The sequence below is a fragment of the Rhizobium sp. 01L410 genome (genome assembly GCF_056400165.1).
The window spans coordinates 1-57,404 of record NZ_JBFTST010000006.1 but is presented as its reverse complement, the minus strand read 5'-3'; the positions used below and the strand labels follow the sequence as shown (position 1 = coordinate 57,404).

Annotated in this window: 52 protein-coding genes and 1 pseudogene (1 of these 53 running past the window's edge); 11 read left to right on the top strand and 42 right to left on the bottom strand. The window is 60.2% G+C overall.

Annotated elements, in window-relative coordinates:
- On the bottom strand, positions 1 to 127 hold the beginning of the coding sequence (locus AC1DV9_RS14550) for an acetoacetate--CoA ligase (RefSeq protein ID WP_477948641.1). The gene continues 1,826 nt to the left of window position 1, outside the view; 127 of the gene's 1,953 nt are visible here — the first part of the coding sequence; it begins with the start codon at positions 125 to 127; the stop codon falls past the left edge of the window.
- A 163-nt stretch (positions 128 to 290) separates the two neighbouring features.
- Between AC1DV9_RS14550 and AC1DV9_RS14545 the strand changes: the two genes are divergently transcribed.
- Positions 291 to 2,180: an AsmA family protein gene (locus AC1DV9_RS14545; RefSeq protein WP_477948640.1), complete on the top strand. Its 1,890-nt coding sequence runs from the start codon at positions 291 to 293 to the stop codon at positions 2,178 to 2,180.
- On the opposite strand, the gene AC1DV9_RS14540 is transcribed toward AC1DV9_RS14545, so the two are convergent.
- The 5 genes from AC1DV9_RS14540 to AC1DV9_RS14520 form a co-directional block, all read right to left on the bottom strand.
- The gene (locus AC1DV9_RS14540) at positions 2,181 to 2,999 is read right to left on the bottom strand and encodes an ABC transporter permease (protein ID WP_112387655.1); all 819 of its coding nucleotides are present in this window, start codon (positions 2,997 to 2,999) and stop codon (positions 2,181 to 2,183) included. It lies immediately after the preceding gene.
- Positions 3,000 to 3,002: 3 nt separating this feature from the next.
- The gene (locus AC1DV9_RS14535) at positions 3,003 to 3,914 is read right to left on the bottom strand and encodes an ABC transporter permease subunit (RefSeq protein WP_112387654.1); all 912 of its coding nucleotides are present in this window, start codon (positions 3,912 to 3,914) and stop codon (positions 3,003 to 3,005) included.
- Between the two features lie 2 nt (positions 3,915 to 3,916).
- Positions 3,917 to 5,059: an ABC transporter ATP-binding protein gene (locus AC1DV9_RS14530; protein ID WP_477948639.1), complete on the bottom strand. Its 1,143-nt coding sequence runs from the start codon at positions 5,057 to 5,059 to the stop codon at positions 3,917 to 3,919.
- A gap of 97 nt (positions 5,060 to 5,156) precedes the next feature.
- Positions 5,157 to 6,254 (bottom strand): polyamine ABC transporter substrate-binding protein, encoded by a 1,098-nt coding sequence (locus AC1DV9_RS14525; protein ID WP_477948638.1) that lies wholly within the window; start codon positions 6,252 to 6,254, stop codon positions 5,157 to 5,159.
- A gap of 135 nt (positions 6,255 to 6,389) precedes the next feature.
- Positions 6,390 to 7,799 (bottom strand): helix-turn-helix domain-containing protein, encoded by a 1,410-nt coding sequence (locus AC1DV9_RS14520; protein WP_477948636.1) that lies wholly within the window; start codon positions 7,797 to 7,799, stop codon positions 6,390 to 6,392.
- Positions 7,800 to 7,938: 139 nt separating this feature from the next.
- Between AC1DV9_RS14520 and aceA the strand changes: the two genes are divergently transcribed.
- From aceA to AC1DV9_RS14505, 3 genes are all read left to right on the top strand, one after another.
- Positions 7,939 to 9,249 (top strand): isocitrate lyase, encoded by a 1,311-nt coding sequence (gene aceA, locus AC1DV9_RS14515; protein ID WP_477948634.1) that lies wholly within the window; start codon positions 7,939 to 7,941, stop codon positions 9,247 to 9,249.
- Between the two features lie 23 nt (positions 9,250 to 9,272).
- Positions 9,273 to 9,509 (top strand): SMc00767 family acetate metabolism repressor, encoded by a 237-nt coding sequence (locus AC1DV9_RS14510; protein WP_112387649.1) that lies wholly within the window; start codon positions 9,273 to 9,275, stop codon positions 9,507 to 9,509.
- A gap of 106 nt (positions 9,510 to 9,615) precedes the next feature.
- Positions 9,616 to 10,692: a helix-turn-helix transcriptional regulator gene (locus AC1DV9_RS14505; protein WP_477948633.1), complete on the top strand. Its 1,077-nt coding sequence runs from the start codon at positions 9,616 to 9,618 to the stop codon at positions 10,690 to 10,692.
- A gap of 2 nt (positions 10,693 to 10,694) precedes the next feature.
- Here the strand turns inward: AC1DV9_RS14505 and AC1DV9_RS14500 are convergent, their stop codons facing one another.
- Complete coding sequence (locus AC1DV9_RS14500) at positions 10,695 to 11,564, bottom strand: LysR family transcriptional regulator (RefSeq protein WP_477948632.1); 870 nt, start codon at positions 11,562 to 11,564, stop codon at positions 10,695 to 10,697.
- Positions 11,565 to 11,654: 90 nt separating this feature from the next.
- Here AC1DV9_RS14500 and AC1DV9_RS14495 point away from each other — a divergent pair, with 90 nt between their 5' ends.
- Positions 11,655 to 11,888, top strand: a complete 234-nt coding sequence (locus AC1DV9_RS14495) for a hypothetical protein (RefSeq protein ID WP_477948630.1) — start codon at positions 11,655 to 11,657, stop codon at positions 11,886 to 11,888.
- Here AC1DV9_RS14495 and AC1DV9_RS14490 read toward each other — a convergent pair.
- The 4 genes and pseudogenes from AC1DV9_RS14490 to AC1DV9_RS14475 all read right to left on the bottom strand — a co-directional run bounded on the left by AC1DV9_RS14490 (position 11,861) and on the right by AC1DV9_RS14475 (position 18,206).
- Positions 11,861 to 13,703 (bottom strand): annotated as a pseudogene (locus tag AC1DV9_RS14490) (methyl-accepting chemotaxis protein). The gene AC1DV9_RS14495 and the pseudogene AC1DV9_RS14490 overlap by 28 nt on opposite strands.
- 259 nt (positions 13,704 to 13,962) lie before the next feature.
- Complete coding sequence (locus AC1DV9_RS14485; protein WP_112513934.1) at positions 13,963 to 16,491, bottom strand: methyl-accepting chemotaxis protein; 2,529 nt, start codon at positions 16,489 to 16,491, stop codon at positions 13,963 to 13,965.
- A gap of 285 nt (positions 16,492 to 16,776) precedes the next feature.
- A complete protein-coding gene (locus AC1DV9_RS14480; protein ID WP_310292842.1) occupies positions 16,777 to 16,920 on the bottom strand; it encodes a hypothetical protein in 144 nt (47 codons plus the stop codon).
- A 152-nt stretch (positions 16,921 to 17,072) separates the two neighbouring features.
- A complete protein-coding gene (locus AC1DV9_RS14475; protein WP_477949063.1) occupies positions 17,073 to 18,206 on the bottom strand; it encodes a BaiN/RdsA family NAD(P)/FAD-dependent oxidoreductase in 1,134 nt (377 codons plus the stop codon).
- Positions 18,207 to 18,380: 174 nt separating this feature from the next.
- On the opposite strand from AC1DV9_RS14475, the gene AC1DV9_RS14470 reads away from it, so the two are divergent.
- The 5 genes from AC1DV9_RS14470 (at position 18,381) to edd (ending at position 25,335) form a co-directional block, all read left to right on the top strand.
- Complete coding sequence (locus AC1DV9_RS14470; protein WP_112387643.1) at positions 18,381 to 19,817, top strand: glutamine synthetase family protein; 1,437 nt, start codon at positions 18,381 to 18,383, stop codon at positions 19,815 to 19,817.
- A 13-nt stretch (positions 19,818 to 19,830) separates the two neighbouring features.
- The gene (locus AC1DV9_RS14465; protein ID WP_477948628.1) at positions 19,831 to 21,129 is read left to right on the top strand and encodes an NAD(P)/FAD-dependent oxidoreductase; all 1,299 of its coding nucleotides are present in this window, start codon (positions 19,831 to 19,833) and stop codon (positions 21,127 to 21,129) included.
- A 135-nt stretch (positions 21,130 to 21,264) separates the two neighbouring features.
- Positions 21,265 to 22,740 carry a glucose-6-phosphate dehydrogenase gene (gene zwf, locus AC1DV9_RS14460; protein WP_112387641.1) on the top strand — a complete coding sequence of 492 codons (1,476 nt, stop codon included), beginning with the start codon at positions 21,265 to 21,267 and terminating at the stop codon, positions 22,738 to 22,740.
- A gap of 11 nt (positions 22,741 to 22,751) precedes the next feature.
- Complete coding sequence (pgl, locus tag AC1DV9_RS14455; protein WP_477948627.1) at positions 22,752 to 23,450, top strand: 6-phosphogluconolactonase; 699 nt, start codon at positions 22,752 to 22,754, stop codon at positions 23,448 to 23,450.
- A gap of 64 nt (positions 23,451 to 23,514) precedes the next feature.
- Positions 23,515 to 25,335 carry a phosphogluconate dehydratase gene (gene edd / locus AC1DV9_RS14450; protein WP_477948625.1) on the top strand — a complete coding sequence of 607 codons (1,821 nt, stop codon included), beginning with the start codon at positions 23,515 to 23,517 and terminating at the stop codon, positions 25,333 to 25,335.
- A gap of 57 nt (positions 25,336 to 25,392) precedes the next feature.
- Here edd and AC1DV9_RS14445 read toward each other — a convergent pair whose 3' ends face one another.
- From AC1DV9_RS14445 to AC1DV9_RS14420, 6 genes are all read right to left on the bottom strand, one after another.
- Positions 25,393 to 25,746, bottom strand: a complete 354-nt coding sequence (locus tag AC1DV9_RS14445) for a hypothetical protein (protein ID WP_112514332.1) — start codon at positions 25,744 to 25,746, stop codon at positions 25,393 to 25,395.
- Positions 25,747 to 25,914: 168 nt separating this feature from the next.
- The gene (locus AC1DV9_RS14440; protein WP_112387637.1) at positions 25,915 to 27,003 is read right to left on the bottom strand and encodes a sn-glycerol-3-phosphate ABC transporter ATP-binding protein UgpC; all 1,089 of its coding nucleotides are present in this window, start codon (positions 27,001 to 27,003) and stop codon (positions 25,915 to 25,917) included.
- 19 nt (positions 27,004 to 27,022) lie between these two features.
- A complete protein-coding gene (gene bglA / locus AC1DV9_RS14435; protein WP_112387636.1) occupies positions 27,023 to 28,675 on the bottom strand; it encodes a beta-galactosidase BglA in 1,653 nt (550 codons plus the stop codon).
- A 36-nt stretch (positions 28,676 to 28,711) separates the two neighbouring features.
- The gene (locus AC1DV9_RS14430) at positions 28,712 to 29,878 is read right to left on the bottom strand and encodes a carbohydrate ABC transporter permease (protein WP_112387635.1); all 1,167 of its coding nucleotides are present in this window, start codon (positions 29,876 to 29,878) and stop codon (positions 28,712 to 28,714) included.
- Between the two features lies 1 nt (position 29,879).
- Positions 29,880 to 30,893: a carbohydrate ABC transporter permease gene (locus AC1DV9_RS14425; RefSeq protein WP_477948623.1), complete on the bottom strand. Its 1,014-nt coding sequence runs from the start codon at positions 30,891 to 30,893 to the stop codon at positions 29,880 to 29,882.
- A 165-nt stretch (positions 30,894 to 31,058) separates the two neighbouring features.
- The gene (locus tag AC1DV9_RS14420; RefSeq protein WP_112513941.1) at positions 31,059 to 32,420 is read right to left on the bottom strand and encodes an ABC transporter substrate-binding protein; all 1,362 of its coding nucleotides are present in this window, start codon (positions 32,418 to 32,420) and stop codon (positions 31,059 to 31,061) included.
- Positions 32,421 to 32,704: 284 nt separating this feature from the next.
- On the opposite strand from AC1DV9_RS14420, the gene AC1DV9_RS14415 reads away from it, so the two are divergent.
- Entirely contained in the window at positions 32,705 to 33,730 is a 1,026-nt protein-coding gene (locus tag AC1DV9_RS14415) for a LacI family DNA-binding transcriptional regulator (protein WP_477948621.1), read from the top strand.
- On the opposite strand, the gene folD is transcribed toward AC1DV9_RS14415, so the two are convergent.
- The 25 genes from folD to AC1DV9_RS14290 form a co-directional block, all read right to left on the bottom strand.
- Positions 33,731 to 34,630 carry a bifunctional methylenetetrahydrofolate dehydrogenase/methenyltetrahydrofolate cyclohydrolase FolD gene (gene folD / locus AC1DV9_RS14410; protein ID WP_477948619.1) on the bottom strand — a complete coding sequence of 300 codons (900 nt, stop codon included), beginning with the start codon at positions 34,628 to 34,630 and terminating at the stop codon, positions 33,731 to 33,733.
- Between the two features lie 136 nt (positions 34,631 to 34,766).
- Positions 34,767 to 36,497: a succinoglycan biosynthesis protein exop gene (locus AC1DV9_RS14405; RefSeq protein ID WP_477948617.1), complete on the bottom strand. Its 1,731-nt coding sequence runs from the start codon at positions 36,495 to 36,497 to the stop codon at positions 34,767 to 34,769.
- A 115-nt stretch (positions 36,498 to 36,612) separates the two neighbouring features.
- Positions 36,613 to 37,452 (bottom strand): WecB/TagA/CpsF family glycosyltransferase, encoded by an 840-nt coding sequence (locus tag AC1DV9_RS14400; RefSeq protein WP_477948615.1) that lies wholly within the window; start codon positions 37,450 to 37,452, stop codon positions 36,613 to 36,615.
- 284 nt (positions 37,453 to 37,736) lie between these two features.
- The gene (locus AC1DV9_RS14395) at positions 37,737 to 38,276 is read right to left on the bottom strand and encodes a hypothetical protein (RefSeq protein ID WP_112387628.1); all 540 of its coding nucleotides are present in this window, start codon (positions 38,274 to 38,276) and stop codon (positions 37,737 to 37,739) included.
- Complete coding sequence (locus AC1DV9_RS14390) at positions 38,276 to 38,641, bottom strand: hypothetical protein (protein ID WP_112387627.1); 366 nt, start codon at positions 38,639 to 38,641, stop codon at positions 38,276 to 38,278. Before AC1DV9_RS14390 ends, AC1DV9_RS14395 begins: the two co-directional genes overlap by 1 nt.
- An 11-nt stretch (positions 38,642 to 38,652) precedes the next feature.
- On the bottom strand, positions 38,653 to 39,216 hold the full coding sequence (locus AC1DV9_RS14385) for a rod-binding protein (protein ID WP_112513947.1): 564 nt from the start codon (positions 39,214 to 39,216) through the stop codon (positions 38,653 to 38,655).
- 35 nt (positions 39,217 to 39,251) lie between these two features.
- On the bottom strand, positions 39,252 to 39,662 hold the full coding sequence (locus AC1DV9_RS14380; RefSeq protein WP_477948613.1) for a hypothetical protein: 411 nt from the start codon (positions 39,660 to 39,662) through the stop codon (positions 39,252 to 39,254).
- Between the two features lie 4 nt (positions 39,663 to 39,666).
- Positions 39,667 to 40,419, bottom strand: coding sequence for a flagellar biosynthetic protein FliR (locus tag AC1DV9_RS14375; protein ID WP_112387624.1), 753 nt, complete (start codon positions 40,417 to 40,419; stop codon positions 39,667 to 39,669).
- Positions 40,416 to 42,503: a flagellar biosynthesis protein FlhA gene (flhA, locus tag AC1DV9_RS14370; protein WP_112387623.1), complete on the bottom strand. Its 2,088-nt coding sequence runs from the start codon at positions 42,501 to 42,503 to the stop codon at positions 40,416 to 40,418. The genes AC1DV9_RS14375 and flhA overlap by 4 nt, the downstream gene beginning before the upstream one ends.
- A 92-nt stretch (positions 42,504 to 42,595) precedes the next feature.
- On the bottom strand, positions 42,596 to 42,862 hold the full coding sequence (gene fliQ, locus AC1DV9_RS14365; protein WP_112387622.1) for a flagellar biosynthesis protein FliQ: 267 nt from the start codon (positions 42,860 to 42,862) through the stop codon (positions 42,596 to 42,598).
- Positions 42,863 to 42,940: 78 nt separating this feature from the next.
- On the bottom strand, positions 42,941 to 43,393 hold the full coding sequence (gene flgD / locus AC1DV9_RS14360; RefSeq protein WP_477948611.1) for a flagellar hook assembly protein FlgD: 453 nt from the start codon (positions 43,391 to 43,393) through the stop codon (positions 42,941 to 42,943).
- Complete coding sequence (gene flbT / locus AC1DV9_RS14355) at positions 43,384 to 43,833, bottom strand: flagellar biosynthesis repressor FlbT (protein WP_112387620.1); 450 nt, start codon at positions 43,831 to 43,833, stop codon at positions 43,384 to 43,386. The genes flgD and flbT overlap by 10 nt, the downstream gene beginning before the upstream one ends.
- Positions 43,830 to 44,177, bottom strand: coding sequence for a flagellar biosynthesis regulator FlaF (flaF, locus tag AC1DV9_RS14350; protein WP_112387619.1), 348 nt, complete (start codon positions 44,175 to 44,177; stop codon positions 43,830 to 43,832). The genes flbT and flaF overlap by 4 nt, the downstream gene beginning before the upstream one ends.
- A 36-nt stretch (positions 44,178 to 44,213) precedes the next feature.
- Positions 44,214 to 45,341 carry a flagellar hook-associated family protein gene (locus AC1DV9_RS14345; protein ID WP_112513949.1) on the bottom strand — a complete coding sequence of 376 codons (1,128 nt, stop codon included), beginning with the start codon at positions 45,339 to 45,341 and terminating at the stop codon, positions 44,214 to 44,216.
- Positions 45,342 to 45,344: 3 nt separating this feature from the next.
- Positions 45,345 to 46,847, bottom strand: a complete 1,503-nt coding sequence (flgK, locus tag AC1DV9_RS14340; RefSeq protein WP_477948609.1) for a flagellar hook-associated protein FlgK — start codon at positions 46,845 to 46,847, stop codon at positions 45,345 to 45,347.
- An 18-nt stretch (positions 46,848 to 46,865) separates the two neighbouring features.
- Positions 46,866 to 48,197, bottom strand: coding sequence for a flagellar hook protein FlgE (locus tag AC1DV9_RS14335; RefSeq protein WP_112513951.1), 1,332 nt, complete (start codon positions 48,195 to 48,197; stop codon positions 46,866 to 46,868).
- Positions 48,198 to 48,323: 126 nt separating this feature from the next.
- Positions 48,324 to 48,995, bottom strand: a complete 672-nt coding sequence (gene rem / locus AC1DV9_RS14330; RefSeq protein WP_112387615.1) for a transcriptional activator Rem — start codon at positions 48,993 to 48,995, stop codon at positions 48,324 to 48,326.
- Positions 48,996 to 49,276: 281 nt separating this feature from the next.
- On the bottom strand, positions 49,277 to 49,861 hold the full coding sequence (locus tag AC1DV9_RS14325; protein WP_112513952.1) for a transglycosylase SLT domain-containing protein: 585 nt from the start codon (positions 49,859 to 49,861) through the stop codon (positions 49,277 to 49,279).
- The gene (gene fliK / locus AC1DV9_RS14320) at positions 49,782 to 51,191 is read right to left on the bottom strand and encodes a flagellar hook-length control protein FliK (protein WP_112387613.1); all 1,410 of its coding nucleotides are present in this window, start codon (positions 51,189 to 51,191) and stop codon (positions 49,782 to 49,784) included. The genes AC1DV9_RS14325 and fliK overlap by 80 nt, the downstream gene beginning before the upstream one ends.
- A 1-nt stretch (position 51,192) precedes the next feature.
- The gene (gene motC / locus AC1DV9_RS14315) at positions 51,193 to 52,503 is read right to left on the bottom strand and encodes a chemotaxis protein MotC (RefSeq protein WP_112513954.1); all 1,311 of its coding nucleotides are present in this window, start codon (positions 52,501 to 52,503) and stop codon (positions 51,193 to 51,195) included.
- Between the two features lie 3 nt (positions 52,504 to 52,506).
- Complete coding sequence (locus AC1DV9_RS14310) at positions 52,507 to 53,775, bottom strand: MotB family protein (RefSeq protein WP_112513955.1); 1,269 nt, start codon at positions 53,773 to 53,775, stop codon at positions 52,507 to 52,509.
- Positions 53,772 to 54,410 (bottom strand): hypothetical protein, encoded by a 639-nt coding sequence (locus AC1DV9_RS14305; protein ID WP_112513956.1) that lies wholly within the window; start codon positions 54,408 to 54,410, stop codon positions 53,772 to 53,774. The genes AC1DV9_RS14310 and AC1DV9_RS14305 overlap by 4 nt, the downstream gene beginning before the upstream one ends.
- 164 nt (positions 54,411 to 54,574) lie before the next feature.
- Positions 54,575 to 55,522, bottom strand: coding sequence for a flagellin N-terminal helical domain-containing protein (locus tag AC1DV9_RS14300; RefSeq protein ID WP_112513957.1), 948 nt, complete (start codon positions 55,520 to 55,522; stop codon positions 54,575 to 54,577).
- Positions 55,523 to 55,821: 299 nt separating this feature from the next.
- Positions 55,822 to 56,727, bottom strand: coding sequence for a flagellin N-terminal helical domain-containing protein (locus tag AC1DV9_RS14295; RefSeq protein ID WP_112387608.1), 906 nt, complete (start codon positions 56,725 to 56,727; stop codon positions 55,822 to 55,824).
- 247 nt (positions 56,728 to 56,974) lie between these two features.
- The coding region (locus tag AC1DV9_RS14290; RefSeq protein WP_477948605.1) for a flagellin at positions 56,975 to 57,404 on the bottom strand (430 nt) is incomplete at its 5' end.

Genomic DNA, 57,404 nt, shown 5'->3' with positions numbered 1-57,404 from the left:
CATGCAGGCCGGCGTAGTCGTCAAGCGCCAGTCCGAAGCCGGCGTTGCAATGCTGCATGAAGGCATACATCGGGCTTGCTTCAATGAATTCCCGTGACGGCGTCCAGAGCGGCCCAATGTCGTTCATCGCATTTTCCTCCCGTTTATTCGCTATATAACATGCTGCACTGCATTATAAAGCGTGCATTGCGCCAACTGCATGGCCAGCCGAATTGCATATGGCGCGTATTTCATATATCCGGCAAACTCAGCGCATAACCGGTAAGCGACTGAAAAGACTGGCGGAGCTGATGAGTACGTCAAGACAACCGAAGTGGCGTAGAAAGATGGCCCCCGTTTCGCGCTGGCTACCGGGTATCGCACGTCTGGCGACGATGCTCTTGCTTGTTTCCGCCGTCATCTTTGTCTCCCTGCGCGTTGCCGCACCTTTCCTCGTCTCGACCGGCATGGTGCGCTCCGGCATCGAAGATGCGCTGTCGCGCTGGACCGGCTACAAAGCCGAGATCAAGGGCAGCCCGGGGCTGGAATTCTGGCCGACACCGCGCATCACGCTGAACCAGATCACCATCCGGCAGCCGCCAAACGCGGGCAACAAACTGCTTGGCACGATCGAGAGCCTTTCGGCTGATTTCAGCCTGATCGATGCCCTGCGCGGCCGGGCAAGCTTCCACGAATTCCATCTGCTGCGGCCCAACCTGTCGCTGACCCGCGACCAGCAGGGCCTGATCGACTGGACCTATGCCGGCCAGCTTGCCAAAGCGATCGATGGCGCGCACCAGGATGGCAATGCCGAGCTTCTCGATCCGAAGCTTGATGCGGAGGTCGGCGCGATTACCGTCGAGGACGGCACATTCAATATCGCCGATCTCTCGACGGCCAAGACCTACCATTTCGATGGCGTGACTGCCGATATCAACTGGCCAAGACTGTCGAGCGGAATGTCGGCCGTGCTGATCGCGCGTACCAGCGGCCAGGACCTGAAGATCGACTTCTCGTCGCGCACGCCGCTGCTGGTATTTGATGGCAAGACCGCCGAGATCAAAGCGTCGCTGACATCAGGCCTGATGACGGCGGCATTCTCCGGTCTCGGAAGCATATCCAGGCTCGACGGCCTGTCAGGGAATGTCACGGCCAACATCGCCGATGTCCCTGCCCTATTGGCTTGGTCGGGCAAGTCGATCCCCGGGACCGAGAGCCTCAAGTCCTTTTCGATCAGCAGCGACGTGATTTCGGCGGCGAATGGGCTTCGTTTCAACAACGTCACGCTCGGGCTCAACGGCTCTACCGCAAGCGGCGTGATGGATGTCTCGAACGTCCGTGACAACCGGGCAAAGCTTGGCGGCACGCTTGCCTTCGACACGATGAACCTCAAGCCCTTCTTCGACGCTTTCGCGCTGCGGCTTGCAGCGGGCGAAGAGGGCGCGACGCCCGATGGCGGGCCGCTGCAGCGGCTGGATCTCGACCTGCGGTTCTCGGCCAAGGAAATGCAGCTTCAGCCATTCGCCCTATCGAATGTCGGCGCCAGCATCATCGTATCTAGCAACGAGGCGAAGTTCGATATCGGCGACAGCCAGTTCGAAGGCGGCGAGATGTCGGCGCATCTGGAAGCAACGCGTGGCGACTTCGACGGTGGCGGCAAGCTGCAGATGTCGATCCGCGGCGCGGATTTCGAAGCGCTGGTCGAGCGGCTGCAGCTGAAAGGTCCGCTGCCGCTGACCACGGGTTCGCTTGACGTTTCGCTGAAAACCGCAAAGCCGCTCTGGACGGCCGGGCTTGAGGATCTCAACGGACAGGTCGTGTTTCAGGCCGGGGCCGGGTCGATCGCCAACTTCGATGTGGAGGCGATCCGCAATCAGGCGGCGCAGCAGAGGTTCTTTCCGCTCAATGCTGCCGGTGACCACTCCTTCCCATTCACGCGGGCCGAGCTGACGGCAAACCTCTCCGCCGGATCCGCCGATCTTGAGAACGTGCGGGTTCAGGGCACGGTCGAAACGCTCAGCCTGTCGGGTCTCATTCCTCTGCAATCCAGCGGGCTCGCGCTTTCCGGCTCGCTGCAGGCGACCGACGATACGCGGGCAGCGGAGCTTCCGCTGCTACCCTTCTTCATCGGCGGCTCCTGGCCCAATCCGGTGATCTCACCGGTGCCGGTGGTTACCCAGCCGGCACCGAACGCGCAGTAATCAGGGCGCGTTGGCGGCAGCGCGTTCATCGCGCTCCCGCTGGACTTCGCGGCGTTTGGTGATCACCGAAGCGGCGATGACGCCGACGGCGACGACCGCGATCAACAGGGTGCAGACCGCGTTGATCTCAGGCGTCACGCCCAATCGCACCTGGCTATAGATTCTCATCGGCAGCGTCGTCGCCCCCGGACCGGAGGTGAAGCTGGCGATGACGAGATCGTCAAGCGACAGGGTGAAGGCCAGGATCCAGCCGGAAAAGACGGCGGGTGCGATGATCGGCAGCGTGACCTCGAAGAAGGTGCGGACCGGCGGGGCGCCGAGATCCTGTGCCGCTTCCTCGATCGACTGATCGAAGGTCATCAGGCGGGACTGAACGACAACCGCCACAAAGCACATGGTCAGCGTCGTGTGCGCCAGCGTGATCGTCCAGAAGCCGCGGTCGAGACCTATTGCCACGAAGAGCAGCAGCAGCGACAGGCCGGTGATGACCTCAGGCATGACGAGCGGCGCATAGACCATGCCCGAAAACAGCATGCGGCCGCGGAAGCGCGTGTGCCGCACCAGCGTGATAGCAGCCAACGTACCTAGAATGGTTGCCGCTGTCGCCGACAGGACACCGACGCGGACCGTCACCCAGGCGGCATCCAGCAGGGCGTCGTTATGCATCAGCGACACGTACCACTTGGTCGAGAAACCACCCCAGACGGTGACGAGCTTGGACTCGTTGAAGGAGAAGATGACAAGGAGCACGATCGGCAGATAGAGGAAAGCGAAGCCGAGAGTGACGGAGATGATGTTAAAGCGTGTCCAGCGTAGCATCTCTTATCTCCCCTGCTCGTCGGCTTTGGCCTGGGCATTCTGGAAGAACACGATCGGCACCACGAGGATCAAGAGAAGGATAGTCGCCACGGCCGAGGAGACCGGCCAGTCGCGGTTCGAATTGAACTCGTTCCACAGCGTCTTGCCGATCATCAGCGTCTGTGATCCGCCGAGCAGGTCGGGGATGACGAATTCGCCGACTGCGGGAATGAAGACGAGCATGCAGCCGGCAACGACGCCGGGCAGCGATAGCGGGAAGGTGACACGCCAGAAGGCGCGGATCGGCGTGCAGCCGAGGTCCTGCGCCGCCTCTATCAGCGTGCCGTCCATCTTTTCCAGCGAGGAATAGAGCGGCAGCACCATGAACGGTAGGTAGGAATAGACGATGCCGATATAGACGGCGATGTTGGTGTTCAGGATGATCAGCGGCGTATCGATGATCCCCGTGCCGATCAGCACCTGGTTCAGCAGCCCTTCCGGCTTGAGAATGGCGATCCAGGCGTAGACGCGGATCAGGAAGCTCGTCCAGAACGGCAGGATGACCAGCATGAGCAGCGTCGGGCGGATGCTGCGCGGCGCCTGCGCCATGCCATAGGCGATCGGATAGGCGATCAGCAGCGTCAGGAAGGTCGAGATCCCGGCAATGACAAGGCTCGATATATAGGCGTTGAAATAGAGCGGATCGTCGATCAGGTAGCTGTAATTGTCGAAGGAGAAGGTCGACATCTTGTCGAGGATACCGCTCCAGCCGTCGGCAAACGAGAAGGACGGCTCGTAGGGCGGCATGGCAATCGCCGTCGCCGAGAGCGATATGCGGAAGACGATGAAGAACGGCGCCAGGAAGAAAATCAGAAGCCACGCATAGGGGATGATCATCACCAGGCGATTGTAGACGGCTGAACCGAGCTTGCCCATGATCAATCCTTCAACAGCACGCCGGCATCTTCGGCGAAGGTGACCCAGACATCCTGATCGTAGGTGAAGGGATCGTCGACGGCGCGCTGCGCGTTCAGCGACGATGCCTTGACCACCTGGCCGTTCTTCAGCTTCACGTGGAAGACGGTCATGTCGCCGAGATAGGCAATGTCCCAAAGCTCGCCCGAGGAGGCGTTGACCGTGGGATTTGCGGGCGGCTGGCGGGTGACCCTGAGCTTCTCGGGACGGATCGCGAAACCGGCGCTGCTGCCCTTGGCGGGCATATCCGATGTTGCGACCTTGATCGTCAGGCCAGCATCGACGGCGAGCTCGACACTCACGCCATCGGCGGAGACCACCTTGCCGTCGAAGATATTTACATCGCCGATGAAGTCGGCCACGAAGCGGCAGTTGGGCGCTTCGTAGATTTCGGCAGGCGTCGCGACCTGGACGACCTTGCCATGGCTCATGACGGCGATGCGGTCTGCCATAGTCATCGCCTCTTCCTGGTCGTGGGTGACGACGACGAAGGTGAGGCCGAGATTCTGCTGCAGGTCCATCAGCTCGAACTGGGTTTCCTCGCGCAGCTTCTTGTCGAGCGCGCCGAGCGGCTCGTCGAGCAGCAGCACCTTCGGGCGCTTGGCGAGAGAGCGGGCGAGAGCGACGCGTTGGCGCTGGCCGCCGGAAAGCTGGTTGGGCTTGCGGGAGGCGAACTGCTCAAGCTTCACCATTTTCAGCATCTGCGACACGCGTTCGCCGATCGCATCCTTCGACATGCCGTCCTGGCGGAGCCCGAACGCGATGTTCTTTTCGACCGTCATATGCGGGAAGAGCGCGTAGCTCTGGAACATCATGTTGACCGGGCGCTTGTAGGGGGGCGTGCCGGCCATGTCGGTGCCATCCAGAATGATTTCACCCGCGGTCGGCTGTTCGAAGCCGGCCAGCATACGCAGCAGGGTGGACTTGCCGCAGCCGGATGCGCCGAGCAGCGCGAAGAATTCGCGGTGATAGATATTCAGACTGAGATCATCGACGGCGGTGAAATCGCCGAAGCGCTTGGTGACGTTCTTGAAGGAGATAAAGGGTTTTGCTGCCGGATCGGTCCACGGCGCGAAGGAGCGGCGAATATTGCCAAGAGACTTCATGGTTTTCCCCGAAATTATGATTTGAAAACCGGCGCTCCCCCGACGGCCGGCACGTCAATAAAAGGCCCGGGCGTTGCCGTCCGGGCCGAAGTCTCGATTACTGGCCGGTAACGACCTTTGTCCAGATTCGTGTGACGATGCGCTGCGTCTTCGGATCGAGCGGCGGCACCGTGAAGAGCTTGGCCATGACTTCAGGCGTCGGGTAGATCGCCGTGTCGTCGATGACGGCCTTGTCGAGGAACTGCTGCGACGCCTTGTTGCCATTGGCATAATAAACGAAGTTCGATGCCTTGGCGGCGACTTCGGGCTTCATCATGTAGTTGATGAAAGCATGCGCCTCTTCGACATGCGGTGCATCCTTCGGGATACCGAAGACGTCGAAGAAGATCTGCGCACCCTGGTTCGGAACCGAATAGTCGATGGTGACGCCAGCCTTGGCTTCCGCCGCGCGGTCACGCGCCTGGAACATATCGCCGGAATAGCCGAGCGCGATGCAGATATCGCCGTTGGCGAGCGCGCTGATATATTCGGACGAGTGGAACTTGCGCACGAACGGACGGACCGCGAGCAGAACTTCCTGCGCCTTGTCGAGATCGGCCTGCTTCTTGCTGTTCGGGTCGAGGCCGAGATAGGCAAGCACAGACGGAATGACGTCGGTCGGCGAATCCAGCATGTAGATGCCGCAATCCTTGAGCTTCGCAGCCTTGGCAGGATCGAAGAGTGCATCCCAGTTCGGCTTCTCGTCGGTGCCGAGCGCAGCCTTCACCTTGTCGACATTGTAGCCGATGCCGGTGGTGCCCCACATGTAGTCGACGCTGTATTCGTTGCCCGGATCGAAGGTGGCGACGCCCTTCATGACGACGTCCCACATGTTCGACAGGTTCGGGAGCTTCGACTTGTCGAGCTTCTGATAGACGCCCGCAGCGATCTGGCGCTGCATGAAGGAAACCGTCGGAACGACCACGTCATAGCCGGTGCCACCGGCCAGGAGCTTGGTTTCCAGCGTCTCGTTGGAATCGAAGGTGTCGTAGACAACCTTGATGCCGGTTTCCTTGGTGAAGTCCTCTAGGATCGAGCTGTCGATATAATCGGACCAGTTGTAGACATTGACGATGCGCTCCTGGGCGTAGGATGGCGCTGCTGCAAAAATAGCCACGGCGGCTGATACCGCGAGCTTTGCGATGACTGACCTCATAATCTCTCCTGTGCCTTTATAATTATTAGGTATCACGCCCCCGGACACCCATTCCCTCTGGATTTTTGGCTAGACTAGAAAGGAATTTGGGAGGCGACAAGCGCTAAATCCGGGTGCTCGCAATGATTTCACCGGTCACTGGAAATCGAAGGCGCTGAGGCCGGTCACCATCTCGTCTAGCCCAAGCGGGCGAGTGACCGGCGGCTCGGCGCGGGCAAGACAGCCTTTTCGCTCACAAAGGCGGCAGGCTGGGCCGATTGCAACTGCATGTGGCGAAGATGACGTGGCATGGCTGTAGACGGTCGCATCCCGGAACTGCGCGTCGCAGCCGACGAGCACGGCGGTGCGTCTGATCCGCTCACCGAAGGGCGCGGCAGGGCCTTCGAGCGTTCTCGACACCGTGAGAAAACCGGAGCCATCGGGCGTTTCGGCCGTTTCCGCGATGATCTGTCCCGGCTGCAGCAGAGCGGCGTGTATGCCGAGCTTCGGACAGCCGCCGCCGAAGCGGGCATGCGGGAAACCGGCAGCACCTGCCCGGCGCAGACGGTTTCCCGCGGCATCGACCTCCATCAAAAAAAACGGAACGGCGGCATTGCCGGGACGCTGCAGCATGATCAGCCGGGCGGCGGCCTGGCCGAACGAACAGCCATAGCGGCTGCGCAGCAGGTCGAGATCATAGCGCACCGATTTCGCCGCGGCGAGAAAGGCCTCATAGGGCATCATGATCGCCAGCGCCGCGGAGCGCGCCAGCTCGAAGCGGGCAATGCGCTGGGCCTCTGGCGTGGAAAGGCCGAGACTATCGAGTTCCTTGCCGATCGCGGCACGCAGGGCCAGCGTTGCTACTTCGATGGCGATTTCCTGCAACTGTTCGGATGCGGACAATCGCTCGGAGATGAAAAGACGCATCGAATGCCGGTCGAAACGGCGGCGCAGGTCCGGCATGACATGAACCGGCATGATCCGCACGGTGATACCGCGCCCCTTCTGCAGCCAGTCCTTCAGCACCTGCTGGAGATCGCCAGATGGCAGCGACATGAAGAATTGCTCGGCGGCATCCTCGATCATGGCGAAATAGGCCGGGCGCCGCTCCAGCACGTCGCGGACTTCGTCTGCCGGAAGCCTGGCGCCGGCGGCCGGGACATCGGCGTCGCCGGCCATGAGGGCGCTCAGGTCCGACAGCCGCGCCGCCTGCTCGCGGTAGGCACGGTAGAGCTTCACCATGCCGCTTGCCGCGTTCGGCGCCGCCTCGGCGATTTCGACGAGTTCCTGATCGCCAGGCAGCTCGCCCGATAACAGCGCATCGGCAAAGACTTCGCGCAATCCGGCGAGATTGTTGCCGGGTTCGCTTTGGAGATCGTCGAGATCGACCTTGTAGACCGAGGCGAGCTTCAGCAGCAGCTGGACCGTAAGCGGCCGCTGATTGCGCTCGATCAGGTTCAGATAGGAGGGCGAGATGCCGAGCGCCTCGGCCATCGCCGTTTGCGTGACGCCCAGGCCGTTGCGGATACGCCTGACTTTCGGCCCCGCGAAGATCTTCCGTTCCATATGCCAGCCTTTTACAAATCTTTACAATTTGACAGAGCATCCTTGTAAAACTCGAGGCAATATAACCTCTTTCCATGCCCAATAATCAAGTATTTTCTGGCTATTTTCGCGTGATTTGTAAATTCTGTCACACAGGTGAATGACGCCGAAGGAGGATACTGTGACTGAGTTTGACAAGCTGATCCACAACGCACCGGCTGGCCGTTTCGACGGTATCGAGCGCCCCTATTCTGCAGAGGACGTCCGGCGTCTGCGCGGTTCCGTGGCGATCAGCCATTCGCTGGCGGAGATCGGCGCCAACAGGCTCTGGGAGCTCTTGCGCCGGGATGATTTCGTCAATGCGCTCGGCGCCCTCTCGGGCAATCAGGCGATGCAGATGGTGCGCGCCGGGCTGAAGGCGATCTATCTTTCCGGCTGGCAGGTGGCGGCCGACGCCAATACGGCGTCCGCGATGTATCCGGACCAGTCGCTCTATCCTGCCAATGCCGGCCCCGAGCTTGCCAAGCGCATAAACCGCACGCTTCAGCGCGCCGACCAGATCGAGACCTCGGAAAACAAGGGATTGTCGGTCGAGAGCTGGTTCGCGCCGATCGTCGCCGATGCCGAGGCCGGCTTCGGCGGGCCGCTGAACGCCTTCGAGATCATGAAGGCCTATATCGAGGCGGGCGCGGCCGGCGTCCATTTCGAGGATCAGCTGGCATCGGAAAAGAAATGCGGCCATCTGGGCGGCAAGGTTCTGATCCCGACGGCGGCCCATATCCGCAACCTCAATGCCGCGCGTCTGGCAGCCGACGTCATGGGCGTCCCGACACTGGTGATCGCCCGCACTGACGCCGAGGCCGCGAAGCTTTTGACCTCGGATATCGACGAGCGCGACCAGCCTTTCGTCGATTACGATGCCGGACGCACGGTCGAGGGCTTCTATCAGGTGCGCAACGGCCTGGAGCCCTGCATCGCCCGCGCCGTCGCCTATGCGCCCTATTGCGATCTCATCTGGTGCGAGACGTCGAAGCCGGATCTGGATCAGGCGCGGCGCTTTGCCGAGGGCGTGCACAAGGTTCATCCGGGCAAGATGCTCGCCTATAACTGCTCACCGTCCTTCAACTGGCGCAAGAACCTCGACGAAGCGACGATCGCCCGGTTCCAGCGCGAGCTCGGCGCCATGGGCTACAAGTTCCAGTTCATCACCCTTGCCGGCTTCCACCAGCTGAATTTCGGCATGTACGAGCTGGCGCGCGGCTACAAGGACCGGCAGATGGCGGCCTATTCCGAGCTGCAGCAGGCGGAATTCGCCGCCGAGGCCAATGGCTATACGGCGACGAAGCATCAGCGGGAAGTCGGCACCGGTTACTTCGATGCCGTATCGCTTGCCATCACCGGCGGCCTGTCCTCGACGACAGCGATGCTAGAATCGACCGAACACGCACAGTTCAAGCCCGCGGCGGAATGACCGCGCAACAGGAGGAGAAGACAATGGCTTCCATCTCACGTGTCCGCGAACGCGCGGAAGAACAGGCATCGACGATGACGCCGGACCAGCAGAGCATGATCCGCATGCTGGCCAACGATCTGCACCGGCTCAACGCGTCGGTCATGAAGGCGGTCGAGTCCGGAGTTTCCGTAGAGCTTGTCCGGTCCGCCCGTCATCACGGGGGCGACGGCAACTGGGGCGATCTGATGATCCCGGTTGTCGTTGCCAACCGCGCCTAAAGGAGGAGAAGGCGCCGGAAAAACCGGCGCCTTCTGCGTCATTTGACGCAATTGTCAGTCCCGGCAAAGACGAGCATAATGTCTTCAAGCTCTTATGGGACATCATATGCCTGCAATGATACGCGCGGACGTGCAGTCCCTGACCGACTTGGTCTATGGGGCACTGCTCGGGGAAACCAGCTGGCAGGATTTTCTGGATACGCTGAACACGCGCATGCCGGATGGAAAATCGACGCTGTTTTTTCACGATGCCGTTCTCGGCTCCGGCGGACTGTCGCTTTCGTCGGGTCTCGATGGCTCGGCAGCCGAAGCCTACAACACGCATTTCAGCACGGTGAACCCGTGGATGGCGAAGGCGGCCGTACGGCCCGTCGGGCTCGGCGTGATCGCCGATCAGATGCTGCCGCATGAAGAGCTGTTGAAAACCGAATTCTATCACGACTACCTGCGCAGCATCGATTGCCGCAGCAGCATCGGCGTGACGATCATGCGGGAGAAGGGCCGGTCCTTCAATCTCTCGACGCTGACTTCAAGCACCGACACCGGCTATAACCGCACCAATGCGCAGGTGCTGACCGAGCTTGCCCCGCATCTTCGGCGGGCTTTCGACTACCTGCGCCGCGAGCGAAGCAACGAGGCAGGCGGCAAGCCGCTGCTCGATGCGATCGGCGTCGGGCTGATCTATCTCGGCGAGGAGCGCAAGGTGCGCTCGATGAATGCTGCCGCACAAAGGCTGCTCACCGAAGGCTGCGGCATCAGTGTCACGCCAACCGGACGGCTCAATGTCAACGACGCTGGTATCAACGAGCAGCTGCGCGCGACCGGCCATTCCAGCGAGCCGCTGCAGCCGGTTTGCAGCGGGCGCATCGGCAATGTGAAATATACGCTGGTTCGGCTGCAATCGGATTTCATGAGCGAGTTCCTGCAGGAGCCGACCTCGGCGCTGATCATCGAGCGTGCCGGCAGCAGCTGTGCGCATCTCAACGAGCGGCTGAGCGGCGACGAACACCTGACGGCGGCGGAGCTGCGCATTGCATCGTCGATCGCCAGTGGCCTGTCGCTGCGTGACACCGCCAAGCTCAACGACATCAGCTACGAGACAGCACGCTCGCATTTGAAGAACATCTTTTCCAAGCTTGGCGTCAACAGCCAGGTGGCGCTGGTGCGGCGGCTGATCCCCTAACGCTAGCTGCGGCTGGCGCGCTTTCCGGCGAAGAGGTCGGAATAGCTCTTCAACAGCTTCGTCATGCGATCGGCAACCGCGCGGATTTCCGGCCGGTGGCGGTCTTCATTGTTCATGACGATCCACTGGCGATGCCGCAACTCCGGGATTTCGGCGCCGAGACGCTGTAGCTCGGGATCGAGATCGCCGACGAAACAGGGCAGGACCGCCCTGCCCGCACCCGCCCGCACCAGATCCGGCAGCGATCGCGGCCGGTTGACGGTGGCGGCGATCGGGCCGGATGAGTTTCGATAAGGCCAGCGCAGATAGCCGGAGATCGCTTCGTCTTCGGCAACGGCCACCCATTGCTCGGCGGCCTCGGCGGCATTGCGCCTGACATAGACGGCATAGGCGACCTCGCCGAGCAGCCGGGCGGCGAGATTCGCCTCTTCGGGCTCGAAGGCGCGAATGCCGATATCGCTTTCGCGGTAAGAGAGATTAGCGCGCGTTTCGCCGATTGTAAGCGAAACGGAGAACGCATCGCCGGGCATGCGGATCGCTGAAAAGTTCTCGGTCAGCAGCCAGGCCACCCAGGTTCCGGCAGCCACCCTGACCGTTGCCGCACCCTCGCCCGATTGCCGCCAGGCATCGATCTTGCGGGCAGCGGCTTCCATTTCCTGCAGATGGTCGAGCAATGCCTGTCCGTCCGGGGTCAGGCGATAACCGGTCTGGCTGCGGACAAACAGCGTCCGGCCGGTGTCCTGTTCGAGTTCGAGCATGCGGCGGCCGACGGTAGCCGGGCTGAGGCCGCTGGTACCGCTCGCGCCCGTTAGCCCGCCGAGGCGCGCCACCTGCAGGAAAAGCTGATAGGAATCCCAAGTCATGTTTTTCATCGGTGAAAATCGTATGCCGATTTCACCTGTTTAAGAAGCGATTTTTGCTGTGTATCTGAAGTGATGTCTCGTCAAACGGAGGACATCATCATGATCGACCAGATCGCCATCGCCAACATGATCGGACTGTCGCAGGGCGCACCTATCTCCCGCCCTTCATCCGAAGATGCATTCTATGAGGAGTATGGCAATTCGCGGATCATCCGTGCCGTTACCTGGCTAACGGAGATCGGCATGAAAAACAAAGGCCGCGCTGATGAGGCGCGGCCCAGGACCATTCATTCAATGCATGCCGATCAGGCGGCCCGTCTCGCCGGACGGTGAGCTGCGGCACCGTTGCCGATGCGGAACTGCTGGAGCAGGCCCATCAGCGCGTCGGCTTCGTCTGCGAGCTGGCGGCTTGCCTGCGTCGTCTCTTCGACCATCGAGGCATTTCTGGGTCATCTGATCCATGGCGTTGACCGAACCGTTGACTTCCTGAAGGGCGGCGGACTGGTCATGGCTGGCGGTAGCGATCGTCTCGACATGCTTGCTGATGACGATGATTTCCTGGCTGATCGAAGCCAGGACATTGCCGGTCTTCTGCACCAGCTCCGAACCAGCCGTAACCTCGCGGGTCGACTTCTCGATCAGACCCTTGATCTCGCGGGCGGCGTCAGCCGAGCGCTGGGCCAGTTCGCGGACTTCCTGCGCGACAACGGCAAAGCCCTTTCCCGCTTCACCCGCACGGGCGGCTTCGATACCGGCATTCAGCGCCAGAAGATTGGTCTGGAAGGCGATGTCGTCGATGACCTCGATGATCTGTTCGATCTTCTGCGACGCTTCCTCGATGCGCCCCATGGCAGCCACGGCATCGCCGACCACGGCGCCAGAGCTATCGGCGGTCTTCTTGGTGAGCGCCACGGTGTTGTTGGCCTCGCGGGCCCGTTCCGCGGAAGAGCGGACGGTAACGGTGATTTCCTCTACGGCTGCAGCCGTCTCTTCAAGATTGGCGGCCTGGGCCTCGGTGCGCTTGGAGAGCTCACCGGCAGAGGCGAGCATCGCGCCGCTGTTGCGCTGGATGGCGTTGGCATTGTCGCGAATGCTCGACAGCGTGTCCTGCAGACGAAGCAGCGAGCTGTTGAAATCGACGCGCAGCTGCTCGAGGCGGCCGACGAAAGGCGTTTCGATGGTTTCCGAGACATCGCCCTGTGCCAGACGGCCGAGACCGGCGGCGAGCTGGTTGACGGCGAAGTCGATCTGGCCGTCGAGCGTGCGCTTGTCGGCGTCGTTGCGGGTGCGCTCGGCTTCCGTCAGCGCGCGCTGTTCGGCAGCCTGGGTTTCCAGGTCCTGGCGCGCCTTGGCGCTGTCGCGGAAGGCTTCCAGCGCCCGGCCGATCTCGCCGAATTCGTTGCGCTTGTCGACACAGGGAATGGCGCCGGAGAGATTGCCCGAGGAGATCGCATGCACCGTCTTCGTCAGCGCCTGGAGGGGGCTGACCGTGCGGCGGATGGCGAAGAAGGCCAGCAGGCTGACGGCCAGCATGACGGCGGCACCTGCGCCGATGACGAGGACTTGCAGATGCTGCAGGCGAGCGAAATAGACTTCCATCGGAATGCCGATGAAGAGGATACCGGTATTGGCGCCGGCGGCATTCTTCACCGGGAAATAGCCGGTCATGTAGTTCTTGCCGAACAGGACAGCCGGGCCATAATAGGCGTCGCCCTTGGCAAGCACCGTCTGCGCCGGATGATCGGCGGCAAGTTTGGTGCCGACGGCGCGGCTGCCGTCTTCCTTCTTCACATTGGTCGAGACGCGCACATAGTCGCTGCCCTGCTTGTCGAAGATCGTGGCGACGCCGGCGATCGACTGAGCGGTACGATCGACCAGCGAGTGGTCGGTGAATGCGGGTATCTTTTCTTCGGTGACGGTGGCGAGCTGCGAATCCGTGACCGTGATCGTGGCGCTCTGGTCGCCTGCACCATAGAGGATGGCCATGGTGCGGTTTGCGTCCCTGGCATCTGAGACGGCGTTGTCCATCACATAGCGGCTGAGGTCGTAATAGGTCACGGCAACGATCGCGCCGGTGCTGACCACAAGCAGACCGAGTGTGATCGCGACCGCCTGGCGGACGATGGATGTCGAGAAAAAGCGCAGCATGAGGGCCCTCTGCAAGATGAATTGCAGATACTCTATGCGTTAAACGTTAAAGAAAATTTTCCGCTAATTACCTGAAAAAATGCAATAAATTGCATAAGTATGATAATTTACCTATGTCTTTTCCCACATCGGTAGAAAATGTGGTCTGTCGCGGGCGGAACACAACCATGGCGGATATTTTCTAAGTCATTGACGTTGTTCGACAAACAGAAAACGGCGCCTCGCGGCGCCGTTTTCTTCGACTGGTTTTCGGCTGGGATCAGGCAGCGCGGTAATAGGCCGTGTGCGATTCGCCTTCGATCTTGAACTGCTGCACGAGAGTAAGCAGGCTGTCTGCCTGGGAAGCGAGTTCGCGGCTTGCCGCCGTCGTCTCTTCCACCATGGCGGCGTTCTGCTGGGTCATCTGGTCCATCGAGTTGACGGTGGCGTTGACTTCCTGCAGCGCACCGGACTGATCGTGGCTGGCGCGGGCGATCATTTCGACATGCTGGCTGATGGTGACGATCTGCGCGCTGATCTTCGCCAGCACGGTACCGGTTTCCTGCACCGACTGCGAACCGGAGCTGACTTCCGTCGTCGACTTGTTGATCAGGCCCTTGATCTCCTGCGCGGCAGCGGCGGAGCGCTGGGCAAGCTCGCGGACTTCCATCGCGACGACAGCGAAGCCCTTACCCGCCTCACCGGCGCGCGCTGCTTCAATACCGGCGTTCAGCGCCAGCAGGTTGGTCTGGAAGGCGATCTCGTCAATGACGCCGATGATCTGCTCGATCTGGCGCGACGCATCCTCGATACGGCCCATGGCATCGATCGCCTTGCCGACGACAGTTGCCGAGTCATCGGCGCTGCGCTTGGCCTGGCGGACGATCTGGTCGGCATCCTTGGCGCGCTCGGCAGACGAGCGGACGGTAACGGTGATCTCGTCGACGGCGGCGGCGGTCTCTTCGAGCGAGGCAGCCTGCTGTTCCGTACGCTTGGCGAGATCCTCGGCCGACTGGGCCATCTGGTTGCCGTTGCCCTGGATCATCTGCACATTATCGCGGATCTGGCTCATGGTCTCCTGGAGGCGGAACATCGAGCCGTTGAAGTCTTCACGCAGCTGCTCGAGACGGCCGATGAACGGCGTGTCGATCGTCGTGGAGATATCGCCCTGCGACATGCGCTGCAGACCGGCGGCAAGTTCGTTGACCGCATATTCGATCTGACGGTCCATCTCGCGCTTTTCGGCATCGTTGCGCTGGCGCTCGTGCTCGGCGGCCTGGCGCTCCTCGTCGCTCTGCTCCTCGATGCGGATCTTGGAGATCGCATTCTCCTTGAAGATGCCGAGGGCGCGGGCGATGTCGCCGATTTCGTCGTAGCGCTGTTCACCGGAGATATTGGTGTCGAGCGCACCGTCGGCGATACGGCGCATCGCGGCGGTGATCTGGCCGATTGGGCGCTGCAGGGTGAGAACCAGGGCGATGCCGCCGATGATCGAGACCAGAATGCCGAGGCCTGTGGTGCCGACGGAAATGCTGTTCGCCTGCTCGCGCTCGGCGCCGGCCGTCTGCTTCTGCAGTTCGGCGAAGCTGGTCAGCTGGCCCCAGACGCTGTCGAGCTCCTGGCGGGCAGCGGCGTAATCGCTGATGCGCTGATTGATGACATCGACGAGGCTCTGCGCGTCCTTGTCCATCGAGACGAGCGCGGGGGTAATCGCCGAGATGATGTCACCGGCAAAATCCATGCCCTTGGCACTGGCCTGCAGGGTGTTCAGCATGGTGTTGAGGGTCGAGATTTCCTGGTTAAGTCGAACCCGGTTTTCCTTGGTCGGCTTGGCGCTGAAATCGGCCAATACGAGCTGCAGCGAATAGATCGACGTTTCCAGACGGCGGGTGTCTTCCAGAACCGAGTTGGTCTGGGCAATACGGCTGTCGAGCTGGACGAAGGTGGTGGTCGCCTCGCGCATCATCTGCGTGGCGGTCAGCTGCGTGTAGGTGGACATCTGGCGGAAGCGGGAAACGAGACGGCCGAGATTGGCAACGCCGTCATCGGAGCCGGCATCGGGTGCGGCGGCCTGCGTCTTCAGATCGCTGATGGTCTGGGCCATCGACTGCGTCATGCTCTTCTGGTTCTGCGGAACCGAGATTTCGATCATCCGCTGAGCCTTGATGATCGTCGGCAGCGCCGTCGTCACGACCTTCAGCTTGTCGGCAGGAAGCTGCGCCTTGTTGAAGTCGTTCATGGCGGTTGCCAGCGTATCGCCGCCCTTCAGCAGACGGTCGGCGGCGCGAAGCGTTGCGGTCGCGTTGCCTTCGTCGGTGCGCACGCTCTCTTCGAGCTGACGCGCGTCGTAGCTGACGTTAAAGCGGTTGGTGATCATCACCTTCTGGGCGTCGTCTATCTGCTTGCGCAGCGCGACTTCCTGGTCATGCAGCGTCCAGAGTTTGCCGACGGTGCCCGAAATGGCGCTGGTGCCGTCCATCGCAGCCTGCAGATTGTCGCGGCCGGCATTCTCGCCGATCTGAGACAGGGTGGCGTTCAAAGTTTCGCCCTGTGTCTTGATATCCGCGTAGAGCTTGTCGCGAGCCTGCTCGTTGGTGTTCTGCAGGAAGTCATCCATGGAGCCGTAGAGATCCTTGAAGCCGCTCAGCGACTGCAGAATGCTGTTCGAAATTTCCATGCGCCCTTGCAGCATGCCGGAGGCGTAAAGGCCGGTGAGGCCGACCGCCGAGATGGCGACGACGAAAGGCAGAACGAAGATCAGGACTTTCGTCTTGATCTTGAAGCGCGACAGGATCTTATCAATGAACATGGCTATACCGGCCTTCCATACACCACTCCTCCCACCGGCTGCTGTTGCTGCGCCGGTCGAGTGCATCGAGCTGACTTTTTTGGAATAATGGGAAACCCGAGGGCTCAGGCGGCAATCATTGCCAAGTCATCGCCGCACGAAACGGGATGCCCATAGTTTCAGCAAGTGTGACAGAAGAGATATTAATTTTCGGATAAGCCAAATCGTTTGAAATGGCCTTTCCGATCAAGGCCATGCGGCTGCACGCCAAGGGCAGACCGCAAATTATATGATAATTCGGAAAGGTCAGACGGCGTGCGCGATCACCAAGGCAATAATCGCAGCGGTTGCGCCGGTGGCGAGCATGAGAAAGCGGAGCGTCGCGAGTTTCGTGTCAGGCTTTGCCTGGGCGATTGCGATGGCGCGGGCGCGGCGTGTGTTCCTATTCATCTAAAGGACCTCACTTTTCTCAATACTGTAACAATCCATCAAAATGGCTGTGCGGTAAAGCTTTAAATGGGAAGCTTGTTCCATCGTTGCCATTGAGACACGATGGCGCACCCGGCTTAAGAAGTCTTGAATCTATTTGCCCGGATTCGAGCCTATAAGGATTCACCTGCAGCAAAGCCCGAGGCCCAGGCCCATTGGAAGTTATAGCCGCCGAGCCAGCCTGTGACATCGACGCATTCGCCGATGAAATAGAGGCCCGGAACCGTCTTGGCTTCCATGGTCTTCGAATCCAGCGCTGATGTATCGATGCCGCCGAGCGTCACTTCCGCCGTGCGGTATCCTTCGGAGCCGGACGGCTTGACCGTCCAGTTCTGGGCGGCATCGGCAAGCCTCGCCAGCGCCTTGTCGGAGAGGTCGGCCATGTTGCCGGAAATGCCTTCGCGCTCGGTCAGATATTGGGCAAGACGCTTCGGCAGGATTTCCGCCAGCGCCGTCTGAGCCGACTGGCGGCCATTCGTCTGCTTCGCTTTCTTCAGATGCTGGAGCAGATCGAAATCGGGTTCGATATCGACGGTGATCCCCTCGCCTTCGCGCCAATAGGACGAGACCTGCAGGATCGCCGGGCCGCTGAGGCCACGGTGGGTGAAAAGCAGCGCTTCCCGGAAGGCCGTCTTGCCGTGGCGGATTTCGGCCGGAGCGGCAATGCCGGAGAGTGGTGCTATCGCTTCCAGCAGGACCGGATCGAGGGTCAGCGGCACGAGACCGGGACGGGTTTCGGTCATGGCGAGACCGAATTGCTCGGCGATACGATAGGCAAGACCGGTGGCGCCCATTTTCGGGATCGACTTTCCGCCGGTGGCGATTACCAGCGAGGCGCACTCGTAGGCGCCTTCCGAGGTATCGACGCGAAAACCTTCGTCGGTCTTCTCGACACCGAGGATTTCCGTGCGCAACTGCCACTCGGCACCGGCCGCCCGCATCTCGTCGAGCAGCATATGGATGATGTCCTTGGCGCTGTCATCACAGAACAGCTGGCCGAGCGTCTTCTCGTGCCAGGCGATCTTGTGCCTGTCGACCATGGCGACGAAATCGGCGGGGGTGAAGCGAGCGAGGGCCGATTTGCAGAAATGCGGGTTGGCGGAGAGAAAATTCTTCGGCCCGGCATGGATATTGGTGAAATTGCAGCGCCCGCCGCCAGAGATGCGGATCTTCTCGCCGGGGGTCTTGGCATGGTCGAGAACCAGAACGGAGCGGCCGCGCTGGCCGGCGCGGATGGCACACATCATGCCGGCGGCGCCCGCGCCGATGACGATTACATCGCTCTTCCGTCTCAAGCCGGTTTCCTTCCGTAAAGGGTGCCTTCTTTTTCTATCAAATGGCGAAAGTCAACGCCTCTACCCCCCTCGCCAATTGCCAAACTCTGGCTATTATGGCCTTCCGATCAACGTAACCGGTGTGTCATGTCTCCAAAAAAGACAACGCTTAAGCCTGCCAAGAACGTTAGCCCCACGATCAAGACTCCCCCTGACCCTGGGTCGTCGCGCGGCGTAGCGAACTGGAAGGAAGCGGCACAGTGGCTACGGGCACGCGGCATCGAAGACATCGAATGCATCACCCCCGACCTCGCCGGCGTTCCGCGCGGCAAGATGATGCCGACATCGAAATTCACCTCGAACACCTCGCTTGCACTGCCTTCGGCAATCTACCGCCACACAATCTCGGGCGCCTATCCCGAAGAGACGGAAAGCTTCCGCTATGAGCCGCGCGACAGCGACCTCAAGCTCGTTCCCGATCTTTCGACGCTCTCCGTCGTGCCATGGGAAACCGACCCGACGGCGCAGGTGATCTGCGATATCGTCAATTCCGATGGCGGCGAAGTGTCCTACACGCCGCGCAACGTCCTGAAGCGGATCATGGGCCTTTACAGTGCCCGCGGGTGGAAGCCGGTTGTCGCACCTGAAATCGAGTTCTATCTGGTCGCCACCAACGATGACCCCGATTATCCGCTGCATCCGCCGAAGGGCCGTTCGGGCCGTTCGATCCTCGGCGGACAGGGCTATTCGATCGCCGGGATCAACGAGTTCGACGAGCTGATCGACGACATCTACCATTTCTCGGAGAAGCAGGGCCTCGAGATCGATACGCTGATCCATGAAGAAGGTCCGGCGCAGCTCGAAATCAACCTGCGCCACGGCAATCCGATCGAGCTTGCCGACCAGGTGTTCATGTTCAAGCGCACGATCCGCGAAGCGGCGCTGAAGCATGGCATCTTCGCGACGTTCATGGCCAAGCCGATGCAGGGGCAGCCGGGTTCGGCGATGCATATCCATCAGTCGGTGGTCAACGAAGAGACGGGGAAGAATGTCTTCTCCAATCCGGATGGCTCACCCTCGAAGGAGTTCTTCCACTTCATCGGCGGCATGCAGAAATACGTGCCGAGTGCGCTGGCGATGCTGGCGCCCTACGTCAACTCCTACCGCCGCCTGGCGCCGAACATGTCATGCCCCGTCAACAACGCCTGGGGCTACGACAACCGCACGACGGCCTTCCGCGTTCCGGTTTCCGATCCGCAGGCACGCCGCGTCGAGAACCGGCTGCCGAGCTCGGATGCCAATCCCTATCTGGCGCTGGCGGCCTCGCTGGCTTCGGGTCTGCTGGGGATCATGAAGGAAATCGAGCCGACGGCACCGACAGAAGATGCCGCCAACGAAGGCTCGATCGACCTGCCGCGCGGATTGCTGGAAGCCGTGGCGCTGATGGAAGACGAGCCGGCCTTCGAAGAGGTGTTCGGCGCGGAGTTCATCGGGCTCTATGCCGGGGTCAAGCGCGGCGAGTTCGAGACCTTCATGGAAGTGATCAGCCCCTGGGAGCGCGAGTTCCTGCTGCTCAACGTGTGAGGAGGCATTCCTCATGGCGGTGAAGCAAGACTGGCAGAGCCCGATCGCGCCCGGCGTTTCCTGGTATCAGGCAACGGCGGGGGAGCGCCCGACCTATCCGGAGCTAGACGGATCCAGAACCTGTGACGTCGCCATTGTCGGCGGCGGCTATACCGGGCTGCAGGCGGCCTACAATCTCGCCAAGGCGGGGGTATCGGTCGTACTCATCGATGCCAACCGCTTCGGCGACGGTGCATCCGGCCGCAATGGCGGTCAGCTCGGTACCGGCCAGCGCTGGTGGCCGGAAGAACTCGAAGAGAAGATCGGCTACGAGCGCTCCAAGGCGCTGTTCGACCTGGCGGAGGGCGCAAAGAAGCACCTGCTCGATTTCGCCAACGAGCATCAGATCGACATCGAGTTCATGCCCGGGCAGATGAACGTGGCGCACAAGGAGAGCTACAAGCGTTCCTATGCCGAAAATGCCGAGATCGCAGCCTCTCGTTACGATTATCCGCATGTGCGTTTCATGGACAGGGAAGAGACGCAGGAGCGGCTGGGGTCGAAGCGCTATCATTGTGGCGTGCGCGACACCGGCACCGGCCATATCCACCCGCTGAAACTGCTGGTCGGGCTTGCCCGCGTCGCCGCCAATGCCGGCGCTCAGATCTTCGAGATGACGCCGGCCACCGCCGTCCGTAATGACGGCGGCAAGGTGAAGATCGACACGCCGAGGGGTACGATCGCCGCCGACAAGGCGCTGATTGCCTGCAACGGCTATATCGGCAATCTGGAGCCGGTGACGGCAAGCCACGTCATGCCGATCCGCTCCTTCATCGGCGCCACCGCGCCGCTGAAGAACTTCCCGTCCGTGCTGCCGGGCGGCGAAGCGGTTGCCGACTCGCGCTTCGTGGTGCGCTATTTCCGCAAGTCGAAGGACGGGCGGCTGCTGTTTGGCGGGCGCGAGGCCTATACCTCTGACAACCCGCGCGACATCACGGAACACATCCGCCGCCAGATCGCCGAGATCTACCCCGTATTGAAGGACGTCGAGATTACCCATGCCTGGGGGGGCTCGGTCGGCATCACCCTGCCGCGGCAGCCCTTCGTGCGCGAAGTGATGCCGAATGTGACATCGATCGGCGGTTATTCCGGCCACGGCGTGATGCTGTCAAATTACTGCGGCAAACTTTATGCAGAAACGGTTCTTGGAAAATCAGGGGAACTCGATCTCTTCAAAGGGCTCGATATCCCGGCCTTTCCCGGCGGACCAGCCATGCGGGCACCGCTGCTTTTCCTAGCCTTGTCCTGGTTCGCGCTGCGCGACAAGTTTTAGGGCGATTGCGGGATTTCCTCTCGGGTCAATTCGCTTTAAAACCGGGACCCGAGAGATTCATTGCATCGCACACTGGCTTTTTTAAATCGATTAGATTAAAACGGCCGCCAACCAGACTGATTGAGAGAAAAGCTCATGAGCAGCCAGATCATTCCCGTTGAACCCTTTGATTATGTCGTCTTCGGCGGCAGCGGCGACCTTGCCGAGCGCAAGCTCCTGCCCGCCCTCTACCACCGCCAGATCGAGGGACAGTTCACCGAACCGACGCGCATCATCGGCGCTTCGCGCAGCCCGCTGACCGACGAAGAATACCGCAAGTTCGCCCAGGACGCTCTCAAGGAGCACCTTAAGAAGGGCGAATATGACGAAGCGGAAGTCGAAAAGTTCTGCAAGCGTCTGCATTACGTATCGGTCGACGCCCGTTCGGACGCCGGCTGGGACAAGCTGAAGAAGCTGCTGGACGATGGCAAGGATCGCGTCCGCGCCTTCTACCTCGCGGTTGCGCCTGGTATCTTCGGCGACATCTCGCAGAAGATCCACGAACACAAGCTGATCACCAAGTCGACCCGCATCGTCGTTGAAAAGCCGATCGGCCGCGACCTCGCATCGGCGCTGTCGTTGAACGACAGCATCGGCAAGGCCTTCAAGGAAGAGCAGATCTTCCGCATCGACCACTATCTCGGCAAGGAGACGGTGCAGAACCTGATGGCGCTGCGCTTTGCCAACGCCCTCTATGAACCGCTTTGGAACGCCAACTACATCGACCACGTGCAGATCACGGTCGCAGAAGCCGTCGGCCTTGAAGGCCGCGCCGGTTACTACGACACGGCAGGCGCGCTGCGCGACATGGTACAGAACCATATCCTGCAGCTGCTTTGCCTGACCGCGATGGAAGTTCCCTCCTCGATGGATTCCGAAGCCGTGCGCGACGAGAAGCTGAAGGTGCTGCGCGCCCTGAAGCCGATCAACGCCTCGAATGTCGAGCAGATGACCGTTCGCGGCCAGTACCGCGCCGGCGCCTCCGGCACCGGTCCGGTCAAGGGCTATCTGGAAGAGCTCGAAGGCGGCGTTTCCAACACCGAAACCTTCGTCGCCATCAAGGCCGAGATCAACAACTGGCGTTGGGCCGGCGTTCCCTTCTTCATCCGCACCGGCAAGCGTCTTGCCGGCCGCATGTCGGAAATCGTCATCACCTTCAAGCCGATCCCGCACTCGGTCTTCGACCAGTCGGCCGGCCGCATCAGCCAGAACCAGCTGATCATCCGCTTGCAGCCTGACGAAGGCGTCAAGCAGTCGCTGATGATCAAGGATCCGGGTCCGGGCGGCATGCGCCTGCGCAACGTTTCGCTCGACATGAGCTTCGCCGAAGCGTTCCATGTCCGTAACCCGGATGCCTACGAACGTCTGCTGATGGATGTCATCCGCTCCAACCAGACGCTGTTCATGCGCCGCGACGAAGTCGAGGCGGCATGGGACTGGGTCGACCCGATCCTGAAGGGCTGGGAATCCACCGGCCAGCTGGTTCAGGGTTACACCGCAGGCACCTGGGGCCCGAGCCAGGCTATCGCGCTGATCGAGCGCGACGGCCGCACCTGGCACGACAACATCTAGGATTGATAGCGATGGCAGCGACCATGCATGCTTTTGCCAATGCCGCGGAACTGGCCGCCAACCTTGCAAACAAGGTTGGGGACACGCTTTCCAAGGCGATCGCAGCGAAGGGAACGGCTACGATCGCCGTTTCCGGCGGTTCCACGCCGAAAGCCTTCTTCCAGGCGCTTTCGACGCGCGACCTCGACTGGCCGAAGGTAACGATCACGCTCGTCGACGAGCGCTTCGTGCCTGAAACCAGCGACCGCTCGAACCATCTGCTGGTTGCCAGCAACCTGCTGCAGAACAAGGCAAAGGCAGCGCGGTTCCTGCCGCTCTTCCACGACACGGGCTCCGCGGAAACAGCCGCGAAGCTTGCCACCACGGAGACGGCATCGGTCGGCAATCCGTTCGATATCGTCATCCTCGGCATGGGTGGTGATGGCCATACGGCTTCGTTCTTCCCGGGCGGCAACAATCTTGCGGTCGCGCTCGATCCGAAGACGCCGCGCGGTATCATCACCATGGAAGCGCAGGATGCCGGCGAGCCGCGCCTGACCTTCACCTTCTCCAGCCTTCAGGACGCCACGCTCCTGGTGCTTCATATCGAAGGCCAGGGCAAGAAGGACGTGCTGACGAAGGCTGAAGGCGCCGGAGACGAGGCAGAGATGCCGATCCGGGCCGTGCTGCGGCGGGCGGCAACGCCTGTCGATATCTACTGGGCTCCGTAAGACCAAGCCTTCGGGCGAGCCGCGAACAGACAATTTGAACAGCAACCAAGGCAGGATAACTCCCATGTCCGCTAACGCACGCATTTCTGCGATTACCTCCCGCATCGTCGAGCGATCGAAGCCGACACGCGAGCGATATCTGGAGCGCCTGCGCGGCGCGGCATCGAAGGGTGCCGTCCGGTCTATCCTCGGCTGCGCAAACCTTGCGCACGGCTTTGCGGTCTGTTCCCCCGCCGAGAAGGATGCGCTCGCCGGCGACCGCGTTCCGAACCTCGGCATCATCACCGCCTATAACGACATGCTTTCGGCCCATCAGCCGTTCGAAACCTACCCAGCGATCATCCGCGAGGCAGCTGCCGAGGCTGGCGGCATTGCGCAGGTCGCGGGCGGCGTTCCTGCCATGTGCGACGGCGTTACCCAGGGCCAGCCGGGCATGGAGCTTTCGCTCTTCTCGCGTGATCTGATCGCCATGTCTGCAGGTGTGGGCCTGTCGCACAACATGTTCGACGCGGCGCTCTTCCTCGGTGTCTGCGACAAGATCGTTCCCGGGCTTGTCATCGCCGCGCTCTCCTTCGGCCACCTGCCGTCGATCTTCGTGCCCGCCGGGCCGATGACGACGGGACTGCCGAATGACGAGAAGTCCCGCGTTCGCCAGCTCTATGCCGAAGGCAAGGTCGGACGCGCAGAACTGCTGGAAGCCGAATCCAAGTCCTATCACGGGCCGGGTACCTGCACCTTCTATGGCACAGCCAATTCCAACCAGATGCTGATGGAGATCATGGGCTTCCATATGCCCGGCTCCTCCTTCATCAATCCGGGCACGCCGCTGCGTGAAGCACTGACGCGCGAAGCCGCCAAGCGGGCGCTGGCGATTACCGCGCTCGGCAACGAATTCACGCCGGCAGGCGAGATGATCGACGAGCGTTCCGTGGTCAACGGCGTTGTCGGCCTGCATGCGACGGGTGGATCGACGAACCACACGCTGCATCTCGTCGCCATGGCGCGCGCGGCCGGTATCCAGCTGACGTGGCAGGACATCGCCGAGCTCTCTGAAGAAATCCCGCTGCTTGCCCGCGTCTATCCGAATGGCCTCGCCGACGTTAACCACTTCCACGCTGCCGGTGGCATGGGCTTCCTGATCAAGGAACTCCTGAAGCAGGGCATGCTGCATGGTGACGTGCGCACCGTCGCCGGTCAGGGTCTCGAAGCCTACACGATCGACGCCCGCCTCGGCGACAACAACACCATCGTCCGCGAGCCCTCCCCTGAGAAGAGCCACGATCCGAAGGTGCTTGCGAGCATCGAGACACCCTTCCAGGCGAACGGCGGCTTGAAGATGCTGCGCGGCAATCTCGGCAAGGCCGTCATCAAGATTTCGGCCGTGAAGCCGGACCGCCATATCATCGAAGCCCCGGCAATCGTCTTCCACAGCCAGCAGGAGCTGCAGGACGCCTTCAAGGAAGGCAAGCTCAACCGCGATTTCGTCGCCGTCGTGCGCTTCCAGGGTCCGAAGGCCAACGGCATGCCGGAGCTGCACAAGCTGACTCCACCGCTCGGCGTGCTGCAGGACCGCGGCTTCCGCGTCGCACTTCTGACCGACGGGCGCATGTCCGGTGCATCGGGCAAGGTTCCGGCAGCGATCCATGTGACGCCGGAGGCTGTCGAAGGCGGTCCGATCGCCCGCATCCAGGATGGCGACATCATTCGTCTCGACGCCATCCGCGGCACGCTTGAGGTGCTCGTCGATGCCGCGACCATGGCCGAACGCGAGCCGGTGACGGCGGATCTCTCGGAAAACGAATGGGGCATGGGCCGCGAGCTCTTCGCGCCGTTCCGCCGCGCGGTCGGCGCTTCCGATCACGGAGCGAGCGTCCTCTTCCACTAAACGAAAAAGCCCGCGACTTGATCGCGGGCTTTTCTCTTTTCAGGTCCTGCAGCTCGATCAGCCGCGAACGTCGAGGACGTAGTCGCGATGCGCCGGATGCGTGCTGTAGACGAAGATCTTGTTGAGTTCCTTCTGCGTCAGCAGACGCAGGAAGCGGACTTCCACAGTATTGTTGGCATTCACCCGCATCAGCATGCAGCCGACCTTCGTGATGCGTGCATCCGGGATGTCCAGATAGAACTGCTTGGGCAGATTGAACTGCGTCAGGATGGCGAGGACCGCCGAGCTCATCGAGATGCGAACGATATCGCAACGGCGCGAGGCCATGTGCATGACGCCTTTCTCGGTATATTCGAGACGCGCCGCGTTCATCGTGTCCTCCATTTTGAACCGCTGTTCGCGGTCATACATGAAGGATTCTTCCTTGTTCAAAAAATGCCCTGATGGCGATGGATTTGATACACCCACGACCTTATTCCCCACTCGATACAATGGGGAAATGCTAGCAGCGCCGACTTAACAGAAAGTGTCGAATGGAGGGCTTCGGGGGCTTCGTGAAAAAGCCCCCAATTTTGGCTGTCAGCGACGGTAGGTGCGGCCCTCGGCATCGAAAAGGTGCAGCTTCTGCCGATCGGCCGAGAAGCGCATTTTCTGGCCCTTCTTGATGTCGATCGTGCCCGGCAGCTTGACGATGATCGGCTCGCCGGGAACCAGACCTTCTATGTAAAGCAGCGTCACTTCACCGAGCGCTTCGACGATCGAGACTTCGCCTTCGAAGAGGTAGGCATCGCCGCTGGCGATCTCGAGATCCTCAGGGCGGACGCCGAAGCTGGCGGACTTGCCCTTTTCGGAAGCGGCGGTCGGGATATCGAGAGCAACCGACTTACCACCGGTGAGCGTGACCGTGGTTGTGCTGCCCGCTTCGGCAATCGTCGCCGGGATGATGTTCATGGCCGGAGAGCCGATGAACTTGGCGACGAAGAGGTTTGCCGGACGCTCGTAGAGCTCCAGCGGTGCCCCGACCTGCTCGATATGACCTGCCGAGAGCACGACGATACGGTCTGCCAGCGTCATCGCCTCGACCTGATCGTGGGTGACGTAGATCATCGTCGTATCGGCCATCTGCTCGTTGAGCCGGGCGATCTCGATGCGCGTGGCAACACGCAGCGCGGCGTCGAGGTTGGACAGCGGCTCGTCGAAGAGGAAGACCTTCGGATTGCGGCAGATGGCACGGCCGATGGCGACACGCTGGCGCTGACCGCCGGACAGAGCCTTCGGAAGACGGTCGAGATACTTGCCGAGCTGCAGACTGTCGGCGGCAGCGCGGACGCGGCGGTCGATTTCCTGCTTGTTCTCACCGGCAATCTTCATGCCGAAGGCCATGTTGTCGTAAACGGTCATATGCGGATAGAGCGCATAGGACTGGAACACCATGGCGATACCGCGCTTCGACGGCGGCACATCGTTGACCAGCTGGCCGTCGATATACATGTCACCGCCGGTGATGTTCTCGAGGCCGGCAATCATGCGCAGCAGCGTGGACTTGCCGCAGCCGGAGGGACCGACGAAGACGATGAATTCGCCCTGTTTGATCTCCAGGTCGATACCGTGGAGAACGTCCACGGAACCATATGACTTGCGAATTTCCTTAAGCGACAGTCCTGTCATCAGTGCCTCCCTCTGATTTTTAGGCGAGCCGGGCGAAATAAGCGCCCCACGCCGGAATATCGATTTTTCCGCCATAGTTATTGCTGGTGAAGCCGTGGCCCGTCAACGCCTGCCAGTCACCATCCGGCAACGTAACGATCGTTTCAGCAGCACCCATGTTGAACACGCAAAGCATTTTTTCGTTGCCGTATTCGCGCGTGAAAATCAGGCCGTCACCCTGCGGCTCCTCGAAAGCGATCTCGCCCTTGGCGAAGGCCGGGAACTGCTTGCGAAACGCGAGGAAGCGCCGGTAGTGCTCGAGCACCGAGTTCTCATCGCCCTGCTGCACGCTGACAGCGCGCAGGATGTGCTCGACCGGAACCGGCAGCCATGGCTTGACGGTCGAGAAACCGCCCTGCGCGACCTGGCTGTCCCAGACCATCGGGGTGCGGCAACCGTCGCGGCCCTTGAACTCCGGCCAGAACTGGATGCCGTAGGGATCCTGCAGATCCTGATAGGCAAGGTCAGCCTCAGTGAGACCAAGCTCTTCGCCTTGATAGAGGCAGACGGAACCGCGCAGCGTCATCAGCAGCGATGCGTATTGTTTGGCGAAGGCGTCGTGGTCCGACACCAGCGAGCCCCAACGGCTGACATGGCGCATGACGTCGTGGTTGGAGAAAGCCCAGCAGGCCCAGCCATCGGGCGCCGCAGCGCCGAAATCCTTCATCACCTCTTCGACCCGCTCAGGCGAGAGCGGATCGGGTGCCAGGAACTCGAAGGCATAGCACATGTGCATCTTGTCATTGCCGGACGTGTATTCGCCGACGATCTCCAGGCCGCGCTGGCTGTCGCCGACTTCGCCGACGGCGGCGATTGCCGGAAACTCTTCGAGCACGGCGCGGAAGCGCTTCAGGAAGTCGATATTCTCCGGGCGGTTCTTGTCGTAGAGGTGTTCCTGGAAATTATAGGGGTTCACGGCCGGTGCCGTGGACGCATTGCGGCGCTCGGGCGCCAGCGCCGGGTTATCGCGCAGCTGCTTGTCGTGGAAATAGAAGTTGATCGTATCCAGACGGAAACCATCGACGCCGCGCTTCAGCCAGAAACGGACGACATCGAGCAGGCGGTCCTGAACCTCGGGATTGTGGAGGTTCATATCCGGCTGCGAGGTCAGGAAATTGTGCATATAATACTGCATGCGCGTCGGATCCCACGCCCAGGCGGAACCGCCGAAGATCGACAGCCAGTTGTTCGGCGGCGTGCCGTCGGGCTTGGCATCGGCCCAGACATACCAGTCGGCCTTGGCATTGGTCTTGCTCGACCGGCTTTCGACGAACCAGGGATGCTGGTCCGACGAATGCGAGATGACGAGATCGATCATCACCTTGATGCCGAGGCGGTGAGCCTCGGCGATCAGGGTGTCGAAATCCACGAGCGTGCCGAAAATCGTATCGACGTTTTCGTAGTCCGATACGTCATAGCCGAAATCGCGCATTGGCGAGGTGAAGAACGGCGAGATCCAGATGGCGTCCGCGCCCAGAGCAGCGACATGCGGCAACCGGGCGGTGATGCCCTTCAGGTCGCCGATGCCGTCACCGTTGGAGTCCTGGTAGGAGCGCGGATAGATCTGATAGATCACCGCGCCACGCCACCAATCCTTGTCGTCAGCCAAATTGGGTTGAGATGCCACGCTCATGTCTTTTCCTATGCGAAGTCAGGTCTTGGGATTGGATCAGCCGCCCTTGACCGAACCCGCCAGCAGGCCACGCACCAGATATCGCTGCAGCCCGAAGAACACGAGCAGCGGAACGATGATGGTGACAAAGGCCGAGGCCGTCAGGATTTCCCAGTTGCCGCCGCGCGAACCGAGCAGCGCATTGAGGCTGCCGGTGAGCACGAGATGCTGCCTGTCGGTGCCGAGGAAGACCATGGCGACGAGCAGGTCGTTCCACACCCACAGGAACTGGAAGATCGCGAAGGACGCGAGTGCCGGGAAGGACAAGGGAAGAACGATTTTGACGAAAATCTCGAAATCGGTCGCGCCGTCGACGCGGGCGGATTCGATGATCTCCTTGGGCAGCCCCGCGATATAGGCGCGGAGCAGATAGATGGCGAGCGGCATGCCGAAGGCGGTATGCGCCAGCCAGATGCCGGGATAGGTTTTCGATGGCGCATCGAGTGCGGCACCGACGATATTGTAGAGCCGGAGCAGCGGGATCAGCGACATCTGCAGCGGCACGACGATGAGGCCCACCACCAGCGCGATGATCAGCGCGCGGCCCGGAAACTCCATCCAGCTCAGCGCGTAGGCCGCAAAGGCCGCGATGAGGATCGGGATGATCGTCGCCGGGATCGTCACCGTCAGCGAATTGATAAAGGACTGGCCGATGCCCTCGCCCGTCAGGACCGTCTTGTAGTTATCAAGCGTGAATTCCGGCGGGGTCGAGATCGCGACGTAAACACGGCGGCCCGCATCGTCATCGGTGAAGGCTGCGGTCTTGGTATAGCGGTAGGTGCCGTCGGTGTTGACCTGCAGGTTGAGGCCATCGCCGAGATCGGCATTCTCGCCGACCTTGTAGGCCGACGGCTGCTGGATGCGCGTTCCGAAGGCGCTGATCGCGCGGCCGGCCAGATCGCCCTGCAACACATTGCCGGCGATCACGTAGAGCGGGCCTTCCTGCTTCTGATCGGCGGCGGCGCCGACGCGGGCGGCCACAGTGCGGGTGGAGCCGACGAAGGACGTCCACCAGCCCGACACGACGATCTGATCCTTATCGCGCAGCGCGCTGACGAAGATGCCGAGGGTCGGGATCAACCAGATGATGACGATCAGGAGAACGCAGGCGTGAACGAAGAGACGGGCCGGGCCTATCTTGAAGAAGCTTCCTGACAAGGTCATCTCAGTGCCCTCCGAGTTCGCGGTTGGCGCGGCGGACGTTCCAGACCATGATCGGCGTCACGGCCAGCATGATGATCAGCGCGATAACCGCACTTCGGCCGGAATCCCCGCCTCCGCGGAACATCCAGTCGAACATCAGGTTCGCCAGCACCATGGTCTGCCATTGGCCGTTGGTCATCGTCAGCACGATGTCGAAGACCTTGAGGACGAGGATGGTGATGGTGGTCCAGACGACGGCGATCGTGCCCCAGACCTGCGGCACCATGATGCGCCAGAAGATCTGCCAGCCATTGGCGCCGTCGATGACAGCGGCTTCGATCGTTTCTTCCGGAATGCCGCGAAGGGCGGCCGACAGGATGACCATAGCGAAGCCGGTCTGGATCCAGATGAGGATGACCATCAGGAAGAAATTGTTCCAGAAGGGCACCGAGATCCAGACCTCGGGCGTGCCGCCGAACATCTGGACGATGGCGTTCAGAAGGCCGATCTGCACGTCGTTGCCGCCGCGGTATTCGTAGATGAACTTCCAGATGACCGAAGCGCCGACGAAGGAAATCGCCATCGGCATGAAGACGATGCTTTTCGCGATATTGCCCCACCAGATGCGGTCGGTCATCACGGCGATGACGAGACCGAAGAAGGTGCAGGCGGCCGGCACGACGGCGAGCCAGAGAATGTTGTTGAAGATCGACTGGCGGAATTCGCGGTCGCTGAGCGCCCAGGTGTAATTGGCGAAACCGACGAAATTCGACCCTGATCTGTCATAGAAGGACAGAATGAAGGTCGCGATCACGGGATAGACGAGATAGACGGTCAGCAGGAAAAGCGCCGGGCCGAGAAACAGCCAGGGGCGGATCATGCCGCGAAGATTGAGATTGCGCGCCGCGGAATGGATATCACCATCCCTGACCGGTAGCGCCATATCCAAAATCTTGTTCGAGAAATAGAAATAGGCCGAGCAGGCGAAAACCGCCACGACCACCACGCCCAAAGCGGAAACTATCTGCGATAGCATTCGTCCCTCCCCTGCTACCCTAGTCTATCTGAAGGGCTTACACCGGCCTGCGTCAACTTCTTCTCGGCGTTTGACCACAGTTCCGGTGCCGGCCGGATCCTTTTGCGAATCCGGCCCTGCATTCCGGCGCTGCCGCGGGAAACCCGCAGCAGCGTTCAAGGATGATTACTTGATGGCGTCCCAGGCAGCCTGGATTTCCTTGCCGGTGTCTTCGGCAGACTTGCCGCCGACGAAATCGACCATGCCGGTCCAGAAGGCGCCAGCGCCGATCTTGCCGGGCATCAGGTCCGAACCGTCGAAGCGGAAGGTCGTGGCCGTCGTCAGAATTTCGCCTTCGCGCTTCATCTGATCGTTGGCGTAAGCCGCGGTGCTGACACCCTTGTAAGGCGTCAGGAAGCTCGACTGTGCCATCCAGACTTCATGTGCGATCGGCGTCTTCAGGAAGTCGACAAAGGCACGAGCCGTCTTCGAGTCCTTGGTGATCGACACCAGCGTGCCCGCACCCAGAACCGGCTTGCCGAGATCGGCATGCGCAGCATAGGTCGGCATGTAGAAGAAGTCGGCATCGGTGCCGAGCTTCGTGCCTTCAGGGAAGAAGGACGGGATGAACGAAGCCTGGTGGTGCAGGTAGCACTTCGGCGGAACGGCGAAGAGACCCTTCGGGCTATCGCGGAAGTCGGTCGAAGCCACGGCTGCGACACCGCCATCGACATACTTCTCGTTCTTGGCGAACTTGCCGAATTCGTCGATCGCAGCAACGACGGCCGGATCGGTGAACTTCACTTCGTTGGTGGTCCACTTGTCGTAGACGTCAGGCTTCTGCGTGCGCAGCATGATGTCTTCGATCCAGTCGGTTGCCGGCCAGCCGGTCGCACCACCAGAACCGAGACCGATGCACCAGGGAACGCCGCCGTCCTTGACGATCTGATCCGTCAGCGCATGGAGTTCTTCCATGGTGGTCGGAACCTTGTAACCGGCTTCCTTGAAGTTTTCAGGCACATACCAGACCAGCGACTTCACGTCGGCCTTGTAGGGGAAAGCGTAGAAGCCTTCCTTGCCGTCCTTGCCCTTGTAGGTGCCGTAACCGACCCAGCTGTCGCCGGCGCCGTAATTGTCCTTGACCCACTTGGCCGTGTCGTCGCCGAGCGGCGTCAGGAAGCCCTTGCTGGCCAGATCGGCGAAGAGGCCCGGCTGCGGCAGGATTGCGACATTCGGCGGCGAACCAGCCTGGGTGTCGATGACGATCTGCTGCTCGTAGTTTTCCGAAGACGAATAGGTGGCTTCGATGCCGGTCGCTTCGGTGAAGTAGGCAAGAATACTGCGGAAGAAGGCTTCGTCCTCACCGCGCCACGGTCCGAAAATGGTCAGCGGCTGACCCTTGAGGTCGGCATGCGATGCCTTGAATTCGTCGTAGCTCTTCCAATTGAACTTGGCGTCTTCGCCCGGAGCAAATTTCAAATCAGCGGCAGAAACACCACCTGCAAAAAGCGCCGCCGCGGCGACGCTCATCAAGAAAGTCTTTTTCATGTGATCAACCTCCCATCACAATCCCAACGGCACTTTCAACCTCTCACCGGAGGACTTCAAAGCGCTTTGACAAACAACTCATCTCACTCTCGCGTGAAAGGAGTCAAGCCATTTCGCGAATACCGCTAAAAGAGACGCAAATATCGCGGTGCAGCAACGCTTAAACGGGAATATGGAGCGATTTTTCTTGAGTCAAGCACGCCAGGTGCTACATAGTTTGAAAGCGCTTTGGGCGGTCTGGGAGAAACCGCAGCGTGCGCTGATCCCGGGAGGAAGCATAACACGTGAATCTCAAACAGCTATCGGAATTGCTTGGTCTTTCACAGACGACTGTGAGCCGCGCCCTCAATGGCTACCCCGAAGTCAACGAGGCGACGCGCGAGCGCGTGCTGCAAGCTGTGCGGGAAACCGGCTACCGACCGAACAAGGCGGCGCAGCGTCTGGCCACCGGCAAGGCCGGCTCGCTCGGCCTGGTGATGCCGACCGCTCCGGGGCATCAGTCCGACGTGCATTTCGGCGAGTTTCTCGCCGGCCTCGGCGAAGAGGCTGTGCGCCACGACTTCCATTTCGTGATCATGCCTGCCGATCCCGACGACGAGGTTGCCGCACTCAGGCGCCTGGCGATCAGCGGCAATGTCGATGCGCTATTCGTTGCCTACATGCGTGGACACGATCCGCGCCTGCCGATGCTGAAATCACTGTCGACGCCCTTCGTCGTCCATGGCCGCTCGCATGGGACGGAGCCAGATTATCCCTATCTCGACATCGACAATGAAGCGGCGTTCTACGATGCCGCCAAGCTGATGCTCCAGCTCGGCCACAAACGCTTTGCGCTGATGAACGGCCCGGAGCATCTGGATTTCGCGATCCGCCGGAAACAGGGCCTGGAGTCGGCGCTTGCCGAGCGCGGCCTGCACCTGAACGAGGATTGCATCAGCCATACGCTGATGACCGATGAGCAGGGACTGGTGGCAATGGAGCAGTTCCTGCAGCTGCCGGACCGCCCGACCGCGATCCTGTGTTCCAGTACGGTTCTGGCGCTCGGCGCCATCCGCGCCGTCAATCAGGCGGGACTGAAGCTCGGCGAGGATATTTCGCTGATCGCCCATGACGACGTGCTGCCGCTCTTGAAGCCCGAGAATTTCTCGGTGCCGCTGACGACGACGCGTTCGTCGCTGCGATCCGCCGGCGCGCGTATTGCGCAGCGGCTGATCGGAACGGTCAAGCAGACCGGGAGTTTCCCGGAGCAGGAACTCTGGAAGACCGAGCTGATCGTCAGGGGTTCGACGGGCCCTGCCCCGAAGCTCTGATCAGAACTTCGGCGGCGTCTGGCCGGCGGTGCGGTGCGCTGCGATCACGGTATTCGCCATCAGCATGGCAATGGTCATCGGACCAACGCCGCCCGGGACGGGCGTGATCACCGCAGCCACCTGCTCAGCCTCGGCGAATGCGACATCGCCGACGAGGCGGGTCTTGCCTTCGCCCTTCTCAGGTGCGGCAATGCGGTTGATACCGACATCAATGACAGTCGCGCCGGACTTGACCCAGTCAGCTTTGACCATCTCGGGACGGCCGACTGCGGCGACGAGAATGTCGGCGTTGCGGCAGACGGCGGGCAAATCCTTGGTGCGCGAATGAGCGATGGTCACTGTCGCGTTGGCATTGAGCAGCAGCTGCGCCATCGGCTTGCCGAAGAGGTTGGAGCGGCCGATGACGACCGCGTTGAGACCGGACAGGTCCTCGCCATGGGTGCGGCGGACGAAAACCATGGCACCGGCCGGCGTGCAGGAGACCAGACCGGTTTCCAGATCGCCGGTGGCGAGCTTGCCGGCGTTGACGACGTGAAGGCCATCGACATCCTTTTCCGGCAGGATCGACTGGATGATCGGCTCGCTATTCAGCGGCTTCGGCAGGGGCAGCTGCACCAGGATGCCGTGAATCGATGGATCGGCATTGAGCGATGCGACTAGGGCTGCGAGTTCTTCCTGCTTCGTTTCAGCCGGCAGCGTGTACTGCACCGACTTGAAGCCGCATTCCTTGGCCATCTTGCTCTTGGAATTGACATAGGCATGGCTCGCCGGATCGTCGCCGACAATCACCACGGCAAGACCGGTCTTCACGCCACTCTGCTTTTCAAGCGATCCCGCCGCCATCTTCACGGTTTCGATTACCGAAGCGGCTACCTGCTTGCCATCGATCACTGTCGTCACGCGTCTCTCCCGCCTGTGCGTTCGTGCGCAAAGCTAGGACTTTGCCAGCAGCGCCGTTTGCCTCAGAACGCCCTATCCTGTTTAAAAGCGGCAATTGCAAGGGCAATGATGCCGCCAGTTGCCAAGAAGATGAAGGTTAGCGGCCACTTGCCGCATAGGTCTGGAACTTGCTGCGCAGTTCTGCAAGCTCCGCACGCAGTCGGTCGAGCTCATCCGGCTCCGCCGCCGCTTCCTCGACCTGGGGCTCCTGGAGCACCACAGGCTCCACCGTCTCCGGCAGAACCGGAATATCGAATGCATCCTCGTCGCGCCTGCGCACGAGCGACAATGCCAGCGAGGTGGCAAGCCCGACAAGCAGACCGATTCCGCCGCCGATTGCCGAGCGCACCGGCGTTGCGTAGCCAGCCTGCGCCGCAGTCACCTTCGGCGGGGTCTGGACCGTAACCGATGCAGACGGCGTTGTCGCGGATGGCAAGGCATTGTCGAGGCGGGATTTGGCGGCACCGGCCTTGTCGCGCAGTTCCGTAAGTTTGGCGAGATCGACACCGGTGTCACGGCCCTGGGCGATCATGCCGTTGCGCTCGTCGCTGAGCTTGCGCCGCGCATCGACGGCGGCCTTGGCATCCGCGGTAGCATCCTTGGCTTGCAGCGACAGTTCCTGGGTGAGCTTGTCGCGCAAACCATCGACGATCGCCTGCTGCGCAAGCAGCTTCGGATGGCGGGGGCCGAGATCGATGGAGAGTTGCGACAGCGACGCCTTTTCGACCGCATATCTGTCGCGTGCATCCAGCAGGACCGGTGACATCATTTCCGCAGGCAAGACGCCATTGATCACGTCGTTTGCCTTTGCAGTCTTCAGACGGTCGGCACGCTCCTTCGAGATGGTGATGCGCTGCTCGGCGATCTTGAGATCGGCATCGCGCTGATTGATGCGCTGCTGAAGATCGGCGGCGACTTTGACGTTGCCCTCGCCGGCCTTTGCCGTGAAGGCATCAAGTTCGGCGCGCGCCTGATCGTAGGCGTTGCGAAGTGTGCCATTGGCCTCAATGGCATTGCCTGCCGGTGCGCCGGTCAAGATTGCCGAGAGCCGGTTGGCGATCTGCCTGGATTTTTCGGCGCCCGAGGTGGAGATCCGGAGCGTCACAAGACCAGTGCTGCCATCCGGCACGGCGTCGATCGCAGCGGCGACGGCTGTTTCTGCGCGGGATGCCGCGTCTGCCGCAGCACCACTGCCAGAGAGCAGATCGACAGCGATGCCAACCGCATTTGGCTGGCCGCCTGCAAATTCGGGATCCCGGTCAAGTTTCAGGGCGGCGACCGTGGCGGCAACGGCCGGCGCCGAGACGAGCTTCTTAGCTGCAGCCGATGTCAGCGCCGGGCGTGTGGCGGTATCGGCTGCAACACGCAACGCCGTTTCGGCCACATAGCGTACCGGCGCCTGCGGCATCATCAGCGGAAAGGCGGCACCCAGCATCAGGCCGAGCATCGCGAACGCCACCGGCTTGACCGGAAGGCGGCGCGGCGCATTACCGATCTCAAGGAAGGTAATATCGTTGGTATTGGCGGGAATGAAGGCCGGTTCATGCGGCACCGATGCCGGCTGCGTCACGGCCGGCGCGGCTGGCGGCGGCGTCTTGACATCGTTGGCGGCTTCGAAACGGGGGGAGAGAATGGCTTCGATGCGGCTTGTCAGCGGCGCTGCAGCTGCTGCCCGCGCGCGGCGCTGCTCGTCGAGTGCCTTTTCGATGACACGAAGAAGCTCGGCTTCCGAGGGAAGGACAGCGGCGCCCGAATGCGGCGCATGCGTTGCCGCACGGTGATCCGGCGCGCTGGCTCGTCTGCCGTTCAATGCCTTGTTGTCATACATGGATGCCATTTCTCATGCACGTGATGATCCGGCTGGTTGCCCGCACTCGCGCGAGTATTAATCCAGCCTAAAGATTCATGGCAAAGAAATGGTTAACAGAAGACCAAGGTCGCGGTCAGCGCTGTGAGCCGCTGCGCTTCTGAAGCGGCAACTGACTGCTGCGGTCGCCTTCCAGCTTCATGATCCGCTCCCGGCGGCTGAATCGGTATTGCAGCACATGAAACAGGAAGACCGGGATACCGACAACGTAGCGGCGCCAAAGGCGCGACGGCTCCTGAACAAGCCGGTAGGCCCATTCGAGGCGCATCATGCGGACGGTATCAGGCGCGCGCGGTATCTCGCCCGAGACGAAGTCGAAGAGAGCACCGACCGTCAACACCAAGCGGGCATGCTCCGAACGGATATGGCGATGTGCCCACTTCTCCTGAAGCGGCGTACCCATGCCGACGATCAGCATATCGACCTTCTGGGCATCGAGTTCGGCAATGACGCCGGCCGGATTGTCCTTGTCGAAATAGCCGTCCGAAATGACGATGAATTCATGCCAGGGCGCGTGTCTGGCAAAGTTCTCAGCCGCCCGCTCGACGACATCGCGCTTGCCGCCGATGAGGCCGACACGCCGTGGCGTTTCCATGAAGGTCAGCAGCGCTGGGACGAAATCGGTGCCATTGAGATTGGCCGGGAACGGACCGCCGTGCGACACCTGCGAGGCGATGTTGAGCCCAATGCCGTCAGGCAGGACAAGGTTATGTTCGAGGATCTCGCGATATTCGGCGTCGCGCAGCGTCATCAGCATGTTGTGTGCGTTGACGAACGAGATGACCGTCTGGCCAACCGGCAGTGACGCCAGCTCGTTGATGAAGACGAGGGCATCGTCCCATCCGAGATCGCAGACCGGCACGTCGAAAATCGTGCGGCGCGAAGCCATAACCGCGAAATTCGCGATCAAATTCATCCCAACCTCCTGCAAGGGGTGCTTCATGCGCCCAGCATCCCGGAAAACGAGCGACAAATATACGAACCGGCAGTTGCCCGCCGGCGTGTGGCTGTCATGACGATACCCGCTATCCCGGGCACCCGACCAAGACTGGCCTAACCGAGGGTATATCAGCTTGACTTCAAACAACCTTTAGGAAAATCCGTTGCATTGCGGGAACCAGAGAAAGCATCGGTTAACCATCAGCTCCCAAACGCAAATGGCGCCCGAGGGCGCCATTTTGATCTTGACTGTCAATGTGATCAGTGCGCCGGCGCGGCCGCCGCATCGGCGGCAGGTGCCGCTTCGACGATCTTGACCGGCTTGCCCATCTTCGGCTGCTGGCCCGATGTTGCCGCCTTCTGATCTTCCTTGGACAGATAGTCGAGCTGCTGCAGCATAACGTCGGCAATGTATTCGCCGCCCAGCCGTTCGTTCATGCCCTTCTTGATCGCATCGCGGAACGCCTGCGGATCGAAAGACTTGACCTTGCTGATATCGACCATCTTGTTGCCGACGAGCAGCGTGAAGAGCTGATCGGTGGTCATCTCAGTCAGCGGCAAAGTGGCTCCCTTGACGACATCCTTGTTCATCATGAAGGAGAGCTGGCCGATGAAATATCCGGTGACGGCGCCATCGCCGATGATCGGGATGGTGACGGTCTCGCCTTTGACAAGCTCGAGCTGCGCCTGCTTGGAATCATCCGGCGGCGGTGCCGGCGCAGTGGCCATTTTCACCGAGAAATAGACCGAAGCCAGCGTGATCGCGCAGACCCAGACGCCTGTGAAGACGAGTTTAAGCATCAGGCATCACGCGCGACGAATTGTTCCTGGGAATAAGTGCCGTCGGCATCTGCATCCTGCACGGCATTCTTCAGAATATCGGCGACAGCACGAACGGCTTCGAGGTGAGCCTCGACACGGCGCGCGTTCAGCGTCAGCTTCTTCTTCAGGCCATGCAACTGCTCGAGATGCGAAGCGGCAAGCTCTGCCGGATCGGTATCGCTGAACAGCATCGACAGCTCATAGAGGCAACGGCTCTTGTGCGCGTTGGAGACCTTGAGATCGAACTGCGGGTCGTTGCCAATCCGCGTGTTCTCGTTGTCGATGATCATCTCCAGGCGGCCGAGGACCGACTTGATGCGATATTCGTTTGAGATTATTTCCATTTTATCCTCGGTTATGCTTCATTATTGGTCTTGGCATCCGCAGTCGGGGTGCCAAATGTCTTGCGCTGGAACTCGTCGACCATGCTGAAGGCGACCTTGCGGTCGTTCTGATCGGCGCTAGCGTTGACGATGGCGCCTTCCTTCTTGCGAAGAGCGTCGTGATAAAGTTCCTTGGCGATACCGATGCCATCGCCCTTGGACATGACGTTGCCGAGCTGCTCGGCCATCATGCCCTTCCAGATATCGCCCGTGGCGCCCTTGCCGTAGACCTGCTCGCTATCGCTCGGCAGCATGTTCTTGACGAAGTTCTGTAGAACCATCGATTCGAACTTTCGATAGGTCTCGGGGATCTCTTCTGTCTTGGTGCGATTCTTGACGTCGTTGAGACCGGTCTTGGCGGCAGCGCTTTCGAGAACATCGACCTTGGACGAAAAGCCGTTGCCGGCGTCAGCAAGGCTGTTTGCCCTGAAGGCGGCGCGCGTCGCCATGAGTTTTTCCTGGGCAGCCTGAACCTCGGTCGGATCCGCAGCTTTGACAACGTCCAGGACGAGATCACTAGGGGGCGAAATAGCCAACGTCACAATCCTCTAATGTAAGGTTGCGGCGATTATTATTTTTGAAGCTTGCTGGAGGCTGGCGTTGCGAACTTCTGATCGATGATATCATAGACCGCATTGTCATCGGCCTCGCGGCGCTCGGATTCCTGGGCCTCTTTCATGCCCTCCTCCAGCCGGTCTCCCTTCGCCCGCTCATGCTGCAGACGCATCTCATGCAGCTGCTGGATGCCCGTCAGCTGCTTGTCCTTGGTGCTGAGGCGCTCGAAACGGTCGGCGTAATTCTGCGAGAACACCCGGTGGATCGGATCGACCGAGCCGAGTGCTGCGATGACCGTATCCATCGATTCGTTCACTTCGGCGCGCTGCCGTGTGGTTTCGGCAAGGTCGTACTCGGCCATCTGCTCGAGGTGGCGCTGAACGGCGACAAGGCGCTTGAGCTTCTGCGAACGGGATTTTTCCGCCATTTCGCTACATGCCTATGAAGACGGACGGGAAGGATTCCGCGAACTGACTGATCAGCGCGGCCACGGAGAAATAGAACAGGAACAACCCGCCAAGTATCAGATATGGCGTCGAGATGAAGTAGACGGGGATCTGCGGCGCCAGCTTGTTGATGAAGCCGATCGAGACGTTGAACATCATGCTGTAGAGCAGAAACGGGCTGGAAAGCCTGAGCATGATGGAGGTCGTCGAGACCAGCGTGTCCGTCAGCGAGATGAGGTTGGCGCGCACATCTGTCAAGCCGCCAAAAGGCATCGTCGTGTAGGAATCGATCAGAGCCTTGAAGACGATGTGGTGAAAGTCCATCAGGAACAGGATCATGATGCCGGCGAAAGTGATAAAACCGGACAGGCTGGTTTCCGGCGTATCTTCCACGACATCCTGGCCGCCCGGCGAGGTATAGCCGACCATCATGGCAATGATGGTGGCGGCAAACTGGAAGCCCATTGTATAGAGCCGCGCCAAGAGGCCGTACATGACGCCGATCAGCGATTCGCTGAAAATCAGCCCGATATAGCTGGCGCTGGTACCGCTGACCGCGGGATAAACCGTATCCCAGAGCAGCGGCAGAACGGCAAGCGACAGACCGGCAGCAACAAAGACCCGCAGGATTTCAGGCACACGCGCCGAGGAAAAACCCGGCATTGCCAGGACGCAGCCACCCATCCGGCAAAAAATCAGAAAGAGCGCAAGGATGGTGCCCTGCGGGTCTGTTATCATGAAACCGAGCCCAAAATCTTTATCTCGATGCCCTTCGCCAACTCGACGTGGGACAGAACCGGAAGCGTCGCGAACAGACGTTCGATGATCATGCGCACATAGGAGCGCGTTTCCGGCGATGTGACAAGGCAGAAAGGCAGGCCACGGTCCATGAATTCACGGATAACCTTCGTCGCCTGCTCGCTGAACTCTTCAAGGGCACGTGGATCGATGTCGAACTCGACGACTTCTCCCTTGTTGTCGCGCTTCAGAGCCTGGTGGAAGGCAAGATCCCACTTGCTGCCGAGTCGCAGCACGCGCAACACGCCGTTGTCGGCCAGGTCGCCGCAGATCTGCTGCGCCATGCGGATGCGGACATGCTCGACGATCTGTTCGGTCTTGCGGACATGCGGCGCCAATTCGGCGACGGCTTCGAGAATGAGATGCAGGTTGCGGATCGAGACGCGCTCGGCGAGCAGCAGCTTGAGGACGGCCTGCAGGCCCGAATAGGACATGTGCGAGGTGCAGATTTCGTCCGCCAGCTTCTTGTATTCCGGGTCGAGCCGGTCGATCAGCACCTTGACATCCTTGTAGGACAGAAGCTGCGGCAGGTTGTTGCGAATGACTTCGCTCATATGCGTCAGGACGACGGAGACGTTGTCGATCGGCTGGAAGCCCTCGCGCTTCAGATCCTCGGTAAAGGCCTCGAGAACGGAAACAGCCGGCATGCCGAAAGCGGGTTCGCGGATCTCGTCTCCCGGAATGCGCGGCTTGCGGCCAGAGCCGGTGACGACGAGCACTTCGCCCACACGCAGCTGGTTGGCGGCGATCGTCGTTCCGTGAATGCGGATCTGATAGGACTTCTCGGCGATGGCGATGTCGTCGGTAACCTTGATTTCGGGGACGACAAAGCCGTATTGCGTCGCGAACTTCTTGCGCATCTTGCCGACGCGGAAAGCCAGCTCCTGGTGGGCGCCGAGCAGACGGGTCGAGACCATCTTGCCGAGCGCGAGCTCGATTTCGGAGGTGCGAAGGACCGACTTGACCGAGTCCTTCTCCAGTTCCTTGTTCGCGACGACCTTCTTTTCTTCCTGGTCGCGGCGAACCTTGTTCTCCGCCTCGATCTGGCGCGGGATGAACCATGCGCCGAAGGCCATCAGGCCGCCGAGCAGCGTGAAGGGCATGGTCGGCAGACCAGGCATCAGGGCCAGAATGAACATCAGTGCCGCCGAGACCGAGAGAGCGCGGGGATATCCGGACAGCTGACCGATAACCGCTTCGTCGGTGGAGCCGACATTGCCGCCGCGGGAGACGAGAAGGCCGGCGGCCAGCGAGACGATAAGCGCCGGCATCTGCGAGACCAGACCGTCGCCGACCGACAGCTTCACGAAGACATCGGCTGCTTCGCCGATCGGCATGCCGTGGCGGAAATAGCCGATGATGATGCCGCCGAAGACGTTGATGCCGGTGATCAGAAGACCCGCGACCGCGTCACCGCGCACGAATTTCGACGCACCGTCCATGGCACCGAAGAAGGAGCTTTCTTCTTCCAGCTCCTTACGGCGGCGCTGCGCTTCGCGCTCGTCGATGATACCGGCCGAAAGATCTGCATCAATCGACATCTGCTTGCCGGGGATGGCGTCCAAGGTGAAACGCGCGCCGACTTCCGCGATACGCGTCGCGCCCTTGGTGATGACGATGAAGTTGATGGTGATCAGAATCAGGAAGACGATCAGACCGATGACGAAGTCGCCGGACATGACGAGGCTGGCAAAGCCGGCGATGACGCCACCGGCCGCATCGTGGCCTTCGTTGCCGTGCGAGAGAATGACGCGCGTCGTCGCGATGTTCAGCGCCAGTCGCGTCATCGTCGCGATCAGCAGGATGGTCGGGAAGGACGAGAATTCCAACGGCTTCTTGATCCACAGGGCGACCATGAGGATCAGCACCGAGAAAGCGATCGAGAATGCCAGGCCCAGGTCGATCAGAAATGGCGGTATCGGCAGAAAGAGTATGCAGATGATGACGATGATGCCGAAGGCAAAACCGACATCGCGCAAACTCGGTGCGACTTTCGGAAGGGGTAGTGCAGGTGGTTGCGCCATAACTGGTTCCGTCTCTTCATGAGAGGAGGCGGATACCGGGACCCGCCCTATTCGGATCGACAGTTAAATGGCGAAGCTTGCGCGAGGGTGGCTCAGAAGCCGGACTGGATGCGCGAAAATACCATGTCGGTAAAGATCGAAATCTGCGCGCCGACGAAGGGCGCGGAGATGCCGACGGTAATCAGGACGGCGACGATCTTCGGGACGAAGGTCAGTGTCGCTTCCTGAATCTGCGTGAGCGCCTGAAAAAGAGCGATGACGAGACCGACGACCATGGCAGCGGCAACTGCCGGGCCAGCCGCAACCAGCACGGTCCAGATGGCTGCCTGGAACAGATCGAGTGCGTCAGCTTCATTCATCAGGCAACCTCATATCGCCTTGGAGAAACAGCCCGGCACAAACCGGACTTTCTCATTGTTCTCATGACCGGGCAGCGATTAGCTGGAGCTAGAGCCGCTGCTGTCGGTCGGGGTCGTTGCCGGCGCCGAATCAGAGATCGTGACGCCCGCCTGAACGAGAATCTTATCGCCTTTGTCGGTCGTTGCAATGATGCCGTCGGAGTAAACCTTGACCGACGAGATCATGCCTTTGACGGTTCCGTCGGAGCTCTCCATGTACTTACCTACATAGCTGCCGGCCTGGGTCAGGCTGGAGCTCGCAAGAAGCGTGTCGAGTTTGCTGTTGGTCTGGATCGTCTGTTCGACCTGCGAGAAGCTGGCAAGCTGAGCCATCTGCTGGCTGGCATCGACGGGGTCTGTCGGATCCTGGTTCTTCATCTGCGCGATGAGGAGCTGCAGGAAGTTGTCGTAGTTCAGCGTGGCCTTCTGCTGCGCAGCGGCTGTGTTGCCCTGCGTTGCGGAGCCTACGCCCGAGAGTGCGTCTACCGCCATGGTGCGATCTCCTTGCGAATCTGTTCGACCATCGCCGGGGCCATTTCCTGATTATTGAGGATGCTGTCCTCGAGCGTGTACATCGAGCGGATCGCCTTCAGAGCGTCGAACGCGCGGCCTGTCGAGACCAGACCATCGATGCGCTTCAGCTCGGCCAGGATCTCTTCGTTGCGGAAGCAGCTCAGCAGCATGGTGATTGACTTGCGGAACATCACCGTCGACTGCTCCTTGCCCTCAGGATTGATCAGAATCATCTGGGCAATGAAGTAGAGCTGGCGCAGAGGCGTCGTCGCGTCTTCAGGCTGCAGGACGTGGTTTTCGAGAAGGAATGTCACATCATTCAGGAATTCCAGCGCGACCTTGCGGTCAACGCGCAAGACCGCGCCGTTGATGAAGATTCTCTCTCCGGCTTTAAGCGAAATGCGAAGTGTACTTTTCATTTAAGTCCATCCCTGATGATGATGGTAATGTCGATAATGCCCTGGTAGTTATCGGACTGACGCCGCCTGATCCTGTCGCATTCCTTGAGAATCCAGATCGCGATGGAGATGAGATTGGCACGCAGTTCGACTTCAAGCTGATTGTCGGGGTGCTTCAGATCCTCGATAAAGCTCACCCAAACGCGGCGGGTATAAAACAGAGCCTCAATGGCTTCCCGGCCGTATTTTGTTTTCTCGCGCGCCGCAGCAAGCATTTCGATAGACCGATCGAGAACTTGCCGCTCTCTCTCTTTCGCATCGGTCACCGAGTCTTGCATGACCTCGGCATAAGAGAACTGATACATTCATGCATCCTTCTTTGTAATGCGCGCCTTTGATCATCAAAGGTAATTTACAAGGCTCAACTGCTGGATCTTCGAGATGATCGTGTAAGAGGTCTGAAGCTGCGTCTCCATGTTCTTGACGATCGTGGTGGCTTCAACCGGGTCGACGCCGGTCAAATCGATAAGCTTGCCCTGCAGAATGCTGGACTGCGCGTCGAGAGCGGCGTTCGACTTGGTCACGCGCTCCTGCGACAGACCGAGCTGGCTCTGCTGGCCGGTGAGACCGGAAGTCGCACGGCCGGCATAATCAATGGCGGCGTCCGAGAGACCAGCCATGCCTGCCGATCCGAGACCCTGGTCGGTCAGCGCCTGTGTCATGACCGCCGCCATGGCGAAATAGCGCATGCCATCCGAATTGGCATTGGTAGAAGACGTAACGACTTCCGAGTTGCTGATGCGGCTTGTCATATTCTGATTGGATGCAGACGACCAATTGCCCCACGCGGGAGGAGTCGTATCGTAGGTCAGACCGCCGGTCGGAGGCGGAGCACCGACCGGGTAGCCGGTGGGCAAGGTATCCTGCATGAACATCGGCTCGACGAACATGGTCGAAAAATTCTTCATGTCCGTGGCAGTAAGGTCCGCGACGGTCTTCGGGCCGCCGGTATCCGGGTTAGTCAGCCCGCTTGCATATGCCTTCAAATTGTTCTGCATCGCCGAGACGGCAGCCGCGCTCTGGTCGGTCAGCGGTGCAACGTCGGTATTGATGCCGGAGAACAGATACTCACCGTTTGCCAGCGAATTGCCGGTATCCATCAGCTGAGAGAAAGCGCTGGATGCCTGCTGCAACGTGACAGTGATGGTCGTCGCCGTCTGGCTTCCCCGCAGTGCCGTCAGCTTTGCGACCAGGTCATTCGCGGCGCCGTTCATCGCGTCGAGACCGTTCTGCGACATCTCCAAACGAAGGCTGACGACCGAGTTGCTGCCCTTGATAGAGCTGATACGATCAATCTCGCGATTGAAATCAACGCTTTTCGCCGAGTTCACGCCAAGCGCAACGCCGACGTCAGCATACATCTTGGTACTGGCTTCAACCGCCGACTGCACCATCTGGTTCTGCGACTGACGGATCGTCAACCGCATGGCGTTTTGAATGGCTGAACTAGAAATAAATGAGCTTTTCATTTTTTAACTCGCAATATCCAGCAATGACTTCAGCATTTCATCGACGGCATTCAAAATCTTCGTTGCCGCCTTGTAGGACTGCTCGATGTCGAGCATCAGCGTCAGTTCTTCGTCGAGGTTCACGCCAGTCTCGTTCGAATAGGCTTCGTCGGAGCGTGACAGCGCCGCCGAGGTATTTTCTGCGGCACCACTCGCGTCACTACGATACTGTTCCAGCCAGCCGATGGAGTTCGAAGCGAAATCCATGATGCTGACGTTGGAATCGATACCTGCGCCGGTATTGAAACCTGTGACGACTGCCGGGTCTGGATCGAAATCCATCTTGGCGCTCATCGCGTTGTAGAGCTTATCGAGTTGTGTCGTGTAACCGCCGCTCTTGTTCGGATCAGGATTCTGGTCGAATGCCGTCCCGTTGATAGCCCCGTCGCGCAACTTCATTGGATCGCCACCAGCAGACGTAACTACGTCCGGGTTGACCTTGATGCTGCTCGCTATGCCGGCGATAATGTCGCCCGACGTCGGCGTGCCGCCCGGAGTACCTCCGTCATTCCAGACAAACAGACCAGGCTTGGTCGTCGTCCCGTCGGTACTCGTTTCCGAGAACATGGAGACCAGGCCCTTGGCAATCTCATCCAGCTGAGACTGGAAAGTCGGGGCAATGTCATCACGCAACTGCAGCAATGCCTGCAGACTGCCTTGGCCGGAGGTCGTTCCGCCCGAGCCCTTGCCGAGTGCAACGCCGTCGATATAGACACCGTTGCCGTCCATACCAGCGTTGTAGCTTTTCGTCGGCGTGAACGAAACGGCACGCGGAATGGTCTCAAACAGCGTCGTCCCGTCAGCCGTGTATAGCACCATATCGTTATTGGCGCGCGAGACTGTCGTCACGCCGACAATGCTCGAAATCTGCTTCAGGAGCCCATCACGCTGGTCCAGCGCCTGGGACGCGTCTGTTCTTGATGACGTCGCCGTCTTGACCGCGTTGTTCGCCGTCTCGAACTGCGCCAGAAGCGAATTCAGCGACGTAACCTGCTGATCGATCGACTTGTCGGCGTTCAAGCGCGCCTGCTGAACATAATTCGAAGAATTGTTCAGCGAGTTTACCAGATCCTGGGCCGCCGTGACGGCGCCCTGGGCGGCAATGGTATTGTTCGGCGAAGTCGCGAAAGCGCCCAACTTCTCTTGGAAAACAGAAAGGTATTCTGACGGAGACGTCTCGTATTTGTTGCCTCCAAGAACACTCTTGATGTCCTCAAGCCCATTCAACAAAGTCTGCTGGGCGCTGTCCTGCGAGTTGCTTTTCAGGTACTGGCGCAAGAGAGCGTCTTCTTGCGCCCGGTTGATCTGGACCACCTGCGCGCCGTTGAGCGACGTGGTGATCATCGCCTGCCGACGCACGTAGTCCTTGTTGCCGACATTGGCGATATTGTTCGACACCACACTGCTCTGAGTGCCGGTGTTGTTGAATATGCTCTGTGCGGTGTTAAGTGCGGAGGTGAGCGACATGATTTACCCGTTACCTGCTTAACGCTTGAGGTTCACAAGGACGTCCATCAGGTCCGAGCCCGTCTGGAATACCTTGGAATTTGCGGTGTAGCTGCGCTGCGATTCGATCATCTCGGTCAGCTCGCCGGCCATATCGACGTTCGATCCTTCCAGAGCGCCGGACTGGATTTTGCCGAAACCGCTGGTTTCCGGGAAACCGGTGACCGTGACGCCGGAATTGCCGTTGGCCGAATAGACGTTGCCGGACATCAGCGTCAGCAGATCCGGGCTCGGAACATTCGCGAGCGGGATCTGGTAGACGGGCTTGGTGCTACCGTCGTCATACTTCGAGTAGACAACGCCGTTCGAGTCGATGGTGATATCAACCGGCGAGTTAGCGCCCTGACCATCGACGTTACCGGTACCGGACCAGTTGTCGCCAACCTGCGAGAGGTCACGGGACATATTGATCGTCAATCCTGTAACCGGATCAACGATGTTCGCACCGGCCGGATAGTTTGCGTCGGTGGCCATCTGGCCCTTGTCATTGAAGTACACCGATGACACGTTGACAGCAGCAGAACTGTAAGGGAATGAACTCGTTCCGGTCGTTGCCTTATCGGCGTTTCGATACACGGACATTTCCCACTGGGTCGCTGCGCCCGACGGAGGCGTAGGCGTCGCCGTCGCGTCAAATGGCACCTTGGTGAAGTAGATATCGTACATCACCTTAGAACCAAGCTTGTCGTAGGTGACGATTGAATATTTTTGTGTATCCGAGGTGACCTTGGTTGGCGGCGAGCCGGCGCTCGAGTTAGCACTCGGGAGGGCGTCCGGGTCAGCAACCTCCGCCGCGCCGGGCTTCAGGTTGCCCGTCCAGGTACCGTTCGCTGTTGGAACAGCTTCCAGTTTCTGATCGCCCATGACGTTGATCGGCACCAGACCATCGAAGCCGTTGACGACGACAGCCGGAGCAGACGCACCCCACGGATAACCCATCAGCGTGAAGCCGGCTGAGTTGACCAGGTTGCCCTTGTCGTCCTTGGTAAAGTCGCCGGCACGGGTCAGAACCGGAGTGCCGTCCGCGCCCTGCACGATGAAGAAGCCATCACCGGAGATCGCAAGATCGGTCGTCGAGGTCGTGTAGGAGATGTCACCCTGGGCAGAGACAGCCTGGCGGACGGAAGACTGGACACCACCGGAGTTGTAGTTGCCGGCCGTGGAGGGCAGGACGAGCGACGAAAATGCCGTCGATACCGCTTTGTAGCCCGTGGTGTTTGCGTTCGCGATGTTGTCGGCGACGGTGCTCAGGCGGTTCGCCTGAGCGTTCATGCCGGACACTGCCGTCTTCATGCTGCCAAAAATGCTCATCTGAAAACCTCGTTTTCCTTGATAGTCCGGAGAGTATTTGGCGGGCCTTGCGTGAAGCTGTCTGGTGCGGGCGGTGCTTTGGAAATCTTAAGCACCGCTGCCGCGCGGCGAGGCCCGTCGCTGAAATCAGTTCCAGTCGATGCAGTAACCGAGGAAGCGCTTGGAATCGACGGGATCGACACCGAGCTTCTTGCGCAGCTTCTTGCGCAGCTTCGAGATGTGGCTTTCGACGACGTTCTCTTCGACTTCCTCGTCGAAGATGCCGTAGATGGCGTTGAAGATCTGGGTCTTCGTGACGCGGCGTCCGCGGTTCGCGATCAAGTATTCGAGGATGCGGCGCTCGCGGCGCGGCAACGCAAAGACCTCACCGTGGATCTCGGGATCGCGGCCGTCCGAGAAGACGCGGATGCCGCCGATATCGGTGTGGCTTGCAATCGCTTTCAGGCGGCGGCGGATAGCCGCGGCCCGGGCGAGAATTTCGCGGGGATGGACGGGCTTGCGCACCACGTCATCGACGCCACAATCAAAAAGTGCAAGCGTCGTTTCAAGCGAAGGCTGATCGCTGACTGCAATCACCGGCGCCTGCGAACGGTCGCGGATGGCCCGCGGCAACTCGAAGGTTTGCTGGCCCTGGCCAATCAGAAACGCCTCGACGGCCTGGATATCGGAATCCGCCGCCGTCTGTACCCACTCACCAAATTCGCTTGGATCAAAACCGGTCGAAGGGATGCCTTCCCGGCCAAATAGAGATGTATATCCATCTTTAACGAGCTCTCGCTCATCAACCACGACGATCATTCGTCCGCCTCCGAATCAGTGTGGCACTTCAATGATCTATGGGTACGAATCGCGTGAATCTGGAACAAGGTGTTGGAAGTTAATGGCGGGAATTAATAGTTGATTAACTTTTGTGTCCCGATTTGCTCTACATATAGTAGGCCACACCAGTTATGCACACAAAAATTTCGTGGAAAAGTTAACGACCGGTAAATTAGGTCTTGCGTGGCCAGATTCCGGCGGATTCCTGCCACATTTTGACACGATTCCGCTTTGTTCTCTTTTTGCTATTTTTGATTGCATCAATTCTGGCAGAAGTTACTCGCATTAGGAGTCCACTTGCCGTAGCCGGTGGCGACCAGATTGGCGATGACCCGGCACACATACTGCTTCTGCGCGGGGTCATTGTTCGGTCCGGCGTGGTATCTGGCTACCGCCATCGTCCAGGTCTCATGACGATCGTGAAGGTTGCGGAGGAACTTCGCTGCGTATTCGACATTGGTGTGCGGGTCGAACATCTCTTCAGCGGAGCGGAAGTTCTCGCCATGAAAGTAATGGTTGATCTGCATGCAGCCGATATCGATGAGTTTGGCGCCCGCTTTGGTGGCCGAATAATACTGCCGCATGGCATCTTCTTCGGAAGGCGGAAACACCGCCTTTCCCTCGATATTGAGAGCGAAGGGATACAACGATCCCTTGCGTCCCGTCTCCGTCAGACCCACCGAATAGAGAATGCCTTCGGGGATACCGTACTTGGCCGCGGCCGACTGGATTTCCTTCTCGCAGGCGCCGTTATAGGCGGCCGCTTCAGAGGTAAACGCTGCCAGAGCTGCCGCTGCCAGCGGCGCCAGAAGCAACGTCTTCCACACCGGTCTCAGTTGCGCCATCGAAGCCTCCATTCCCTCGCTGTGCTGTCTGCGACTGGCGCTCACGCGCCTCGCCGCCCTGGCCCTGCTGCAGGGACTGCTGACCCGACTGGCTCTGTGCGTTTGCTTGAGTGCCGGTATCGGCCTTTTCGACTGGCGCCATGCTGATCGTCACGTTGTCGACCGTATAGCCCTGGCTGCGCAGCGACTCGAGGATCTTGCTGTGATCCTCCTTGAGCTGGCGGTAAGCAGCACCCGATTCGACCTTGAGATCGACATTCAACGCATCGCCCGATAGGCGCATCGTCGCCGTTACCAGGCCGAGGTCAATCGGCGTCATCTGGATTTTCAGCGTGTTGACGACCTTGCCCGTGCTGGTCCATTCGGCTGCATTGGACAGCGCCGAACCCGGCTGCATGGCCTGCGCCCACTCCTTGTCGCCGCTGATCGCCGCGGTGACGGAAGCGGAATTCTGAGCCAAACCGATGTAGCGGCGCGATTCAAGCACGGTGACGTTCTCGACATCGCCCTTGCTCTTCACGCCCTGCTCGCCATGATCTTCGGTGCCGATGTGGATATCCATCGACTGCCCGCGGCCATCGGCGCGGCTCAGGCGGAATGTCTTGCCATCAGAGGCCTCGGCACCCTCGGTACCGGGAACGGCATTGTCGGCTGCCTTGGAAACACCTACCGCAGCCAGCGCGTCGCTGACATGCGATGCGGCCTTACCACCAGCGTCGATGGCATCGGCCTTCTTGTCCTTGCCGACGGCGCCGTCATCCCTGGTCTTGACGGACGAGCCCTGCGCAGCCGCAGCGATAACGACGGGCACCTGCGGGCCGTCTTTCTGCAGGAGATCGAGCGCATCGCTTGCGGCGTCCTCGCCGTCACCCTTATCTGTCTTCTTTGTCTCGTCGCCCTTTGCAGGCTTGGTGCTCTTCGTCGCATGCGGCAGCGCGTCATCGGCGAGCGTCTCCGCCGCGTCCTTCTTGATGGCGTCCTTCGCCTGTTCGATCGCTTCCTTGACCTGATCCTTCAGCGACTTGCCCATCGCGACCGTTTCCGGCTTCACCGCCGCCTGCTCCTTCAGCGACGCGTCGCTGAGATCGATAACAGGCTTGGCATGGGGGCGAGAGCGGGCAAGTGCGGCAGCATCGGCCTCACTGGGCCCACCTGCATTCGACGCAGCGTTGGCATCATTCGGATTCTGCCCGTTGTCGCCGGCCTTCGAAAGCACGTCGGAAAAGCCGCCGCCCTTGCGGCCGTCGTCGTCTTTCCCAACCGGGCGATTGGATTTCGCTGACGGCGCCTCAACCGGTGCCGCTCCCCCCGAAACGCTGATATCCATCATCTCAATTGCTTTCTTGGCTCAACAACTTGTCGATATCGTCAAGTTTGGACCGGCTCGCAGCCATAAAGGATTTGTAGGCAGGATCGGCATTCTGCTGATCCTGGCTGCTGTCTGCCGGGAGTGCCTGCGCCGCGCCATCGTCAACCACCTCCGAAGGGGCGGTCGGCGACTGCGATTCAGCGTCCGTAGTAACAGCTGCCTGTTCTGAAGTATTCTCTTCATTAGAAGAAGTAGAATCATTGGCTTGCGTCAAGCTTGCAGGATCAGGCGCTTTCAATACTTGTTCCGCTACCGAGCGGGCTGCGGCGCGCAGAGCCTTGTCGCGATCCGAGAGATCGCCGTCTGCGACCTTGCCGATATGCTGGGCGGCCGAATCGACATCCGGCGTCGAGACCGACGCCATGTTGCCGTAGAAGCTTGCCAGGGCGCCAAGCGGATCAGTGTCGCCCCCGGACAGCGTCTGTGCGTGCTCCGCCGCGGTCTTGGCGAGTTCCACCTTGCCGGCAATACCGGCCGCACGGGCGATACGCAGATAAACCTCGCGCTGACGCGCATCATCCATGAACCCGAGAATGCTGACGACGTCCTCCGGCTTCACGTCATGCTCGTGATCGACGATCAGCTTGACGAACAGGTCGGCAAACTGGCTGGCATAGGGAGAATGCAGGAAGCGGCGGACATAGCGCTGCGAATAGGCCATGCCCTTGTCGACCAATCCGGCCTCGACGCTGATCGCCACCGAGCGGCGCAAGGCCGCCTCCTCGACAATGGTGCCGGGTGCAGACAGCCGCGCCTGATCGTAGAGCTTCAATGCTTCAAGCGGGCTTCGCGCCACCATGACATTGCCGCCAACCAACGACAGATAGGGACCGATTTTCTTGTCGCGGTATTCGTTGGCCGTTTCGACCAGCGTCTTGGCAACCAGCAGTCCCTTGCCGCTCAAATACTTCCGCAACACGTCGGTGACACGATTGTCGAAATAGCCGTTGACGTCGCGGGACACCAGGTATTCCAGCGTCGCCGGATTGCCGCCGCTCATCGCATAGACGAGTGCCGCATCGACATTGCGATCATCGTCATAGACCGAGGCATCGACCGAGCGCAGACGCTGATCGATCGTGCCCAGCATGAAGCGCTGCATCTCGGCAGCGGAGTGATCGCCAAGAACGACGGAATCCTGCACGAATTGCAGCGAGCGCAGCATCTTGTAGGGCGCCAGATCCTCCTGCTCATCCGCAACGGCCACGGCCGGCGCTGCAAGCGCCAATCCGAGCATGAGGGAGAGAAGATGATGGTGCTTGCTGCGCGCCATGGTTTATCCCTGGTCCGCCTGAACGAGGATTTCGATACGGCGGTTTGCGGCGTTCAACGGATCATCAGGAAGCTTGAGCTTACGATCGGCAAAGCCGGATACCTGCGAGACGCGCTGCTCGCCCAAGCCACCACGAACGAGCATGTAATAGGCAGCCTGAGCGCGATCCATCGACAGGCGCCAGTTTTCGTTGTCTGCGCCCTTATACTGACGGCCATCGGTATGGCCCCGGATCACCACCGCACCCTGGCGCGCCTTGAGAATCTCGCCCAGCTTTTCCATGACCTGCACCATTTCCTTGCGGGGAACGGCCGAGCCGACATTGAACATCGAGTCATTGCCCTGGTCGGAGAGGCTGACGAGCAATCCACCTTCGGACGGGGTGACCGTCAGGCCTTCGGCGAGCTTGCCGCCGACGCCGCTGATCTGCTTGGCAATTTCCTGCTTCAGCTCATCGGCCTGCTTCTGCTCTTCGGCCTGCTTTTGCGCATCCTGCTGCTTGTCGGCCGCGGTATCTGCCGGCTTCTGATCGGACTTCTTGTCGGTTGCCTTGCCGTGAGGCTGATCGGCAGGCTTGGCATCGGCAGATTGGTCTTCAGGCTTCTGCTCCTCGAGCTTGGCGAGCTCTGCAGCATCCGGCTGCTCCTTGGCATCCTTGGCCGCCGGCGTCTTGCCGGGATTGTCGGCGCGCGTTACCTCGACCTGCTTGGTCCAGAAATCCGGATCGAAAGGATCGCGATAGGCCTCGCCACCATCGGCGCCGGTCGCAGGGCCGGAATCGGCCGCACCGCCCTCGCCCTTGGCGCTGACATTGGCCTGCTGTCCCACTTCCTGGGCGATTTCGGCCAGAACGGAATAGGGATTCTCGAAGAAGTCGGCTTCGGAGTAGTTCGTCTGGTCGCCTGACGTCGAGGTCTGGTCGTCGCCACTGGCGGCAGAAGCGCCCTGCGTCTGCTGCTCTTCCTTCTGCTTCGACTTGTCCTTCGTCTCCTCGCCTTCGGCCGTATCGACAGGCTTCTTCAACCCCTTTTCGGTGGGCTTTTCGTCGGCAAGCTTGATCGGGTTGAAATAGGTCGCAACGGAGGCTTTCGTCTCCTCGTTTGCGGCATTGACCAGCCACATGACGAGGAAGAACGCCATCAGAGCGGTCATGAAGTCGGCGTAAGCGATCTTCCAGGCGCCGCCATGCGCGCCGTCATGATCGCCACCACCATGTTTCTTGATGATGATGACTTCATTTTTGCCGTGGTGGTGATTTTCGCTCTCACTCATTCCAGAACTTTCTTCAAGCTGGCAGACCAGGCAGAAATACGTGTGACGAGAACGGAGCCATCAACCTCGACAACGAGGTCGACGTCATCCGTCTCAATGTGCCGCAGAAGGCCGGACTTTTCTCCGAGCGCCTTCTCCAGCGATGCGAAAAGATTGGCGGGACCCTTGACGATCACCACGCCGGCCGCGCCATCGAGAATTGCCTCGTTCAGAAGCACCGCAAGATCTGCGACAGCCTGCTCCGCGACAGCCTCCGTCACAACGGGCGCGATCGCCTTGGCGGCGGCGGCGCTGACAAGTTCCGCCACTTCGAAGGCGATGCCCGACAATCTGGCAGCGAGAAGGACCGCGAGTTCCTGCTCATACTTCTCTTTCAGCTCATCGAGCTGCCGCTGATAGCCAAGCTCGGCAGCCTGCAGCTGCTCCGCGTGGGTCTTGGAGAGACCAGACGTTGCCGCGGCGTGGCCCTCGGCATAAGCGGAGCGGCGTTCAGCCTCGATATCGACTGCAGGTTCTTCCGCGAAATCTGCAAATCCCCCAAACGCCTCTTCGGCAAAGTCGGACGCTTCGGGCGCCGGGGCGACCGGCTTGATATCACTGAAATCCTTGAGATAGCGGGATAGCATCGCGCTCATCGACCACACCCGGTATCTGCAAAAAGCTGCGGCATGCCTGCGCCCCGTTCAAACCAATTCTGACCGCCGCTTCACAGAACTGACGCAGCCTTGCCTTGAACCTAGAAAGTCAAACTTGCGCGAGGATGAATGGCGGGCACTTGCCCGCCAGTTGAGCCAGATTACTATTCGAGCAGGATCAGGATGTTGCCGGCGGAATTGTTGAGAATGTTCATCGCTTCGGTGGCAATATCGACCTGTGCCTTGATAGCCGTTTGACGCGTCGATGCCTCGTCCATATCTGTATCGACAAGCGTGCCCACCGTGGAGTCCAGCGAGTCCATCATCTTGCTCACGTAATCCGAGCGCGCATCGACCTGGTTTTTCATGATGCCGAGACCGGACGCAGTCGTGTTCATGCCAGAGAGGATCTTCTCGACAACGGCTTGCATGTCCGCAAGATTCTGGCTTGTGGTGCTGTCCGAGAGCGAGATCTGAGTCCCTGTCGCAGGGTTGGTGGAATTCGCGTTCAGCAGAAAATATTGGCTGCCGCTGCCGGTGCCCGGATCAATGCCCTTTGTCAGCAAGCCCTTTGAAGCGTCGCGTGTATCAATCATTACCAGACTTGAGGACGGAAAGCTGATGTTCTGCGGATAGAATTGGCCGTTCGATCCACGAATATAGCCGCCGATTACCGAACGGGTATCCGGCATTGCCGAGCTATTGTTGTACAGCCAATTTTCGCCCGAGAAACTGGTGCCAGTGACGCCCGACTGAAGCTGAGCCAGATCCTGCTGAAGGGTTGTATTCAGCTTGTCACGGTCATTCGCAGGATCGGCAGCAGAAACAAGCGTAGCCTTGATGTTAGTCACAAGGTCGATCAGCGAATCCATGGTCGTATACGTCGTGTCAACCTTGGCCGCACCCAAGCCAAGCGCCTCATCGATGGTCTTCAGCGAGCTGCCGTCGGTGCGCAGGGTCTGCGCGTAGGACCAGTATGTGGCATCGTCCGCAGCAGTCTGGATCCGCAGCTCCGATGAGATCTGCTGCTGAATTTTATCGGAGTCCTTGCCGAGGCCCCGCATGATGTTCAATGCGGTAAGCGCTGACGGGTCTTGAATGGTATAAGCCATCTGTCGATCTCTTGAATGAATGGGAAAGGGACAGACCGGTAACCGGTAGCGACAGATTATGGCTTCATGCCCCCGGCAATACGGCCGGTGCGTCGCAGTAACAAATCAACTCGTTGGTGAAATTAACCCAACTTTAAGCATAGTTTCAAGGGTTGAGGCCCCTCGGGACGCCGAAACTTGAAGACTCATTTAAGTACATGTTTTTAAAAAGAAAATCGCGCCTTTCGAGCGCGATTTCTGTGTGTTTTTGACGGATTGAAAACAGCGCCGCAAGATTCGGTCCAGTTTCAATTTCCGGCTTAGCTGCGGAACAGCGTCAGAACGTTCTGCGCGCTCGAATTCGCAATCGACAGCGACTGGATCGCCAGCTGCTGCTGTGTCTGAAGCGCAGTCAGTTTGGACGATTCCTCTTCCATGTTGGCATCGACGAGACGGCCGACACCCGAGTCGATGGAGTCGCTCAGAGACGAGACGAAATTCTCCTGCAACTGAATGCGTGTCGAAATCGAACCGAGCTGCGAAGCCGCCTTCGTCATTGATTCAAGACCTGCCTCCACGGCATTCAGGGCGAGGCCGATGTCATCCGTCGACAGGTTGGATATGTCGAACGAGAAGATCGAGCCGATCGTGCCGTTGGAGCTACCGATGATGCCAGTCGAGGTATCGATCGACCCGTTGCTGGTGCCGAACAGCACGTTGCCGGTCGAAGCGGAGTTCAGCACATATTCGGTGGTGGTGACCGAAGTGTTGCCGTTGCCGTCGCGAACGAAAGACGAGACCACACTCTTGGTTTCGTTGCCCGCCACCCAGTTTTCGCCGGAGAACGATGCGGACTGCGCGATGCTCAGAAGCTGAGACTGAAGCTGCTTCACTTCTTCCTGGATCTTCGTGCGGTCGACGCCCTTTTCGGTTGCGGCGACAAGCTTGGACTTGATTTCGGTGACGACGTCGATGGCGCTGTCCATCGCCGAATAGGCGGTGTCGACCTTTGCTGCGCCAAGACCCAACGCGTCGGACACGGCGGAAAGCGCCTTGTTGTCGGAGCGCATGGTCGTCGCAATCGACCAGTAGGCGGCGTTATCGGCAGCCTTGGCGACACGGTAACCGGAGGATACGTGATTCTGGGTGGTTTCGAGACTGTTGTTAATCGTACGAAGTGTCTGAAGCGCAGCCATGGCTGCGACGTTCGTCAAAATGCTCGTCATGAAAAAGTGCCCCTTGTTGGCAATACGTCGAGAAGGGACATTCCGGCCTACCGGGAACGGGAACCAGCGCTCATGCCTGTTAACCTGGGATTAAACTTGGTTAACTCACCGTTACGTTGAGCGCAGAAGACGGCAAAATGGTTAACAAAACGTTAACGCGGACAGCAAAAAGCCGCGCCCGTTAAGGCGCGGCTTCGTTTTCCTGGGCCGACCGGACGATACCGGAGGGCTTGTATCGCTAATCCTATTAGCCGCGGAAGAGCGACAGGATGTTCTGCGAAGAGGAGTTTGCGATCGAGAGCGACTGGATGGCCAGCTGCTGCTGCGTCTGCAGAGCGGTCAGCTTCGAGGACTCTTCTTCCATGTCGGCGTCGACGAGGCGGCCAACACCCGATTCGATTGCGTCGCTCAGCGACGAAACGAAGTTCGACTGCATGTCGATACGCGAGGAGATCGAACCGAACTTCGAACCGAGCGAGGTCATGTCCTTCAGAGCGGTTTCAACGTCGGTCAGCAGGCCGTCGATGTCGCCCTTGGTCGTGGAGGAGTCGATCGTGAACTCGGTGATCGACTTGCCCGAAGACGCGCCGGCCGTGCCGAGAATACCGCCGGTACCGGCAGTCGCATCGGTGTAGAGCAGATCGGTTGCACCGGCCGTGTATTCGGACGTGGTGACC

Coding starts and splice junctions, on each gene's coding strand:
- AC1DV9_RS14545 (WP_477948640.1), top strand. CDS start 291: ATGAGTACGTCAAGACAACCGAAGTGGCGTAGAAAGATGGCCCCCGTT.
- AC1DV9_RS14540 (WP_112387655.1), bottom strand. CDS start 2,999: ATGCTACGCTGGACACGCTTTAACATCATCTCCGTCACTCTCGGCTTC.
- AC1DV9_RS14535 (WP_112387654.1), bottom strand. CDS start 3,914: ATGGGCAAGCTCGGTTCAGCCGTCTACAATCGCCTGGTGATGATCATC.
- AC1DV9_RS14530 (WP_477948639.1), bottom strand. CDS start 5,059: ATGAAGTCTCTTGGCAATATTCGCCGCTCCTTCGCGCCGTGGACCGAT.
- AC1DV9_RS14525 (WP_477948638.1), bottom strand. CDS start 6,254: ATGAGGTCAGTCATCGCAAAGCTCGCGGTATCAGCCGCCGTGGCTATT.
- AC1DV9_RS14520 (WP_477948636.1), bottom strand. CDS start 7,799: ATGGAACGGAAGATCTTCGCGGGGCCGAAAGTCAGGCGTATCCGCAAC.
- aceA (WP_477948634.1), top strand. CDS start 7,939: ATGACGCCGAAGGAGGATACTGTGACTGAGTTTGACAAGCTGATCCAC.
- AC1DV9_RS14510 (WP_112387649.1), top strand. CDS start 9,273: ATGGCTTCCATCTCACGTGTCCGCGAACGCGCGGAAGAACAGGCATCG.
- AC1DV9_RS14505 (WP_477948633.1), top strand. CDS start 9,616: ATGCCTGCAATGATACGCGCGGACGTGCAGTCCCTGACCGACTTGGTC.
- AC1DV9_RS14500 (WP_477948632.1), bottom strand. CDS start 11,564: ATGAAAAACATGACTTGGGATTCCTATCAGCTTTTCCTGCAGGTGGCG.
- AC1DV9_RS14495 (WP_477948630.1), top strand. CDS start 11,655: ATGATCGACCAGATCGCCATCGCCAACATGATCGGACTGTCGCAGGGC.
- AC1DV9_RS14485 (WP_112513934.1), bottom strand. CDS start 16,491: ATGTTCATTGATAAGATCCTGTCGCGCTTCAAGATCAAGACGAAAGTC.
- AC1DV9_RS14480 (WP_310292842.1), bottom strand. CDS start 16,920: ATGAATAGGAACACACGCCGCGCCCGCGCCATCGCAATCGCCCAGGCA.
- AC1DV9_RS14475 (WP_477949063.1), bottom strand. CDS start 18,206: ATGATGTGTGCCATCCGCGCCGGCCAGCGCGGCCGCTCCGTTCTGGTT.
- AC1DV9_RS14470 (WP_112387643.1), top strand. CDS start 18,381: ATGTCTCCAAAAAAGACAACGCTTAAGCCTGCCAAGAACGTTAGCCCC.
- AC1DV9_RS14465 (WP_477948628.1), top strand. CDS start 19,831: ATGGCGGTGAAGCAAGACTGGCAGAGCCCGATCGCGCCCGGCGTTTCC.
- zwf (WP_112387641.1), top strand. CDS start 21,265: ATGAGCAGCCAGATCATTCCCGTTGAACCCTTTGATTATGTCGTCTTC.
- pgl (WP_477948627.1), top strand. CDS start 22,752: ATGGCAGCGACCATGCATGCTTTTGCCAATGCCGCGGAACTGGCCGCC.
- edd (WP_477948625.1), top strand. CDS start 23,515: ATGTCCGCTAACGCACGCATTTCTGCGATTACCTCCCGCATCGTCGAG.
- AC1DV9_RS14445 (WP_112514332.1), bottom strand. CDS start 25,746: ATGTATGACCGCGAACAGCGGTTCAAAATGGAGGACACGATGAACGCG.
- AC1DV9_RS14440 (WP_112387637.1), bottom strand. CDS start 27,003: ATGACAGGACTGTCGCTTAAGGAAATTCGCAAGTCATATGGTTCCGTG.
- bglA (WP_112387636.1), bottom strand. CDS start 28,675: ATGAGCGTGGCATCTCAACCCAATTTGGCTGACGACAAGGATTGGTGG.
- AC1DV9_RS14430 (WP_112387635.1), bottom strand. CDS start 29,878: ATGACCTTGTCAGGAAGCTTCTTCAAGATAGGCCCGGCCCGTCTCTTC.
- AC1DV9_RS14425 (WP_477948623.1), bottom strand. CDS start 30,893: ATGCTATCGCAGATAGTTTCCGCTTTGGGCGTGGTGGTCGTGGCGGTT.
- AC1DV9_RS14420 (WP_112513941.1), bottom strand. CDS start 32,420: ATGAAAAAGACTTTCTTGATGAGCGTCGCCGCGGCGGCGCTTTTTGCA.
- AC1DV9_RS14405 (WP_477948617.1), bottom strand. CDS start 36,497: ATGTATGACAACAAGGCATTGAACGGCAGACGAGCCAGCGCGCCGGAT.
- AC1DV9_RS14400 (WP_477948615.1), bottom strand. CDS start 37,452: ATGAATTTGATCGCGAATTTCGCGGTTATGGCTTCGCGCCGCACGATT.
- AC1DV9_RS14395 (WP_112387628.1), bottom strand. CDS start 38,276: ATGCTTAAACTCGTCTTCACAGGCGTCTGGGTCTGCGCGATCACGCTG.
- AC1DV9_RS14390 (WP_112387627.1), bottom strand. CDS start 38,641: ATGGAAATAATCTCAAACGAATATCGCATCAAGTCGGTCCTCGGCCGC.
- AC1DV9_RS14380 (WP_477948613.1), bottom strand. CDS start 39,662: ATGGCGGAAAAATCCCGTTCGCAGAAGCTCAAGCGCCTTGTCGCCGTT.
- AC1DV9_RS14375 (WP_112387624.1), bottom strand. CDS start 40,419: ATGATAACAGACCCGCAGGGCACCATCCTTGCGCTCTTTCTGATTTTT.
- flhA (WP_112387623.1), bottom strand. CDS start 42,503: ATGGCGCAACCACCTGCACTACCCCTTCCGAAAGTCGCACCGAGTTTG.
- fliQ (WP_112387622.1), bottom strand. CDS start 42,862: ATGAATGAAGCTGACGCACTCGATCTGTTCCAGGCAGCCATCTGGACC.
- flgD (WP_477948611.1), bottom strand. CDS start 43,393: ATGGCGGTAGACGCACTCTCGGGCGTAGGCTCCGCAACGCAGGGCAAC.
- flbT (WP_112387620.1), bottom strand. CDS start 43,833: ATGAAAAGTACACTTCGCATTTCGCTTAAAGCCGGAGAGAGAATCTTC.
- flaF (WP_112387619.1), bottom strand. CDS start 44,177: ATGTATCAGTTCTCTTATGCCGAGGTCATGCAAGACTCGGTGACCGAT.
- AC1DV9_RS14345 (WP_112513949.1), bottom strand. CDS start 45,341: ATGAAAAGCTCATTTATTTCTAGTTCAGCCATTCAAAACGCCATGCGG.
- flgK (WP_477948609.1), bottom strand. CDS start 46,847: ATGTCGCTCACCTCCGCACTTAACACCGCACAGAGCATATTCAACAAC.
- AC1DV9_RS14335 (WP_112513951.1), bottom strand. CDS start 48,197: ATGAGCATTTTTGGCAGCATGAAGACGGCAGTGTCCGGCATGAACGCT.
- rem (WP_112387615.1), bottom strand. CDS start 48,995: ATGATCGTCGTGGTTGATGAGCGAGAGCTCGTTAAAGATGGATATACA.
- AC1DV9_RS14325 (WP_112513952.1), bottom strand. CDS start 49,861: ATGGCGCAACTGAGACCGGTGTGGAAGACGTTGCTTCTGGCGCCGCTG.
- fliK (WP_112387613.1), bottom strand. CDS start 51,191: ATGATGGATATCAGCGTTTCGGGGGGAGCGGCACCGGTTGAGGCGCCG.
- motC (WP_112513954.1), bottom strand. CDS start 52,503: ATGGCGCGCAGCAAGCACCATCATCTTCTCTCCCTCATGCTCGGATTG.
- AC1DV9_RS14310 (WP_112513955.1), bottom strand. CDS start 53,775: ATGAGTGAGAGCGAAAATCACCACCACGGCAAAAATGAAGTCATCATC.
- AC1DV9_RS14305 (WP_112513956.1), bottom strand. CDS start 54,410: ATGAGCGCGATGCTATCCCGCTATCTCAAGGATTTCAGTGATATCAAG.
- AC1DV9_RS14300 (WP_112513957.1), bottom strand. CDS start 55,522: ATGGCTTATACCATTCAAGACCCGTCAGCGCTTACCGCATTGAACATC.
- AC1DV9_RS14295 (WP_112387608.1), bottom strand. CDS start 56,727: ATGACGAGCATTTTGACGAACGTCGCAGCCATGGCTGCGCTTCAGACA.